The 49,076-nt window shown below is 52.0% G+C and carries 41 protein-coding genes and 3 pseudogenes; 4 read left to right on the forward strand and 40 right to left on the reverse strand.

All coding sequences use genetic code 11. The annotated features are described in order from the left end of the window. Nucleotides 1-426 (forward strand): annotated as a pseudogene (locus HAP95_RS07105) (IS21 family transposase); the annotation flags it as partial. Here the strand turns inward: HAP95_RS07105 and HAP95_RS07110 are convergent. From HAP95_RS07110 to HAP95_RS07125, 4 genes are all read right to left on the reverse strand, one after another. Beyond that, on the reverse strand, nucleotides 399-926 hold the full coding sequence (locus HAP95_RS07110; protein WP_215883591.1) for a hypothetical protein: 528 nt from the start codon (nucleotides 924-926) through the stop codon (nucleotides 399-401). The pseudogene HAP95_RS07105 and the gene HAP95_RS07110 sit on opposite strands and share 28 nt — an antisense overlap. Continuing rightward, a complete protein-coding gene (locus HAP95_RS07115; protein WP_215883592.1) occupies nucleotides 923-1,204 on the reverse strand; it encodes a hypothetical protein in 282 nt (93 codons plus the stop codon). Before HAP95_RS07115 ends, HAP95_RS07110 begins: the two co-directional genes overlap by 4 nt. 40 nt (nucleotides 1,205-1,244) lie before the next feature. Further along, complete coding sequence (locus HAP95_RS07120; RefSeq protein WP_215883593.1) at nucleotides 1,245-1,748, reverse strand: hypothetical protein; 504 nt, start codon at nucleotides 1,746-1,748, stop codon at nucleotides 1,245-1,247. Between the two features lie 342 nt (nucleotides 1,749-2,090). Then, nucleotides 2,091-2,327, reverse strand: coding sequence for a hypothetical protein (locus HAP95_RS07125; protein WP_215883627.1), 237 nt, complete (start codon nucleotides 2,325-2,327; stop codon nucleotides 2,091-2,093). 14 nt (nucleotides 2,328-2,341) lie between these two features. Between HAP95_RS07125 and HAP95_RS07130 the strand changes: the two are divergent. After that, nucleotides 2,342-2,473: pseudogene (locus tag HAP95_RS07130) on the forward strand (ATP-binding protein); the annotation flags it as partial. Between the two features lie 146 nt (nucleotides 2,474-2,619). Here HAP95_RS07130 and HAP95_RS07135 read toward each other — a convergent pair. Next, nucleotides 2,620-3,705: an IS630 family transposase gene (locus tag HAP95_RS07135; protein WP_215883594.1), complete on the reverse strand. Its 1,086-nt coding sequence runs from the start codon at nucleotides 3,703-3,705 to the stop codon at nucleotides 2,620-2,622. A gap of 275 nt (nucleotides 3,706-3,980) precedes the next feature. On the opposite strand from HAP95_RS07135, the gene HAP95_RS07140 reads away from it, so the two are divergent. Further along, nucleotides 3,981-5,465, forward strand: coding sequence for an ISNCY family transposase (locus tag HAP95_RS07140; protein WP_215883595.1), 1,485 nt, complete (start codon nucleotides 3,981-3,983; stop codon nucleotides 5,463-5,465). Between the two features lie 398 nt (nucleotides 5,466-5,863). Here HAP95_RS07140 and HAP95_RS07145 read toward each other — a convergent pair whose 3' ends face one another. From HAP95_RS07145 to HAP95_RS07285, 29 genes are all read right to left on the reverse strand, one after another. Continuing rightward, nucleotides 5,864-8,218: a type IV secretory system conjugative DNA transfer family protein gene (locus tag HAP95_RS07145; RefSeq protein WP_215883596.1), complete on the reverse strand. Its 2,355-nt coding sequence runs from the start codon at nucleotides 8,216-8,218 to the stop codon at nucleotides 5,864-5,866. Nucleotides 8,219-8,398: 180 nt separating this feature from the next. Continuing rightward, complete coding sequence (locus tag HAP95_RS07150; RefSeq protein WP_215883597.1) at nucleotides 8,399-8,983, reverse strand: lytic transglycosylase domain-containing protein; 585 nt, start codon at nucleotides 8,981-8,983, stop codon at nucleotides 8,399-8,401. Further along, nucleotides 8,983-9,240 (reverse strand): hypothetical protein, encoded by a 258-nt coding sequence (locus HAP95_RS07155; protein WP_215883598.1) that lies wholly within the window; start codon nucleotides 9,238-9,240, stop codon nucleotides 8,983-8,985. The genes HAP95_RS07150 and HAP95_RS07155 overlap by 1 nt, the downstream gene beginning before the upstream one ends. A gap of 141 nt (nucleotides 9,241-9,381) precedes the next feature. After that, the gene (locus HAP95_RS07160) at nucleotides 9,382-11,475 is read right to left on the reverse strand and encodes a DNA topoisomerase 3 (RefSeq protein ID WP_215883599.1); all 2,094 of its coding nucleotides are present in this window, start codon (nucleotides 11,473-11,475) and stop codon (nucleotides 9,382-9,384) included. Beyond that, a complete protein-coding gene (locus tag HAP95_RS07165; protein WP_215883600.1) occupies nucleotides 11,475-11,765 on the reverse strand; it encodes a hypothetical protein in 291 nt (96 codons plus the stop codon). The genes HAP95_RS07160 and HAP95_RS07165 overlap by 1 nt, the downstream gene beginning before the upstream one ends. A 12-nt stretch (nucleotides 11,766-11,777) precedes the next feature. Further along, nucleotides 11,778-13,136, reverse strand: coding sequence for a TraB/TrbI/VirB10 family type IV secretion system protein (locus HAP95_RS07170; RefSeq protein ID WP_215883601.1), 1,359 nt, complete (start codon nucleotides 13,134-13,136; stop codon nucleotides 11,778-11,780). Next, a complete protein-coding gene (locus HAP95_RS07175; protein WP_215883602.1) occupies nucleotides 13,133-14,101 on the reverse strand; it encodes a TrbG/VirB9 family P-type conjugative transfer protein in 969 nt (322 codons plus the stop codon). The genes HAP95_RS07170 and HAP95_RS07175 overlap by 4 nt, the downstream gene beginning before the upstream one ends. Next, nucleotides 14,094-15,257, reverse strand: a complete 1,164-nt coding sequence (locus tag HAP95_RS07180) for a TrbG/VirB9 family P-type conjugative transfer protein (protein ID WP_215883603.1) — start codon at nucleotides 15,255-15,257, stop codon at nucleotides 14,094-14,096. The genes HAP95_RS07175 and HAP95_RS07180 overlap by 8 nt, the downstream gene beginning before the upstream one ends. Before the next feature lie 12 nt (nucleotides 15,258-15,269). Next, entirely contained in the window at nucleotides 15,270-15,941 is a 672-nt protein-coding gene (locus HAP95_RS07185) for a VirB8 family type IV secretion system protein (RefSeq protein WP_215883604.1), read from the reverse strand. 319 nt (nucleotides 15,942-16,260) lie between these two features. Then, complete coding sequence (locus HAP95_RS07190) at nucleotides 16,261-16,491, reverse strand: superinfection immunity protein (protein ID WP_215883605.1); 231 nt, start codon at nucleotides 16,489-16,491, stop codon at nucleotides 16,261-16,263. A gap of 42 nt (nucleotides 16,492-16,533) precedes the next feature. Continuing rightward, nucleotides 16,534-16,923, reverse strand: coding sequence for a DUF4175 domain-containing protein (locus HAP95_RS07195; RefSeq protein WP_215883606.1), 390 nt, complete (start codon nucleotides 16,921-16,923; stop codon nucleotides 16,534-16,536). Nucleotides 16,924-17,095: 172 nt separating this feature from the next. Continuing rightward, entirely contained in the window at nucleotides 17,096-19,147 is a 2,052-nt protein-coding gene (gene trbL, locus HAP95_RS07200; protein ID WP_215883607.1) for a P-type conjugative transfer protein TrbL, read from the reverse strand. A gap of 11 nt (nucleotides 19,148-19,158) precedes the next feature. Beyond that, on the reverse strand, nucleotides 19,159-19,905 hold the full coding sequence (trbJ, locus tag HAP95_RS07205; protein ID WP_215883608.1) for a P-type conjugative transfer protein TrbJ: 747 nt from the start codon (nucleotides 19,903-19,905) through the stop codon (nucleotides 19,159-19,161). Next, nucleotides 19,902-22,427: a TraG/VirB4 family ATPase gene (locus HAP95_RS07210; RefSeq protein WP_215883609.1), complete on the reverse strand. Its 2,526-nt coding sequence runs from the start codon at nucleotides 22,425-22,427 to the stop codon at nucleotides 19,902-19,904. The genes trbJ and HAP95_RS07210 overlap by 4 nt, the downstream gene beginning before the upstream one ends. Next, complete coding sequence (locus tag HAP95_RS07215) at nucleotides 22,399-22,824, reverse strand: VirB3 family type IV secretion system protein (protein WP_215883610.1); 426 nt, start codon at nucleotides 22,822-22,824, stop codon at nucleotides 22,399-22,401. The genes HAP95_RS07210 and HAP95_RS07215 overlap by 29 nt, the downstream gene beginning before the upstream one ends. Continuing rightward, the gene (locus tag HAP95_RS07220; RefSeq protein WP_226832635.1) at nucleotides 22,824-23,204 is read right to left on the reverse strand and encodes a TrbC/VirB2 family protein; all 381 of its coding nucleotides are present in this window, start codon (nucleotides 23,202-23,204) and stop codon (nucleotides 22,824-22,826) included. Before HAP95_RS07220 ends, HAP95_RS07215 begins: the two co-directional genes overlap by 1 nt. 83 nt (nucleotides 23,205-23,287) lie before the next feature. Continuing rightward, the gene (trbB, locus tag HAP95_RS07225; protein ID WP_215883611.1) at nucleotides 23,288-24,244 is read right to left on the reverse strand and encodes a P-type conjugative transfer ATPase TrbB; all 957 of its coding nucleotides are present in this window, start codon (nucleotides 24,242-24,244) and stop codon (nucleotides 23,288-23,290) included. Beyond that, nucleotides 24,237-24,701: a hypothetical protein gene (locus HAP95_RS07230; RefSeq protein ID WP_024893826.1), complete on the reverse strand. Its 465-nt coding sequence runs from the start codon at nucleotides 24,699-24,701 to the stop codon at nucleotides 24,237-24,239. The genes trbB and HAP95_RS07230 overlap by 8 nt, the downstream gene beginning before the upstream one ends. Next, nucleotides 24,701-24,946 carry a hypothetical protein gene (locus tag HAP95_RS07235; protein WP_215883612.1) on the reverse strand — a complete coding sequence of 82 codons (246 nt, stop codon included), beginning with the start codon at nucleotides 24,944-24,946 and terminating at the stop codon, nucleotides 24,701-24,703. The genes HAP95_RS07230 and HAP95_RS07235 overlap by 1 nt, the downstream gene beginning before the upstream one ends. 21 nt (nucleotides 24,947-24,967) lie before the next feature. Continuing rightward, the gene (locus HAP95_RS07240) at nucleotides 24,968-26,818 is read right to left on the reverse strand and encodes a hypothetical protein (RefSeq protein WP_215883613.1); all 1,851 of its coding nucleotides are present in this window, start codon (nucleotides 26,816-26,818) and stop codon (nucleotides 24,968-24,970) included. Then, nucleotides 26,811-27,491 (reverse strand): EAL domain-containing protein, encoded by a 681-nt coding sequence (locus HAP95_RS07245; RefSeq protein WP_215883614.1) that lies wholly within the window; start codon nucleotides 27,489-27,491, stop codon nucleotides 26,811-26,813. The genes HAP95_RS07240 and HAP95_RS07245 overlap by 8 nt, the downstream gene beginning before the upstream one ends. Next, complete coding sequence (locus HAP95_RS07250; protein ID WP_215883615.1) at nucleotides 27,457-27,792, reverse strand: hypothetical protein; 336 nt, start codon at nucleotides 27,790-27,792, stop codon at nucleotides 27,457-27,459. The genes HAP95_RS07245 and HAP95_RS07250 overlap by 35 nt, the downstream gene beginning before the upstream one ends. Continuing rightward, nucleotides 27,782-29,341, reverse strand: coding sequence for a DUF3363 domain-containing protein (locus HAP95_RS07255; RefSeq protein WP_368356564.1), 1,560 nt, complete (start codon nucleotides 29,339-29,341; stop codon nucleotides 27,782-27,784). The genes HAP95_RS07250 and HAP95_RS07255 overlap by 11 nt, the downstream gene beginning before the upstream one ends. After that, the gene (locus tag HAP95_RS07260) at nucleotides 29,338-30,261 is read right to left on the reverse strand and encodes a hypothetical protein (RefSeq protein WP_215883616.1); all 924 of its coding nucleotides are present in this window, start codon (nucleotides 30,259-30,261) and stop codon (nucleotides 29,338-29,340) included. The genes HAP95_RS07255 and HAP95_RS07260 overlap by 4 nt, the downstream gene beginning before the upstream one ends. 162 nt (nucleotides 30,262-30,423) lie before the next feature. Then, nucleotides 30,424-33,453 (reverse strand): LPD7 domain-containing protein, encoded by a 3,030-nt coding sequence (locus HAP95_RS07265; protein ID WP_215883617.1) that lies wholly within the window; start codon nucleotides 33,451-33,453, stop codon nucleotides 30,424-30,426. After that, entirely contained in the window at nucleotides 33,453-33,815 is a 363-nt protein-coding gene (locus tag HAP95_RS07270; RefSeq protein WP_024893818.1) for a hypothetical protein, read from the reverse strand. Before HAP95_RS07270 ends, HAP95_RS07265 begins: the two co-directional genes overlap by 1 nt. Before the next feature lie 9 nt (nucleotides 33,816-33,824). Further along, the gene (locus HAP95_RS07275; protein WP_215883618.1) at nucleotides 33,825-34,094 is read right to left on the reverse strand and encodes a hypothetical protein; all 270 of its coding nucleotides are present in this window, start codon (nucleotides 34,092-34,094) and stop codon (nucleotides 33,825-33,827) included. A gap of 11 nt (nucleotides 34,095-34,105) precedes the next feature. After that, nucleotides 34,106-34,402 carry a hypothetical protein gene (locus tag HAP95_RS07280; RefSeq protein WP_215883619.1) on the reverse strand — a complete coding sequence of 99 codons (297 nt, stop codon included), beginning with the start codon at nucleotides 34,400-34,402 and terminating at the stop codon, nucleotides 34,106-34,108. Further along, nucleotides 34,399-35,508 (reverse strand): hypothetical protein, encoded by a 1,110-nt coding sequence (locus HAP95_RS07285; RefSeq protein WP_215883620.1) that lies wholly within the window; start codon nucleotides 35,506-35,508, stop codon nucleotides 34,399-34,401. Before HAP95_RS07285 ends, HAP95_RS07280 begins: the two co-directional genes overlap by 4 nt. Before the next feature lie 387 nt (nucleotides 35,509-35,895). Between HAP95_RS07285 and HAP95_RS07290 the strand changes: the two genes are divergently transcribed. Beyond that, nucleotides 35,896-37,442 (forward strand): IS3 family transposase gene (locus HAP95_RS07290; RefSeq protein ID WP_215883621.1). Its coding sequence is split into 2 segments (ribosomal slippage): nucleotides 35,896-36,358 and nucleotides 36,358-37,442, totalling 1,548 coding nucleotides; the frame shifts between segments, so codons are not numbered across the junction. An 864-nt stretch (nucleotides 37,443-38,306) separates the two neighbouring features. Here HAP95_RS07290 and HAP95_RS17100 read toward each other — a convergent pair. From HAP95_RS17100 to HAP95_RS07325, 6 genes and pseudogenes are all read right to left on the reverse strand, one after another. Next, a complete protein-coding gene (locus HAP95_RS17100) occupies nucleotides 38,307-44,351 on the reverse strand; it encodes a zincin-like metallopeptidase domain-containing protein (protein ID WP_226832636.1) in 6,045 nt (2,014 codons plus the stop codon). A 77-nt stretch (nucleotides 44,352-44,428) separates the two neighbouring features. Beyond that, nucleotides 44,429-45,145 carry a hypothetical protein gene (locus tag HAP95_RS07305; protein ID WP_215883622.1) on the reverse strand — a complete coding sequence of 239 codons (717 nt, stop codon included), beginning with the start codon at nucleotides 45,143-45,145 and terminating at the stop codon, nucleotides 44,429-44,431. Nucleotides 45,146-45,404: 259 nt separating this feature from the next. Further along, nucleotides 45,405-47,489 carry a YadA family autotransporter adhesin gene (locus HAP95_RS07310; protein WP_215883623.1) on the reverse strand — a complete coding sequence of 695 codons (2,085 nt, stop codon included), beginning with the start codon at nucleotides 47,487-47,489 and terminating at the stop codon, nucleotides 45,405-45,407. A 70-nt stretch (nucleotides 47,490-47,559) separates the two neighbouring features. After that, complete coding sequence (locus tag HAP95_RS07315) at nucleotides 47,560-48,186, reverse strand: hypothetical protein (RefSeq protein WP_215883624.1); 627 nt, start codon at nucleotides 48,184-48,186, stop codon at nucleotides 47,560-47,562. Between the two features lie 157 nt (nucleotides 48,187-48,343). Then, a complete protein-coding gene (locus tag HAP95_RS07320) occupies nucleotides 48,344-48,637 on the reverse strand; it encodes a hypothetical protein (RefSeq protein ID WP_215883625.1) in 294 nt (97 codons plus the stop codon). Nucleotides 48,638-48,860: 223 nt separating this feature from the next. Then, a pseudogene (locus HAP95_RS07325) lies at nucleotides 48,861-49,076 on the reverse strand (hypothetical protein); the annotation flags it as partial.

The raw sequence follows: 49,076 nt of genomic DNA on the forward strand, positions 1-49,076 counted from the left end.
ATGGAAAGTGCGGTGATTGCCACCCATGCACGGCGCATGGGGCGGGACAAGACCATCACGGACCCGCAGCACTACCTGCAGGTTTTGGAGCGTAAACCGGGGGCTTTACGTAATGGCTTGCCCTTCCAGAAGCTACCGCGTGCCATCACCCTGGTGCAGGAGCATCTCCAGGCTAAAGCCGGTGGAGATAAGGCCTTTGTAGAAGTCTTACTGGCGGCCAGAGACCATGGCATGGACATACTGGAGACTGCCTGCGCCATGGCCCTGGAGCAGAAAACCGTTACCGTCACGGTAATCCTCAATCTGGTACACCGTTTGGCACACCCATTTCGTCGCTCACTTTCCTCTCCTTTTGCTCACTTTGGAATTGGCGTGCCGCCGCTTGGTAGGGCGCCTTCTTATGCGTGCCGTGTCTTGTGGTGGTAATGGGGTACTTTTATGTTCGTGGCCTCAACAGCCAGCCGAACGACCAGCGGGACGCCCCCTTTAAGGAAGAGGATAGATCCAAATAACAAAAACTCCAGCCCCACGACAAACCCGAAGAAGGGATTGGCCGCAAAAGCAGATACCCAAAAGAGGAGAGAAATGGTCTTCAAGTCATCGGTCTCGGTAAAGGGCGGCTTGCCGTGCGTCCCGACCAATATCAACCGGAATCCAGACACCACCCCTAGCACACTCGATAGCACCATGATCCAGGGGTTGAAAGCGTGGTCCAGACACCACTCGACAAAAGCAGATTGCTTGGCGTCCAAATCGCCATAGGTCAATAAATCCTCTCCCCTTCGGACGAGTGCCATGCGGAGGGGCCGCGCCATCCAATCGAATCGGCGAAGGACAAACGCATAGATGATAAGGACGATAGAAGCCAGAACCGTCCACGCGAGCACTGAAAACATAATGTGCCAAACGAGTGCTTCACCGTTCATTTTTGTCTCCTCGCGAGTTTCTTAGCGTCCAGTTTACGCCGCGCCCTGTGTTTTAGGTAGCCCTTGGCGCTTTGACGTAGGGGGTCAACCGAGATCTTCCCTATAAGGATGGCAGTCACCACCAGAATTGCCAGGCAGAGTGCCAGAATGGGGAGCACAATTTCCAAGAATCGAGAGGGATGACTGGATGCAAACTGAAGAATGGCGATTATTGCACCGCCCAGGGACGCATCGTAGTAAGTGGAAACGCCCGATTGGGCAACAACAGCGATCACCATTTCCTTATTTCCCGCTCAGCCCCCGGCCGCTTCATGTTGGCTATGACTCGACTGCTGGCACATAATCAACCAATTGGCAAAAAAACCGCGTCCACCAGCCAATGGTTACGGCGTGTTCGGAGTTACCCTCTGCACGCGCCTCTTCGTTGTAGCAAACCGCATCCAAGGCCCCAACCACAGCTGGCTCTTCCGCTTCAATACGCAAACGATCTTCCGTGAAGCGCCGAAGATTCTCGGGAGACTCATCCCCGCCTACCATCTGACGTTCGAGGCCGATGAAACGCCCCCGCAATTCCCGATGAAGCGCCGACATGCGGGCACTTCCTACCAATACATTGCACACGTTGGAGACGGCCACCGTCGCGCCCGCCACTGTCGCGGCCGCTGGATGACCAGAAAAGGCTGTAGCTGCTGCGCCAGTCCCAGCCAACAGACTCAAAATGCCGTTGGTCGTATCAAGGCGCGCGAAGAAAGCCGCCCGGCGCTCGTGGTAGCGCACAGACTTGCGAATACCAAACAGCAAGAAATGCCAGCCATTATCCATTGGTCACCTCTTTTTCGGGGGCGGAGGAGGCTCCATTCTATCCCTAACTTTCAGATTCTTCATAGAGTCGTTAGCGAAACCAGGAGATGGGATGGAGTCCGCGCGGTCGTAACCGCCCTTTTTTAATGGTGATTTATTGTTATTTGCGGGTTTCTTTTCTGACAACACTATTTCTCCTGTCTCTTGCTCTGGGGATTAATGCCGCCCACCGCGTGGGTTTTCTTCATATCCTTCCGCGAGAGTGTGAGGAGACCGTAATCAACACTGTACATTTTTGCACAGTGTTGCGTGAGGCTGCTTTGGCCTTCATTTTCCCCATCTCTTGCTTCACGGTTTTGCCATTTAATGCACGGTCTTTTGCATGATAGCGTAAGCCTGACCACGACGAATACCTTCCCACGCCAGCGCCCTCCTCATATCCTTGATAGCCTTCTGTGTGTAGCCCGAACCTTCGGCGTCCTCAAGAGCGGCATCGCGCATATAGTCTTGAAGAGAATAATTTTGGCCTATCGAGAAACACTGCTGCAGAATCTTATCGGCGTTTGCAGCATAGGCTCGATTATAGATCGCTGCGACCAATTTATCAAAGGCTTAAATGGGTGAAGATCTTCGGAGATGCCAAAATGACCACGGCGCTTCTCGATCGACTGACCCACCACTGCGATATTCTGGAGACCGGAAACGATTCTTACCGGTTCAAAAAACGTCGCAGCCACCCCCTCTAAAACTGGTCAAAAATATACGCTGTTACCTGGTCATTTTTAAACTGCTGGCCCTTGACCGGGGATAGGCACTGTTTGTGCTCGACGGCCAAGAGAATACCGCCCGCGCGCGAATTGGGGCCGTAGGATACCTCCCAGCAAGTGAGCCGCTAGTGTAGTGTTGCATTCTGTTTGCTGCTTAAGTGGCTGTTGGCGCGAATGACCTTTTGCAGGATGTCGCGGGCGGTTTTGGTCCAGATGAAGGGTTTGGGATGGGTGTTGTGGTGGTCGATGTACCCCTCAATGGCCTGGATGAGTTCAGGCACACTGGTGAACACCCCACGACGTAACCGCTGGGTCGTGATATCCCGAAAGAAACGCTCGACCATGTTGAGCCAGGATGCCGAAGTGGGCGTGAAGTGCATGTGAATACGCAGGTGCTTGTCGAGCCACGCCTGTACTACCGGGTGTTTATGGGTCGCATAGTTGTCGGCGATCAGATGCAGAGCCTTGTCCCTGGGCGTCTGCCGATCAATTTTCTTCAGGAACTTCAGCCATTCCACATGGGTATGGCGCTGTTGACACTGCCCGATGACCTGACCATCCAGCACGTTGAGTGCGGCAAACAAGGTCGTAGTACCATTACGTTTGTAGTCGTGGGTCATCGTTTCTGCGCGGCACTTTTTGAGGGGGAGTCCCGGTTGGGTTCGGTCCAGGGCCTGTACCTGACTTTTTTCATCCACGCAGAGCACCAAGGCATGTTCCGGGGGAGACATATACAACCCCACAATATCTTCCAGCTTCTCCACAAAATGCGGATCACGTGACACCTTGAAACCACGCAGCAGATGAGGCTTGAGGCCATGCTTGCGCCAATGCCGCGACACACTGGCGGCACTGACACCCAGTTCTGCCGCCATCCTACGCGTACTCCAATGCGTCATCGCTTCCGGCTTACTCTGCGTGGTCAATTCTACCAGACGGGCCACATCTACTTTCACTGGAGGGGCGCCGCGCGGTAAATCGCGTTCAATGCCCGACAAGCGGTGTTCCAGATAACGCTTGCGCCAACGTGCGACTTGCAGGCGATCCACCCCCAGGCGCTCCGCAATTTCTTTGTTCTGCAAGCCCTCTGCCGCCAGCAATATCATCCGTGCCCGTAATGACAAGCGGACACTGCTTAATCGGGAGGCGACTATACGGGACAACTCGGACCGCTCTTCGCTGGTTAAAATGACTGTGGGCGCAACTCGCAAGGCTCGACTCCATTCATGCCCTCAACATGAAGCCATTTTATCATGATCAATTTTAAGATTCAGCAAGAATGTAACATTACACTAGTTTGTGCCTGACCGCAAATATAATTGCCTTTAATAAACAGTGTGTTATAATACATTCTGCCGTTTGATGTTGCCGAATTTGCGATGCGACGATTTTCTTTTTATGCCTTTTTTCGGCTTCTGAGGCGGCTACCCGTTGAAAACATGTGTGTTTTTTAACGCAATATCCAGACTTACGGAAAATCTTCGTCATGAGAAAAGTGATTAACGCGCAAATGGTTTTTGGAGAAACCGATATTTCTGCTATTCAGATTGATCCCAAGTCGCGGGATGATATTCCGCGACTCTTGCGTGGCCTTCAACACATTTATATGCAACCGGAACTCCGGGAACGGGTATTTACCATCCTGGAGGATATGCGCCCCGTACAAGCCGATGGCAAAACCCTGGTCAGCGCCGAAAAAGGCCGTCCTGGAATGGCCCTCTGGAAAATATTGGTGTTGGGTACGATGCGGCTGGGTCTTAACGCAGATTACGATCGCATCCATGATTTAGCCAACCATCATCTGGTCATCCGGGAAATGCTGGGGCATGGAGAATGGGGCGAAAATACCGATCAACGGTACCATCTGCAAACCATCAAAGATAACCTGAGATTGTTTACCCCGGAAATATTGGATCGGATCAATCAGGAAGTGGTGCAGGCGGGGCATGTTCTGCTCAAAAAAAAAGCCGAAGAAGGGCTCAGCGTTCGCTGTGATTCTTTCGTCGTAGAAACGCGGGTGCATTATCCGACCGATATTAACCTGCTGCTGGATGCGATTCGGAAAACCATAGAAACGGCAAGCCAGGCAGACCCATTACTCGGCTCGACGACGTGGCGACAATGGCGCTATCAACTGAACCGCTTCAAAAAAAGCTACCGGACTCTCCAGAAAATAAAACACTCAACGGCGCAAGACCCGCAGAAGCGTGCGGCACATGATACGCGGATGCGGGAAGCCTATGCGGATTATCTGGTCCTGGCTGAGCAGCATGTCGCACGGGCCACCGAGACGGCTAACACATTGAAAGCAGAAGGCCTCTCCGATGCCGCACAACAGCTCGAAGGGTATCTCGGACACGCCCGCCGACAGATCGACCAAATCCGTCGTCGAGTATTACACGGCGAAAAGATTCCACACAGCGAGAAGGTTTTTTCAATCTTTGAACCCCACACGGAATGGATCAGCAAAGGAAAAGCAGGGGTTCCCGTAGAATTAGGTTTGCGGGTGTGTATCGTCGAAGATCAGCACCGTTTTATTCTGCACCATGCGGTGATGGAGCAGACGACCGATGACCAGTTGGCGGTCCCGATGACCCAAGCAACCCAGTCCCGTTTTAGTGACGTACATTCCATGAGTTTTGATAAAGGATTTCATAGTCCAGCCAATCAGGCTGCGCTCAGAGAAATACTACCCATGGTCGTTTTACCGAAAAAAGGGCGTCCATCTGCGGAAGAAAGAAGGCGGGAGTCGGACCCTGTATTCGTCCGTCTACGCCACCAGCATTCGGCGGTTGAGTCGGCGATTAACGCCTTAGAACAGCATGGTCTGGATCAATGTCCGGATCATGGTATTACCGGTTTCAAGCGCTATGTGGCATTGGCTGTGCTGGCCCGGAACATTCATCGATTGGGGGCTGTTTTAATAGCCCAGGAGGCGGAGCAACGATGTATCTATCGAAAAATGGCTTAAAGTATAGGATTTTTGAAGCGTTACCGAACTTCCCAAGGAAACGGCTGTCGAAAAACAGCTGAAATCATTAAAAATGGGCATAATATAATATCTTCCGTAGTTGCGAAAACGGGTATTAAAATTCTACCCATTCATCATTTCGCTCAGATTTTACGCGACGGAATTTTGAAAAAACGCCTTTTTTCTGTCAGGCACTAGTTGTCTTATCACCTATTATCCCCACCCCGCCATACCCGATCAGCCCCTAAGCACGCCACTCCAGCACTGATCCTGCGCACCTCACCAACAACTAAGGGGACCAAGATCACCGACGCTGAACTCGCTGCCATTAAGATTGATCGCACTTGCCTTTGAAAACAAGTAAGAGGATGTTGTCGCGACGACCTGGTTCAAAGTAGTCATCCCATCAGTCCTCCGATCTGGTTCCGGTCAGCATCCCGTTCGCTGGTGTCATATTTGCCACCAGATGCATCGCCGTCCTCATCCGTGGCCTGGTTGACCATCCCTTCCAGTTCAGAGATTTCATCGTCATCCATAGGCTTCTCGATCGGCTCAGTAGAAGCCACGGTTTTGGGTTTAGTATCTTCTGCCTCCGCCAGCGGATCATCGTCTTCCATGGGGGGTGGCTGGGGCGCTTGTAAAATTCCACCATGATCCGGAAAGACCTTGCTGTAATCTTTTCCATCCTGCAGCTTATCGCTGGTGGCAAGGCAGGTGACCTGCGCACGCTTCAGCAGTTGCGGTAATTTGAAGTACAGCATTTGTTGTCCATAAACGGGTGCAAAACCGGCCACAAATACCAACAGATCACCTGGCTCCTTAATGTTCGATCCTTCTTTCAGCGGGCCTCTCAGGCGCATGACTTCATCACCGGTCAAAAGGGCTCTGGACTGATAGTTAATGCTCGTAGAATAACCCTTATTGGTACCCAGCATGCCAGCGTCATAAGTCTGGTTATCGTTCTCCAGAGTGATAGTGGTTGTCCCCAGCATTTTGGATAACCATTCTGCCGTTTCAATCTGGTTGGGGGCATAGGCCACCCGGATATGGCAGTTACCCACAATAGCCTTTGCACCAGATTTGCCGTATCCATGCCCCTCATCTTCCAACTGGGCATAATCCTGGGTAATCAGGTACAGCTTGACGTTGTATCCTGCTAAAAAGGCAATGGAATCCTGGAAGATATCCATCTTCCCCAAAGATGGGAATTCATCCAGGAGCATCAACAAGCGGTGTTTTCCCTTGCAGACCATGCGTCCCGCTTCGGAAACCAGTCTGTCGGCGGACGTGAATTGCGAAGCGACCAGGTTAAGAACCAGTCGGATCAACGGTTTCAATCGGTTCTTGTCTTCTGGACTGGTCACCAGATACAAGGAAACAGGGGTATCCGCATCCTGCAGATCAATAATGTTGAAGTCTGATTTTTCCGTCCATTTAGCGATGATGGGATCACGATAGATAGATAGAAAACTCATCATCGTCGAGATTACACCAGATTTCTCATTGTCTGCCTTATTGATCATTTCTTTCGCAGACTGAGCGATAGCCTGGTGGACTTTGGTAGGCTTGCCCATAAGATCCTTCCAGCCAAATCGACCAGAAGGATCATGTTCCGTGGTCAACATGCGCTCAAAAGCTTCATCCACACTATTCAGTGTTGGGTCGTTCAGAAATGCGGCGACTCCTCGCAGCGTTTTGTCCGGCAAAGCATAGAGAATGTGCAGAATCACGGATGTCAGTAACGCAAAACCGGTCTTTTGCCAGTGATCGTTTAATCCCTTACCGTCCGGATCCACAATCATGGTGGCAATATTCATGGTGTCTTTGACTTCAAAGTCGGTACCAATGCGTACGGCATCCAGTGGATTGAAGTGGCAACCATCGGGAGATGGATCACCGGGATTGAATTTCAGGATTTGATGGCCTTGTTGACGACGATAACCCGCCGTCAACAGATAGTTCTCCCCCTTGATATCATGGACTACCGCCGAGTCCATCCAGCCATCCAGTAAGGTGGGCAGGACCAATCCCACGCCCTTGCCGGATCGCGTAGGTGCAAAAGCAATAATGTGTTCAGCACCGGTATGCTGCAAATAGGTGGGTTTCCCTTTCTCCACATAGGCGCCAACATAGCAGATATGCTTGGAATCGAACTTGATCCAGCTTGCTGGTGTGTTGGCTGTTATCTCCTCGGGGTCACAGGGTAAGGCTGTTGCAGGGATCACGGATTTCTTATCGCCGGGCGGAGGCAATAAGGCCATATCAGCAACTTCCTTGGCGCTGGCCCAGTGCGCAGATCCATGCACCTGGTTCTCCATCACATCCTGCTTGGCATCTTTATGCTTGAAGCCCAGCAAGGTGCCCGTAACCAGTCCCATAACCATTCCTGGACCAAACATCCATTCAATCAGCTTCATCCGTTCATTGTTGTCATGCAACAGAAATAATGGACGAATAAACGTAAGCGGGTTGTAAATGCGCCATCCATGCACCTGAAACCACCATGCATGCATGTTTTTCAGAAAACCGGCATCCAGGTAATAATAAACGCCATAGCCTGGATAGTGAGGAAACATCTCCCGCGCCACATAAGCCGTACCCAGCAAAACGCCTATAGATCCTGCCGCCAGTCCACCGATAAGGGTTTTGAGGCTACCCCCTCGCGCCAGTCGTTGTGTCTTGTAATCCAGAACCTTCTGGTTTGGTCTATGGAGTGCCGGGGTAGGCTGTTTTCTTCCGCTTAATAGGCTCATGTCAGCGTGATTCTCCCATGTTTGGCTGGTTTTTGCGTTGATGCCACAAGGTGACGGGGTCCTCTGGCGACGCTTTGCAGCAATCGTCCCAGAGTCTTTCCGTTTGAATGTCCATGAAGCCCCCCATTGGCACGGATTTGTCCATTTGCCAGTGTTCGGGCATTAAGGTTTGTGCCTCATTCACGGCAGGATCGACCAGGAGACGGATTGAAGTCGCGATCCGCTTTGAGCCCCTACCCAAGGGTATTGCGGGAAATTATTGGGGGTAGCCCCTGAAGTGCCCGAATTATGGCTTTGCATTTTCAGATAAACGGGATACCCGGCTGCGGCCAGAATCCGGTCAGCATACCCGGTATCTCCACTGGTGTTGCCCGAATTGTACAATTCAAAAGTATGATAAAGCGCCGATTGGCCGGCAGGATAGGTCATCTTTGCCAACCGATAGTCTACGGTAAGGATTTTCCCCGCTACCCGGACGTTATGGCACGCATTGAAGGCATTTTGGGGCGTCAATCCATAACGGGCAAAATTCTCTGTATCGACCTGGCCCAGGCCCACATCCACACGGGCACCAGAGGCCATTAACGCCGTTAGAATCTGAATGGCTTGCGCCCGGGTTTTTGGATGATAGGTGCGCCCGTTACTATTGTCGTGCAAGACCAATGCATCACCACCCGATTCAACGCGGATGATGGCCGCCAATGTGTCCGGATTAACCTGTGGCGCACATTGCGCCACAACCTGCGTGATCGGGACGGCAACCATCACAGTCCGCCACGGTATTTCAGGGAAACTTCCGCGCATTGCGGGCAGACGTGAACCTGTACCGCCATTTTCTTTTCAAAGGCTTCTTCCCCATCTGTTGCCAGTTGACCGAAAATGGCACCGGCAGCAGCACCGCCGAGTCCCGTCAGTCCACCCATGCGAATGCCGTGATCTCCCAGATACTGCATAGCTGACTGGCAACGTGGGCAAGACTGTTGCTGAACCTGTTCCTGTGCGTGCTCTCCGAATCCAAACATGCTGTTCTCCTTGTGACGATTAACGGTAGTGATTGAACCGGCAAATACCGTGTAAATAAGTCTGTTTGCCGGTCTGAAAAAGCGTGATAAGCGCCATGCGCAAAGAGGGCCTTCCAACCCTCTTTTTGAAACGGGGACGCATCAGTTCCTCGCTTCCCATTTCGCCCCCAGTTTTTTGGGGTCGGTTTTCTCCGGCCACCAGCAACCGCTGCATCCTTCACACTTGAAAAATGCGCTGCCTTTTTTGGTCTTCAGGGTGATGGTCGGCTTTTTGCAGGATGGGCATTGCGGCCCCTTACCGGACGATTTGCCACCCTGTCCGGGTTTGCCGCCCTTGCCACCTTTTCCACCCGCACCGGTCGGTCGTGCCTGTCCTACCGACACCTGCAGGGTCTTTGCCGTTTCAACCAGCCGGGCTACGGCCTTCTGTTGGGCGGCTTCAAATTGCTCCAGACTTACTCGACCTTCCGATATGCCCGAAAGCGCATCTTCCCATCGAGCCGTCAAAACCGGATCCGTCAATTCCTTGGGAAGAACATGGATCAGCCCGCGTCCCGCCTGGGTGGAAATGATTTGTTTGCCTTTGCGCTCGATGAATCCACGGGTCAGTAATGTCTCTATGGTGTTCGCACGAGTCGCCTCTGTGCCAAGGCCTGAAGTCTCCTTGAGCTTTTTCTTCGCTTCAGGGTCATCCACGACCTTATGGATATTCGACATCGCTTCAATGAGTGTGCCGTCATTAAAGCGGGCAGGGGGCTTGGTCTGTTTGCTCTGCACATCAGCAGTGACTACAGTCAGGGTTTGCCCCTTCTTCAGAACGGGGATGGTACCGGATCCGGACTCTTCATCCCCCTCTTCGTCGCCCATGCCTTGCAGGCTGCCGCCATAAACAGCCTTCCAGCCGGGTTTTACCGGCACTTTGGCCGTGGCCACCCAGGATTCTTTCGTGCAATCCAGAACGATTTTCGTCGCCCGATAGACAAAAGGTGGATAGAACAGGGCTAAATACCCCCGCACGATCAGGTCATAGACCTTGGCCACGAATTCATCCATTTGTCCTTGCATGGAACCTGTCGGAATGATGGCATGGTGCGCGGTCACCTTGCCGGTATTCCAGATTGCACTCTTACGCGCAGGATCTGCCCCTTGAGCCTCTTTGACGAAGCCAAGCCGGGATAGCTTCTGGACGATGGCACCTGCTTCTCCCAACTGCTCTTCGGGCAGATAACGGCAATCAGTCCGTGGGTAAGTCGCCGCCTTGTGCGTCTCGTACAAAGCCTGAGCGGCATCCAGTACTGCCTGTGCGCTCATCCCGAACTTGGCCGAACAGGTCTTTTGCAGTTCGGCCAGTGAGAACCCCAACGGAGCGCCTTGCTGTTTTTCACTGCTCTCAAAAGCCGTGACCACGGCTTTACCTGCTGCTTGCGCCTGGCGGGCTAACGTGTCTGCGACTTTTTTGTCAGTCAGATAGCCTTCAGCGTCCACGCCATCGGCGTCTTCACGCAACATCCAGTTGGCCCAGAATGCAGTATCTGCAGAGGCATTCGGCGATGCCTGGATGCGCGGAATGAAGAAATCCTTGGGTTTGAAGTGCTCAATCTTTTCATCGCGTGCGACGATAAGGGCCAGCGTCGGGGTTTGAACGCGACCGACTGATAAAACCCCGGATCCGGTGTTGCGTAACGTGAATGCCCGGGTGAGATTCATGCCGGTTAGCCAGTCTGCACGGCCACGCGCTTCTGCGGAGTCGCGTAGTAGACGATATGCTTTATTATCTTTGAGGTTGCCCAGCGCTTTTTTGACGGATTGTTCATCCAGTGCTGCCAACCAGATACGCTGTGTGGGTCCTTTCCAACCCAATTCCTCCAGCACTTCATCGACCAGCAGTTGCCCTTCACGATCAGGATCGCCGGCATTGACCACAAGGTCTGCTTTTTTGAGCAGATCACGGATAATCTTGATCTGGCTTTTGGCATCCTCTTTGGGTTTGCGCTTCCATTCTTGCGGAAAGATAGGCAATTCATCGAATCGCCATTTCTTTTTGCCTTTTGGCGTTGTTGGCACAGTAGCGGATGTATAAAAATCCGGTTCTTCCTGCTCAAAAATATGACCAAAGCACCAGGTGACCACCGTGTCTCCACAGGTAATGCAGCCATTTCCCTTGGCTTTGCTGCCCGGCAAATACTCCGCAATCCCTTTACCCAGAGATGGCTTTTCTGCAATAAACAAACGCATTATTTACCCCCTGTTCTTGCAGGTTTCTGCTCCAGCAGTCTATCCACCAGGGCAGAAACACTGACATGCCATTCTCCGTCGGGTAGACGGAGAATGCGTTGCATCGCTGCAGGCGGCAGCGCAATCATGACCGCACGCAAATCGCGTTTGGGTTCCTGTCGATCACGGCGACTGGCGAGGCTCAATAGCTGTGCGTCATCGTATTTTTCCAGTGCCCGTAACAATCGCTGCTGACGTTCTTCAGCGGGGATTCCGTGATTTTCAATGCGCACCAATATGTTTCCTAACATCCTGTGATTTCCTTAGCTGTAGGGATTTGCTTCTGTAGGCTGTTTCGGCTGTTCCACTTTCCCAGAATCCGTCTGCATTTGCGGATTGTAAGGGCCAGGGAAGACCATATCTTGCGTTGCCACCACCTGGAAAACATATCCGGGTTTGATCGTGATGGTAGGGGCTATATCAATATACTTTTCCAGTAATTGAGACTCCGCCTGCCCAAAGGTCTGCACCAATGATTGCTCGCTATCCTGAAGCGCCGTATTACCGGATATCTGCCCGGTAGCACTGGTACTGGATGATGGAGAGGCGATTGCCATACCTGCATCCACAATGGACATCAGCAGTGCATTTTTGAAAATGAGCCAGGTATGGTCATTCACCTCACCTGAAAACCCACTGTATCCTTGTCCACCAGCACCATTGAAACCCGGTAGATTGATGTAGGTCCCATTCGGGAATTCAATGCGGGTCCACGCGACTGCCAGCCGATTCACACCCAATGTAGTGCTGGTATTGTATGTGCCAATCAACTTGCTTCCGGCAGGGACCAGTAGACTCGCACCATTCACGCTGGAATAGACATTATCGCTCACTACGGCGGTCAACTCGCCCGGCAAATAACTTTTGATGCCCGTCTGTAGTACCGCTGGGATGACGGATCCCTGCAGGAGTTCATAGGGACTGACTTCCCGTTTGACCAGGTCATTTGAGATGTCTGACTCCCGTTTCTTTTTGCTGTCTTTGCTCGATGTCGCCACCGGCAGCGTCGTTGGCTTGTTGACCTGTTGGGCCGGCGGGGTGCGGGATGCTGTGCTGCCCGTTTTCCAGCCGAGCGCATTGGCTCCTGACCCTCCGCTTGTGCTCTCGCCGAGAGTCGTCTGGAATGCCGTATCCTGCGCGGCATAAGGGTTTTTCTTGGGCTTTGCTGGAGGCTGATGGTTTGAAGTGGACTTGCCTGATGTTTCTCCAGTAGATGAGTGATCATCATTGCTGTTGTTCGATGATGCCTCGGGATTTTTTGGTTTGGACGGTAGGTGTTTTACCGGAATCGTGGATGTTTCAGGCGTCTTGGCAGGGCCTACTTTTGTGGTCGTGGACACTTTTTTCGTGTTCGCAAAAATCGGATGATGCTGCACATATTCAAAGCCGCCCAGTCCGGCCAGCCCGAGAATGGCAACGCCGGTATACATCGCCCGCTTGGATATGCGGGTACTTTGTTTGTTGGCGTCCGGCTTCACATTGATAGGGGTTGCACCCTGCGAAGGGGCTGCACCCGGCGATGGGGTTGCACCCTGCAATGGCGATCCCAAAGAAGGCCCGTTACTGCTTTCTGGTGCAGAGGGGTTGGATGCCTTTCCATTTTTTCTACTGAAGAAGCTCATTTTGCACTCCCTTCTTGCGTCAGCCGGACTTCAGAGACGATCCCCTTATGGCCTTCTTCCAGAAGATCCACCTGATAGGGATTCCCCTCTATCACCAACGTTTTTCCACCATTTTCAAGATGGCTTGGTGCATACCAACTGGCACCAGAGCGGTTTCTGGGTAGAACCATCGGCGCTGTTTTTTGTGCATGACGGAAATGCACAAACGTTTTCTGCGGGGTGTTCGCCACAACGACGGGCATGATGTCCTGGCAGCGACCCGTTACACACTGCATTTCCCAGTTGACAGAAAGATGCACGGCATCGGGAGAGGTATCTGCAATGACAGTGTTTGGCAAACTTCCGTTCTGCTTCAGCAGGATGGGAATTGGTCGTTTGATCAGCTTATGTTCCGCACGATAAAACGATAATTTGGGGGTATATCGGGTTTTGCCTGAAGTAAGATCCACGCTGTATGTGATCAGATTGCCATGAGGGCCGGTCGCCATAACCTGCAAATTACTTTTCAGTCCAGGATAAATCGGTGACACGGCAATAATGGCATGATCTCCCGCGACGCCTGTCTCCACATTCCAGAAGCCGGAGGGGGCTCCCAGCATTTTTTCCGGAACGGCCCCGCAATTCAGCACGATCAGTGAGTAATTACCCGGGCAGGTTTGCAGTATAGGGGTGATCTGTCCTAACGGATAAATCACGGCTCCATCGGATTGCGCCAGGTACGGCAGTTGGCGAATGTGCCCATGCTTCCAGGCATTCCAAAGAGATTGTTCCTCAATTTTGAGCGGCAGATCATATCCCACAAAATTATCCGCATTTTTGGTGGTTTCCCAGGCGTTCGCTGTATTGACGGATATGCCGGACACGAATCCCTGCCCTCCTATCTGGGGGGCTTCCAGAGGGGCAGCAAAGGCCATGGTTGGCAACATGCCAGCCAACATTAAAATGGGTTTCAGATTTTTACGCACCGACGTTCTCCTTTTTACGTTTGATATCGACGACCTGGGTTCCCAATCGCAGTTTGATGCTAGCGGGCACAGAGTTCACAACGATCTCGCGGTTACGAATTTCTGCATCAATGCCAATTTCCTTCCCGGACCGATTGAATCCCTGAACAATCGGATATCCACCATGGCTGGATAATCCTTTGGGCATATCAATAAAAGTGTGTGTTCCATCGTCATAGACACGTAGTGGACGAATAGGCGTGCAATTGCTTTCGGAAAACCATCCCCCGCCGCCACAGTGAATGGACCAGTCCGTCTGAATCCGCTGGATCGGCACACGCGGTAAAGGCAGCACTTGGCTGCTGGTTGGATTTGGCCTGGATATGGGTGATGTTTCCGTCATCGTGGGCAGATTCCCGCGAATCATGGCCTTTTCTGCAGGGGACCATGCACGGGTAACTGGACCTGCAATGCCCTGTATTTTCAGGACCGGAATATATCGGTTCGCATCGGAAACCAGATGGACCTGATAGTTGACCGCTTTTTTGTGGTCCGTAGCCGCAATGACAATGTTTTGATGTAATCCTTTGAATTTCGGACTCAGGAAAATCTCCGGCTGTTTGCCAACCATCGCCTGTTGAATCTGCCATTCCGCAGGAGATACACCCACCGTCGTCACAGGTTTTACGCCATCAGGCAAGGCGATAACGCAGGTATGCAATGGCGCACAAACCAGCACGGCCTCTCCCGCGCTGGTCGTTGCTATGCCCCCGTTATGTTCTGGCAACATGGGGATATTGACCTTGCTTTGTTGGGATGCGGCCAGAGCGTCTTCAGCGAGTTGGTGAACGCGCTGTGACTCTGGCCCTTCCGGAGGGGTGGTAATCGCATGCTGGAAAATCTGCGCAGGCGTAGGGGGTGGCAATGATTTACCGTGAATGCCGGGCACGACATGATGTGCTGCCCGTTGGCCGCTGGTGGTAGAGGCCGAAACGTTGCTCGCAGATCCTTGAGGGGTCTCAGACCCTTGATGGGGCTCAGACCCCTGTTGTGGAGCGCCAAGATTAAGAGGTGGCAGTCCCGCAGGGGTTACCACGCCTGCTATCGCATTTGCAGAAAAGATCGCGGTCGGTACAGCTACTAGAAGGACCAGAAGGATGAGTTTATGGATGTGCATGGTCGAATATCCTTATCCCAGTTGGCGACTGAAAGCGAAATGGGTAATGTAAATCCCGAAAGGATTACCATTCAGTATGTTGGGATTGTTGGAGGGTCCCACATTCGCGTAGGTAATGGTGCCTTGCCAGTTTTGTTCACCATGGATGCCACCGTGTTTCCCGTATTTCTTGACGGAAAAATCAACAATGAAGGATCCGCCGCTTTCCGTCAGTTTCCCAAGTGGCTCTGCAGACTGAATAGTGACGACCTGTCCACCTGTGCTATTTTCATAGGCAGCATACGGATGGTGCCGACTGTAAAATGCATTCAGGCTCGCCTCGCCGGTGTTGGCGATATAGGCGTAAGACTGGTCAATCCAGTGTTTTTGCACGGCAGTATCCGGACTCCGGCTAAAGAGTAGCCAGGAGAATCGGGAGACGATATGCCGGACCACTGGTTGGGCATAAGCCCCGGCTTTTACGGCTTGTGCCAGTTCAACTGTTTTCCCGAGTTTGCTGACTTCTACCACGTAAGGTACTACATGCACTCTATCTGCTTCATAAACCATACCGGCACCAAACAGTGCCGCAATGCCTATGGCAGAGATGGCGGCAATACGCCAGTTCTTCGCCTGGGAAATGTAAGAGCCGTACCGCTCCATCCATTCACGCCGTGCGGCCAGATAATCAGGTTGTTCTGACATGCTTCCACTCCGAATGATGATCGTTCATTGTGGTATAGCACAGAGGGGAGGGAGGTTGTTTGAAGTGGGTCTGATAGATCTACCAGAAGAGATCAACTGGCCCGATGCTGCTCGCAGATCCGTGGAGCATGGGGGAAACAGGCTTGATAACCAGAGTGTTGGTTGGAAACAGGGGGTAATCCACCTTTCTCAGTGGTCACCCCACAAAAGCCTAATCCCTCTGGGGTAGATCCGGGGACAAAGTGCGTGCAAGCCGCACAGGTAACTTTGGATGTTGGAATGCGGTTATTCATTGTCTGTTTTTCCTGTCAGACAACGATCAGTCGGTCTTTCCATTATGATTATTGACAATAATCGTTTGGGGCTGCGCATCCATTGAAAGCGCCCAAACCAGGGATATTACCCATCCAACCAGTGACCACCCCAGGAAAATATTCAAAACCATAATAGCAGCAAGGTTTGATTTCTTTCGACGCATTGCAATGATCGTCGGGATGAAATAGATGAACAAAGCAAAAATTAAACCGATGGTCAAAATCAAAGCTGTCACGCGGCAATCTCCTTTTTTATTGAAATCCCAATAAAGGGTGAACTAAAAATGCACCAAAATTTTCGTCTGAACCGCCATCCAGAATCCCTGCCAGTCAGGATGCACCGGATGATGTAGCAACCAGGCGTACACCAGCAAACCACCGAAAGCAGCGATGCCCAGAGCGGCCAGGCCCAGAGTGACATACGTCAACAGGCGTATCCCGCCATGCCGGACAAAAGCCCAAAGATAAGCAGCACCCAATAGCCCCCAGAAAGTCCAGTGGACCCAGAGGGGGGCAGTGGACCACCAGTGGGAAACTTGCTGGAAAATGATGTAGGCAAGGAATAGCCCACCAAAGGCAAGGAGAGCAGGGCCATCACTCATGCTGAGATTAAGGCCGTGGGAAGCACCCATATTCCCGTTCGGATTTACAGGATCAGGCTCCCACACATCTTTGCTTCTGGTTTGGGTATCCCAGCATTCAGCAGTGTTATTCCAAGTCTCATATTTTTCGTGCTGAGTTCTATATGCCATAATTCCAACCATCCAATAATTACGAACTGTTTATGGTATAGCATTACAAAAACTTGAAAACAAGAGGCAGAAACCCCTTGTTCCGTATTTAGTCATCCATGTGTTTGAAATCCAGCTTTGAACCGCTTACGCCTCCGCCACTGTGTTCATCAGCTATTTTATCCACCTTACCTTTCCCAAAATCTAAATACTCCTTGCCTCTTTCTACAGCCGTCTTTGGACGATTCTGCTGCGCCATAGAATCCCGCATCTGTCTGAGCAGTTCCGTCTGCTCATTAGGAGACGGGGCGGGAACCGGGGATGCATCTATGGGGGGCAGTGAACCCGATGGGGATTCTGACGGAGCCGATTCACCAGCGCCGCTACTTTCACCAACGCCACTGGCGGATGAATCGCCAGCGGGTCCACCAGAGGGTCCTGCGGACGGCGAAGGTCCTGCAGCCTGCGAAGGCCCTGCGGACGGGGATCCTGCAGACGGCGCGGATCCTGCGGGTGCAGAAGAACCCGCCGTGGACGCTGCAGGACCAGAAGCCTGCGCAGCAGGTGTGCCCTGCGCAGCCGGTGCAGAAGTCGATGCAGACGACGCGCCCGGGGTTGCTTTGGCCGCAGATGCGCCGCCCTGTGCAGCAGACGTGCCCTGCGCAGCAGCTTCGGCGGTCAGACCGGCAACACCTGCCGCTTCAGCCGCTTCCGCTACGGGACTTTCACCACCTCCGCTTGAACCACCTTCCGATCCTGCAGACGGCGCGGATCCTGCGGGTGCAGAAGATCCTGCGGACCCGGTACCTGTTGCTCCAGACGAAGAGGGCGCATCACTGCTCTTGCTGCTCGTGCTGGAACCCGATGCAGAGGGTTTCTGTACCGATGCCCGCATGTGCTCCATGCCTTTGGCGTCTGGTGTCGGAACCGACTTCATGGAAGCCGATTCCATGCTGCCTGCACCACCGCCCGAGCTACCCATACCGGCACTCATGCTGCCTGCTCCGCCCTGCGCGGCAGCGCCACCGGCTTGTGCAGCTTCCGTCGCTCCCATCAGGGCACCACCGCTACCACCTGCACTACCTGCTGCGGCACTAAATGCTCCTGCACCTGCAGCAGCACCACCAGCCGCCGCCAAGGCCACCGGTGCGGCAGCAATGGCTGCAGCCCCGACACCAGCGGTCGCCATGCCTTTTGCCAGTTCTCCACCTGAAAAACTACTCGAACCGGTCAGAATGCTGGTGGCAATGCTCGATGCTTTCTTGGGTAACAAGGCGATAATGGCACCTAAAGCCAACATCTGGAAACCCATCTGAAATGGATTATTTACGTTCTCCATCATTGTGGTCATTAATGGCACCAGAGAATTCATCACCAGATAAGCAATGGCATTAATCAGCAGCAGCCGAAAGCCCACATTCACGGCATAATCAAAGTAACTACTCACGTACTTTGAGGTATAACGCAATCCGCCACCTGCTAGCACAATGACCCCGAAAGCCATCACCAAATAACTTTCCAATGTCACCATTAACAGTTCCAGCGCCAACATCAGAATAGAAATAGCAGTCAGCAGACCCAATACAAAGGTTAAAATAGTTTCACCCAGGAGTGCCGTGGGATTCGATGCGGCAAAGAAATTCGATGCGGCTGAGAATGCCGACCCCCAATCCATATTCACAATGTCCGAAAGGATGGACGATGCATTTTTGGCCGCAGCATGTATGGGAGACAACAAAATACCAAGGAATGCCTTTTCTGCAAATCCTGCAATAGTGGACGGGGTGGCGACCGTCACACCCAAAGCGGTAACCCCGCCTTCAAGACCGTTGATAATTGCAGGAATCCAAACCGCTGCCTCATTGATACAAGTCAGGAAAAACCCTAACGTAACCACCTTTTTTATGAGACTCCCGAAAAGATCTTCATGACCTTTCCGGTTCAATCCGTGATTCATTGCCAAAATGGCGATTTCAATGGCAGCAAAGGCAAAAAAGAGATTTTTTGCAGCAGCCTGTAAAGGGGATTCCCATCCGGAAATGGCCGTTTGTAGATCTGATTGCACGGTCGTCAATGCACCCATGCCCGTTCCAGCCATCGCTACATCGGGCACGAGGAAAAGCATGACCATGAAAAGCGGTAAAAGCCATGACTTACGCATCAGGACGACCCTCATAGCAGATTATTCATATTGGGTGCGGCAAATAATCCATTGGCCACCGCTTTTGCCGTGGCATTCTTTTCCGCCTTTTTCTGTTTTTCATAAGCAATCTGCGCGTCTTCACCAGCCATGGTGATTTGTTCAAGCTGCTGAATGGATTTCGTCGTGACATTCGCCGCCGCAACGGCTGCACCGGCCACTTGAGCACGGCCCTTGGCAGTGGCAGCTTCCGCATTGATTGCCTGCATAGCTGAATCCTGTGTGGCAAAATTCTGTGCAGCGAGTCCCTGTGATTCCAGCGCGTCCTGCATATCCGTATTGGTCGTGGCATTCCAGTTGGCATAAGTGGCAGACAGATTTTTGATCGAGCTTCCCGCACCCTCATATTCCTGGGCCAGTTGGGCGCCGATATTCTGACCGGCATAACCCAATGCCTGCGCCTGGCTGTAAATGGCCGTCAACTTCTGGATGGATCCCACCAGAGGATTCCAGACTTTAGCGAACATGGCTTGTGGCATATCCAACGTATTCGTTACCATGTTTTCGTAGCGTTCAACGTCGTTGGCATACATGCTGATCTGGGTCGTCACTTCCTCGGCCTGTTTTGCCAAAGATTCTATTTGCGTCCCTTCCTGCACAATCTGTTCGGGGAAGGTGGATCCTGCGACTTCCGAAACCGCAAAAGAGGGAAGGGGCAAAGCCAACAAGGATGCACCTGCAACAGCCAAAACCAGTTTGCTTTTTTTTAATTTATTCATTGTGGTTCCTCCTCAAAATGACGAAATAATTCCTCTGCCACCGATATCCAATCCTGTGCGTTATATGGAAGCCGTTCCTGTAACCAGGCAATGGGCCAACGATGACCATGTAGGTTGCAGAGCTCACGAATCCGCTTCACTTCACGGGGGTCGCTGACGCCAGTAAACGCCAGCGTCACTGGTCCCATCTGTAGCTGAATTCTGCGCTGTCCGTCGGGAGTGAACAGATAATAATCCCGCTTCGGAGTGCTGGCCGCCAATAGCTCTATCTGTCGCGCATTCAGTCCCATGCTGTGGTACATCGGCTGCAATAGCTGGCTGGTAGCTTCCCGATTCGGCAGAAAAATCTTGGTTGGACAAGATTCCTGCAAGACGGGGAGTAGAGGGCTGTCTTTCATATCCATCAATGACTGGGTAGCAAAGACCACGACAGCATTCTTTTTGCGCAGCACCTTGAGCCATTCACGGATTTTTGCCAGGAACATAGGGTTATCCATCATGACCCAGGCTTCATCCAGCAAAATCAGTGTCGGTCGGCCATCCAGCATCTGCTCAATGCGATGGAATAGATAAAGCAAAGTCGGAACAGTGATCAACTTCGCCTGCTCGGAGCCCTGCAACAAATGCTCCAGTTCAAAGGTGATGAACTTCGCAGACAGATCTAGTCCGTCTTTTTCTGCATCCAGGAGTTTTCCTGCATTGCCTTCCAGGGTGTAAAACCTGAAGGCGTTTTTCAGCCGCTGGTCCTGTGTGAGCTGTACAAGGTCCGTCAGTGAACGTCCTGTTTCGCGGGTCAGTGACGCTACTGCATCACGGATGACTGAGCGTTCTTCTGTGGTGATCTTCATGCCCTGCAGTACCGCACAGCCTTCCAGCCATTCACAGGCAAATCGATTGTCTTCCGGTCGTTCAATATGTTGAAGCGGCGCAAACGACAAGTCTGTATGCTCACCCAGAATGTCATAATGCTGCCCATGCGATGCCATGGTTGCGGCATACATGGACATACCCTTGTCAAAGCTGATCACGCGGGCACCTTCATAGCGCATCCATTGCAAAGCCAGTAAGGCCAAAAAGGTGCTTTTACCGGCACCCGTAGGACCTAAAACCAACGAATGGCCCAGGTCACCGACATGCAGATTGACCCGCATAGGCGTATTGCCCGTAGTGGTCGCCATCATCAGTGGGGGAGCTTTACGGCCATCCGACATTTTCATCAACGGACTGGGGCAACGTTCTTCCCCTGCCCAGATGGCCGTTTTGGGTGCGAAATCGGCAAAGTTCAGGCTGTGAATCAGAGGACGCCGAACGTTTTCCCATAGGTGTCCAGGGATACTGCCTAAAAATGCTTCTACAGTATTCGTCGTTTCGAGATAGGCATTAAAACCGGAGTTGTCAAAAAAATCCTTGATGGTCTTTACCCGTTCGTCCAGCACCTTGCGATGCTCTGACCGAAGCACCACGCCTAGACTGAAAAACCCATAGCGCAGAGCCCCTTCGTTGGCTTCATGAATGGCCTGCTTCGCGTCGTAGGCAAGATTCACAACGGTGTCATCTGCTGACAGGTTGCCTTGCGCTTCTCCGCTGACTTTCTCTGCGACCATGCTTTTAAGTGAGGAGCGGCTGCCAAACCATTTATCGCGGATTTTCCCCATCAACTTTGTGGCATCCACCTGATCCAACGGCAGGAAACGCACGGTGTAACGCATAGGGAAGGGCATGGAGTGCAACGATTCCAGGATTTCCGGAAAGGTCATCACCGGAAAACCAATCGCGGTCACAATCCGAAATGGCACACCATCCATGGCCGGTTCCAGTCCACCAATAAAATCATGGTGACCCAGAACAGCGTCCAGATAGGCAGGAATGCGAGGTGCGTTAATTTTATGATTATTCCCCGACAGGCATTCGTGGATATGCGTCAATAACGCATCCGCATCCAATGCGCGGATCCGGTACCAACTTTTAAGGATACCGATTACAGTCTCAAAGGCCCCTTGATACTTGTTAAATGTATCTCGCAATACCTCACTCTCGCCGGTCTCGGCGCTGGCCGCTGTGCCACGGATAATCATGGCTTCGCCAAGTCCGGACTCAGCGTCTTCCGGTGTCTGCCAGGTCAATGTCATATAGTACCGGCTGACAAAATGATGGTCCTCTCCGCCGTGTTGGGCACGTCGTTCTGCATCCACCAAAGCGGGAATGGCGGAAGGAAACCGGTTGTCCTCTCCAGGTATGTAACCCCCGGACGGTTCACGGATGGCCGTAACATGGACGCCCCAACCGGTACCAATGCGTGACAGCGCGTTGTTCCATGCACCGGAAAGTGCCTCAATATCGCGTGTTCCCAGGCTTTCCAGATCGGGTCCCTCGAAAGATACCCCTGCCAGAAAGGATCCGTCCTTTTGAAGGGCAAGGGCTACTTCCCCCGCGTTCGTTTGGAAAGAGCCCAGAAGAATGGCTATATTCAAAAGGTCAGGAAGACCTTTGGATTTATCCCTGTATTGCTTGATGTTCAGCACGCGCATGCTCCTTCTTCTGTTTTTGAGTGCCACCCAGTAACCGGGTCATAACGGAGGAAACACCCCGCACCAGGAATCCGGGACCATTACCGCCCGTTGGGCGATATCCGGGAGCAAAAAAAGTGGCTCTTCCCGGGTAAAAATTCTGTTGCCCCCAATGGCGCCTGGTAACGCCAATCGCTTGAGGATCCCGCGACGCCATCTGGCGCAGAAAAAACTGCCCAACACCACCCACCACAATGCCTACTGGTATAAACAATATCCCAGCCATGACAGAGGTTCCCAGGCAAACAAACCAGAGCGCGAAAACCGCTTCACGCTCTGCACCACCCACCAACATGGGCTTTATCAGTGACGGGTGCAGAATCACCCGTCGCGTTGCTGTTGCTTCCCGCATCAGATACCCGCCAGGTGAACCATGTGACCGGCCAGCAAGCCAAAGGTGCTGACATGTCCCATTGTGGCGCCGCCGGTAATGCTGGTCGCCAGAGACTTGGAGTTAGCCATGACAATACCGGCTACGGTCGCACCCAGACCGATCATCATGGCCTTCTTGTGCTCACCGCCATGCCACCATGCAAGACCTGTGGAAATCAATCCACCTGCGGCAACCAGTCCACCGAAATCGGAAATGCCGGTCAAAACGGTATTCAATTGCGTACCGATAGGGCTGAACACACCGCCACTGGTACTTGCCATGGCAACTGGCGCCGTAAATGTCGAAGCAATACCCAATACGGCAGACTTGAAACGACGACTCAATTTATTAAAACGCATCACACACCTCACTTATCAGAAAAAAAGTACAAAAATATTTTGATACGCATGGGTATAGCACGGAGTAAGGGAAGGTTGGGGCTTTACTTCTTCACGTCATAAATCGCCGAAATCCGTCTGCCCTCTGGGTGCGTTTTGTCCCGGGTGATCTGCAGCACCAGATCCACCGCTTCATGGATCAGGTCTTTTTGTGGCGGCACTCCTGCTTCCTGACAAAGCTGATCCAGTCGCAGTAATGCCGCTTCCGGATTATTGGCATGCAGCGTGGCAATGCCACCGGGATGTCCCGTATTCCAGGCTTTCAGAAGAGCCAAAGCCGCCTTGTCGCGGACCTCACCCACCAAAATACGATCAGGACGATAACGTAAGGTCAGCTTCAACAGTCGGGTCATATCGATGCCAGCGTCATCATCCGTCAGGAACTGCACCACATTCGGTGCCGTACACTGCAGTTCACGGGTATCTTCAATGATGACAATGCGTTGCTCGATTCCTGACTGTTTTGAAATCACGTCAATGATGGCGTTGGATAACGTGGTTTTACCGGATCCTGTGCCGCCCGCGACCAGTATGTTCTTGCGGTTCTCGACCGCGCTCAGGATTTGTTCACCCTGTTCGGGAAGCATGATGCCATTTTCCATATACTGGTCGAGCGTGAAAACGGATCGCGCCGGCAACCGGATGCTGAACGATGCGCCCTCCACCAAAGGAGGGATCGCACCCGCAAAGCGACTACGCATGAATTCTATGGGCATGGCGCCTTCTACAACCGGTTTAACCCGGCTCACTGTGGTACCCAGATAATCCGCCATCAGCCCCAGAAAAGACTCTATGCGCGAAGAACTGATACGTCCCAGCCGCTCCATGCCAGAACCCAATCGCTCCACAAACACTTCAGCATCTGGATTGACCATGATCTCCACGACCATTTTATCCTCAAAAAGATGGATGATTTCATCGCCCAGAATGCGGCGCATGGCCGTTATTCTCCGATCATGCGCTTCTATGGTCGCTTTATCCTGCAGGGTTATCTCATTCATCAGCAACCTCCTTCACTGAAATCCGTTGCTGCAGTAAATCGGCAATTTTTTGGATCGCTACGGGCCGGTCTCCGGAAAATCCCGCTTCGGCAACCTGCTTCAAAAAGCGTTCATAACGATTGAGCGCAGAAGCTGTGACTGCCTCGCGTTCATCGCCTCCCGGCTCAGGGAGATGAACCAGCATCAGCTTCACAAAGGCGTCCATCATGGCCGCGATCGTATCCACCTCTGCCTGCAGTGCTTCGATATCAGAGCGTGCCGCCAGTATTGTGGCCCCTATCCGCCGCTCGAAAGTCGCGAGATTGCTGCTATCGTTTTCCGAAAGCGTATCCATGCCCCGCAATGCGTATTCTGTCGCCAGCGCATTCAAGGACATGCGTCTGCTGGCCGCTTCCAGGCGGAGGGTGTCCGCATAGGATCCCATGATCTTGATGGTGGAGGTGACTGCCTGGGCCATCAGGCACGCTCCTCTGCCATTTCGGCATTGGCTGAAGTTTCTGAAAGGGCTTGACCCAGTTCATCCACGACCTGAACAGCCAGTTCATAGTCATCAATCATCTTTCCCAGCATGGCAACACTTTGCGGGCTACCAGAAACCAGGATGGTCTCTGCAGTTTTTGGGTGCAGATACATCAAGACATCCTCACCGCGACCCTTGGCCGCATCAATGAATCGCTGGTTATCTTCCATTTGGTCATACATCGGTACATCCTCCTGCTTGGGTTATTGTGCTGTTTTCGGTTCAAGCTTTGCGTTAATGGCGGCGATTTCCGCACTGGCCGCTGCATTACCCGCTGAAACAGCGTCACTGTTCACGCCATACCCCGCGTCGGCGGTTCCCGCTTGTTTTTCATCTGCATTGGCTGCAGAGGTGTAGGCATTGGATTTTTCATTGTCATTACTGGAAACGGACTTATCCGCAGTGGCGCTTTCCTGATAACTGCTTGCCATAGAGCCCCATGTTGCCCGCAGATCGCCGGTTCGCGCACTGCTCGCATTACTGTTATCGGCTTGATCCAATTGCTGTGCTGTCGCTTGTAATGCAGTAGCGTTTTTAGACTGTTGCTCGTAATTCAAAGCCTTCGCTGCATTTACTTCGGCCTTTATTTGCGCGGCGCTCATCGCTGCTTCCTGGTTGTTCAGGGCCGTGTTCATGGCTGAACTGTTGATCGCCGGCCCTGATTGGATGATCCCGTTGGCTTTCAAAGACGCTTCGGCCTGTGCATCAGCCTGTTGAACCAGGTTGTTGTTCAATTGCAGGGCGTCAGCATCCGCTTCGGATTGGTCGGCCTGATAAGTCTGCAGGTCTTGATCAGCAGTATTGGAAGTGGCATTCGCATCCTGCTGGTACCGCATACTGGTGGCGGAATCCGCAGATGCACCATCGCCCCACATTGCAGCGCTTTCTGGTGTAGGGGCCACAGAGGCTGCTGCACTGTCAGATGCAGCCATTTCATTGGCGCTGACCGCATCCGCAGAGCGGTTATTGGCATAGCTCTGTTGGATCAGAGAATTTTCTGCGTTTTGTGTAGCCGCATTGGACAGATTATTCACCTGGGTCTGCAACTGGGTATCCTCTATGGAACCCGTTCCACTCGGCCCGGTTTCTGCAGGGGTCGTTGGCAATGCAGCAGGTTGCTGACCTTCCTTCTGGTTGATCGCCGCGATGGCTCCATTGGCATTCGCCATTCCTTGGGCGTCACTTTGATAGTTCTGGTTGCTATGGGCGTCTGCCACCGTGCCAGGTGTCGAGGATATGCTGGTTCCGCTTGTCGGCGTAGACTGAAAATTCTGGCCTGTGGTGCTCTCCATGCTGGATATACTTTTGTTGGCTGCAGCGTCTAACGAGGCAATCTGGCTGGATGCACTCGCATCCCCTTCACTACGTGATGCACTGTTGTTTCCTGCATTCGCGGCCTCTGTGTTCTGGCTCATGGAACTGGACTGGCTACCGATGGCATTCACTGCGCCCTGATAAGCCTGATAATCCGCATTGCTATTCTGTGCAGCAGAACCCGCCAAAGTGGATTGCTGACTGGCCGTCTGATCCATGGCTTGGGCCTGTTGAACATCCTCATTCCAGAGCCCATAGTAATACTGGTAGCGGCCATAATAATAACTGGCTGAATCTGCATATTGCCCGCTATTGTTGATGCAATCAGATTTTCCGTCTGCTACACAGGTGTTATAAGCAGAAGATGCGCTATTGTAGGCATTTTCGTTGTATAGGTAGTTACTCCAGTCTCCTTCGTAACGGTTTTTGTAATTGCCTTCAATGCCCATGAAATAGGGATCTGTAGCCGCATTGTATTGGTTGTTCGCCAGGTTGCTTGCCGTTTGAGACTGACCACCCAATGCATTGCCTGTATTCAGGGTCTCATTGTTTTGATAGGTGTCGCTGTTTGCATCCGCATTGAACCAGTCCGTGGCAGCCTGTATGACTGAATGAGAAATCCCCGTGTCGTTTGCCATAGCCTCCGAAGAGTAATCAGAAGATCCGGCGAAAGCCGGACCAGGCAACAAGGCAAAAATAATCGCCGTCGCCAAACGCTTCTTCATAGAATAATTACGCATGCGCTGCTCCCCCTTTTGTCCACAAGTAACCTTGCCCGAAATCTGCGCCTGTTTCCAGTGCTATTTTCATATCGTCATGTGTTTCAATCATCTCCAAAAGCACTTTGCAACCGGATGACTGCAAAGACTCGACCATCCCTTTGATGTAGAGATGACCAGTTTTCGGATCGCTCTTTCGCGCATGATGGAGCAGGGCGCCATCAATTTTCGCAAAATGGGGTTTGCAGGAGATCGCTCTGCCCATTCCATCAACACCGCTTCCGATATCGTCCACAGCAATCATGAAGCCACTTTTCTTGAGTCGTGCTATGGATGCCAGAATATCCGGCAATAGCCCATCATGGAAAGAATGCTCTGTCCATTCAAGAACAATTTGCCCTTTCGGTAAATGACCAACAAGATCCATGATGTCTACATCCAGCAGATGTTCGCCATCCAGGTTGATGAATAACAAGCCTTCCATATTCTTTAATAACCTCGGCACTTCCGTGATTAAATACGCATAAAAGAATCGCCATCCACGCAGGTCAAAAGCCGGACAAAACTGTTTCCCGGCCAGCAGTTCATATCCCATGACAGAAGCATCCAGCAAAGAAACCAGTGGTTCGAGTCGGTAATGAAAGGCATTCACATGAAAGTTAGTCTGTGAAATTATAGGGTCTGTTTGCGACATGTTTTTTCCTCAATTTAATCAAAAAACTATTCACCAATACTTTCGGCCATCCTGCATCATCTCTATTTCCCGATAAAGAGATTTCACCCAATCCGATATGTGCCACCCAAAAAACAAAGATAGTGGGGTAACCATGCAATAAAAAAAGGTTTGTCCAGATGGGATCGAAAAATGGAATATCCAGAAAATAAGTGTGAAAATTCCGTAAAGCAGGGCCACCACCATCAAAAATAAAATCATGACGACAAACAGTATCGTCAGCAGGATAAACAAAGGCTTTTGCGATGTTCTCATTCGTCAATGCCTCCCCGACTTTTGTTTTTAGTGCGAGCAGGTGAACGACGCTTTGCGTTATCCGGAATGGTTTTTTGGTTTTCAGCCCTGCCGCGTTCCTGCTCTCTGACCTTTTTACGTTCCAGCAGTTTTCTGTGCCAATAAGCCGCAAAGCCTGTCGTCGGCGCCTGGGAGTCTTCCACTTTCATCTTCTTCTGGTAATCCAGTTCATCATCAAGCGCTTTTTCAGGGATGGGCGTACTGTGCCAACGACTGTCCGGAATGATGGTTCCATAGTCTTCTACGCCAACGCCTCTATCCAGTCCCGTCAACGCCACCAGGTGCCGTAATCCCAGTTTCTGTTCGCTACGCGCACGCTGCATACTGGCGGTCTGATAAACGATATGCGCACGGTTGTCCGTGCCCTCAATCAACAGGTAACTTCGTTCATTCTGCTCATCCAGCCCCGTCCCGAGAATCCGGCCCACCAGGCGTTCTCCGGCATGCAGTTTCGTGACCTGAGGCACGCAACGGGGTTCTGTCATCAGCGCCCGAGCTTCAGAGAGCATCTTCGAGCGCGTTTGCAGGATTTGGAGCTCTTTTAACGCTTTGTCCCATCCGGGTTCCAGGCGCCAGACAACAGGAGCCACCTTGTCGGCAACGCCGATCTGCGTCAGCGCTTCCAATCGGCATTGTCGAAGGCGTCTCTCCATCATTTCCTTGGGAGTTCCTTCGGCTACCATGGGTTCTTGTACAGACACATAACCCGTGTCAGCATCTCTTTTTGCACGAGACTGAATATCCCGATCCAGTTGCGTGAACCGTCTCGCCGTGATTTCCAGTTCTCTCGCCCGCAGCACATCCATTTCTGTGCGGTATCCCATTTTCTCCGTCAGGATGTCGGACGATATCGCCCGCATTCCACGACGAATCATATCTGGTTCGATTTGCAGATTATTTTTCCCGCGAATCAATAAATGCACATGGGGGTGACTGGTATTGTGGTGATCAATCGCGGCCCATTCCAGATCCTTGCCCATCTCACTGCTCATCCGCCGCATAAAATCGCGGGTATATGACCTTAATGACGCCGCATCCATGGGATCTTCCGGTGCCAGAATGACTTTGAACAGATGGGGATCATCCGCAATCTGCCAGTGATTCAGTGTAGCGGGCATCGACACCTGATCCGATGTGGCATCAAACCCGTGGGCTTGTACTTTCTCACCATTGGCAGTTTGCTGAACTTCTTCCCGTTCCAGGTATCGACCGTGCGCTTCCCATTGGTCTGGTTTGCGATTCTTGGTGTAATTCACCTTGACCGTGCAGCGACGTGCTGCCGCTCGCAATGCAGGGCCTCTGGTCGCGGGACGATGCGGCATGGTTACGCCAAAGCGGGGTAACAGGGAACGTAATTTTGGTGCCTTGAACCCACCCGGGTGACGGGCACGCTGTACCCGGTTATGGACCACGGCTGCTGAAGCCCGATTCCGGCCACTCGGCGCTTTCCCGGGACTGATTCGCTTGATCGCTTCAATGCGATCTTCCATCGTCTCAACAGAAGAAAGCGGCTTCACAGGAAATCACCTATCAATGGCAGCAATAATCCACCCACAATCAGTATCCCCGCCAACAGGTTGAGCGCCTTCCGTGGCTTTTCTTTCTTGACCTCCCGGGCATAAAGTAAAACGCCAATACCAGCCACTGGAAAAAGCAAAATACCGACGGGTGCATTCAAGAATGCAGAAGCCAGCCCCCCATTGGGATCCCATGCGGGGAACCTGCCCGTGGAAATAATGGCACCCAGCGCCATACCCAATACCAATGGGATTATGCCCGCCAAAAAGGCCCACAAATGGGGCGTGTGGTCCTGGCTACGGGACGCTATTTCATCCTTCACCGTGGCAAACAGTTTTTCGGTCACGGCATTCATCAGTTCATCCGCATCGATGGGCGGAAGTACCACCACGGGCGGAGCGGGGGACGGGTTATGTCCGGGTGCAGAAGTAGACTGGCTTGCTGTCCCTTCCAGAGCAATTCTGACTGGGCCATCACTTTTCTCTGTCCGGTCCTCTACCCTTGATAATTCATCCTCTACAACATCGTTTAATGGATTGCTGCCTGCAGGTCCGCCGTCTGCAAGACTGTTATCAATCAAAATATTTACATCTTCGCGCAACGCATCCATCTGATCAGAGAGATCTGTGATTTTATCCAATACAGGGGCAAGCCATTCAGAAGGGAAGGGTGCAATGGGGTCCTTTGAAACTGCAGATTCATCGCCTGGTTCCGATTCGGAAGGTGCCGTATCACTTACTGTTGGTTTGGGTGCTTTTTTTCGGGGGGATTCTGCACGCGGCCTCGGTGCCCTTGGTGCCACCGGTATCGGAACAGGATTTTGGAGCTCCTGCTCAACCATTTTTTCCAGATCATCCAGTTCCATGGTGGAATCGTCCGGCAGGACAGTATCTGTACTCTGATCGGACGATTCGGGCATTTACCACCTCAGCAAAAGAAAAATCTATTTGGTATAGCACGAGAAGAATGAACATGCCTTACGGGGTGTAAGCCTTGCAGGCGGCATGCCTTACAACAGGCTGTAAGTCCTGCTGGCAGCATGCCTTGCAGGACGCGCTGATGTTTTCGGAAAACACCATGATTAAAGTTCCATCCCCTTGGAAGGGGATTTCGCTCGTTCCCGTGGACGGTTCATGGTTTTTTCCGACGGTCCCAAACGATTTTTGGATTGATCCACTTCCAGTGCCTTTTCATAGAGTTTTTTACCCAAGGGGGTAGCAGGCTCTAGTTCAATGCCGTGTTTCACAGCCATCGCAATGGTCTGCATCTGGAAAGCCGGGGAGCCTTCAAAGCGTACCGGCTCGCCAAACCGAGCACGCGCTTCCAACAGGGATTTTTCCGTCACCGCTTCGCGACGCTCACGGGCGGCAGAACCCAGGCCGATTATTGCTCTTCGGGTTACGGTGATTTTGTCCCCATGATCATAGATCAATGGTTTACCACGTTGATCGGCCATCAGCACTTCGGGCCGCTGCTTGCGGGCAAACGGGGGACGGGTCTCCGGTGAGGGGGTCTGTTCCCGCGACGTTTCAGGGCTGGGTGACGCTTCTGGCTGAGGAAAAAGTGGTTCGGCCTGAATGGGACGGTCGGCCATCTTCTTCATGTCTTCTGCGATATCCCCTGCAGATTCTACTTGTTGGGTTTTTTCAGGTTCCTTGGATTTATCGGGTTCTTCAGCCTTCTCGACCGAAGGTTTTGCGGCGACTTCCTGTGGTTCAGGCTTTAACGGCTTGTCAGACTGCAGGGTCCTGGCAGGCTGCTCTTGTTCCTGCTGTTTCTCAGCAATCACGCCTGTCATGAAATCGAATCGGTCCGGCTCAATTGCTCCTGAACGTGCTCTGGCTTCATACAACGTTTTCAGATCCGCCGGTTCTTTCTCCATCTTTTTTGCGGCAGCTATGGCTTCTTCCTGCGTAGCAAAGTTCAAAGTTTCAACCATCACTCGATTGCCGCCATCCCTGAACAAGGCGTGATCCTGTTTGAATATGCGATTGACCTGCCAACCTTTGAAATCATCGCCCTCCATGGGCATTTCCGGTGTCATACGAGCTCCCTCGCGCACAACCAGTGCTGCAACGCGCACCTCAGAGCTAAAACCTTCTGGTAGCTTGTCCGCGCCATGCGCAGCAAAAGGCCGATAGTTCGGACGTTCAACGGTATCCAGACCTTGCTCTTTCCCCTGTTCAGGGGCGGTCTTTTTCACGTCTGCAAATTCCAGCCCTTCACGATCCGCCATTTCCTGCAATTCCGCAGCTTTGTCTGAACTCATGCCCCGCCCCGCCCACACCTGCTGCTGTGCTTCGACTTCCTTGTCCAGCCAGTGCGGTTCAGGTGTCATGTCATTCCCGACATTCGTTCTTTCTACATCACGCGGTTCAAATACCGGTGATTTCAGATTGGCAGCCATATCGTTGAGCTTTTCCTGCTGCTCCAGGGCGTTACCCAACATCTTGTCCATGGCCGATTTATGCATGGGGTCCTTCATGTTGGTCCCGGCAATTTCCTGGCGAATGGTTTCCGCCCGCTCACCTTGCGGTATATCCGTAGTTGGCAATTGCTCGGGTTCCACATTTGGCATTAAAACCCGTACCTTCAGCCCCTCATCACCCAGGTCTTCCACCTGATATTTTCTGGATTTGTAAGTTTCCATCACGCTATCTCCATATCTTTTCACAAAGCCCATAAACCGATTGTCTTTCATTGCGGTTTCAGGCAGAGGAGGAGGGTGGTGATACTGGGTAGGACGATCAGGTGTGGTCAGTCTTTGTGTGTTCTGATCCGATTCGGATAGAGTCGATTCAATTCTTGTTCCATCCACGCGCTGGATGCCTTCATTTCTCGCCTGAGCGAATCGATCTCGGAGGGCGTCAAGCGATACGGCTTTGCGGATGTGTCCGGCTTCGGCTTGTGTGAGACATTCGATGCCATAACCCCATTGCTCCTTTGCAAAGGCTTGCGTTGCTTGCTGTCCATGTTTTGTGAATATGGATTGTAGCATGGACCCCCGAATGGGCAAGTGTAATGCGCCTTCGTGGGCGACGCCGACTGCGGCACCCAGAACTGTCCCCTCGTGTGACTGAATATAGCCTCGCAAGGATGCCAAAGTACCGCCCATGGTCAAGGTGTCGTCCAGCAGGATGTATCCCGCGTTGCGGTTTATCGCACCGTCAAATTCCGAGTGAATAACCAGGCGATGATCTGCACCAGATCCTGTTCGATACGAACGGGTGACCTGAAGGACATTCGTTTCTGTCTCCCAATCAAGTTGGTGCACCAAGTTTTTAGCAAATGCAAGAGGAATTCTATTATTTCCAACGGACTCTTCGGCCAGGACAGGCAACAAAACCGGATGTGCATGCTGTGAGCCCATTTTGCGGATGGCGTCCACAAATTCTGGCCGAATCAGCCGCTTCGCCAGATCAAAAGCAGCTTCATCATCACCCGCTTTTGCAGCCAAATACTCTGGTTCACGTTTTAACGTACCCAGATCTCCATTGCGCAGCACATCTGGAAAATCTCCCCAGGGATATCTCTGAGGTTTGATATTCTGTGCTATATGTTTGTTGACAAGAGGGGTTTTATCGTTCACAGTTTCCCTCGTCGCTTCTGAACTAGCATGAACGGTGTCTTTACTGTGAAGCTGATTCTCCGAAGGAGAAGTAACCACTTTTGTCCCTGGGTTGAAGGGGTTCTCAAAAGAAGACTGGATGGGCCCGTCCTGCTCCAAGAGTGGTTTCTTCTCCTGCAGGTATTCTTTTCTGCACAATGAAGCCGTTTTCACCGCATAGTAGTCTTCAGCGTTTTCTATGTCCGGAATACCTGGTTCCAGGCGGATCATGGCAAATCTGTCTTGATCCATCCCGTGCACACGTAGGGTCAAAGCACCTGAACCCGCCTGATAGATTTTGTTGTATTTCTGGATTACTGAGGCAACAAATGCCTCTACGGATTCAAACCCGCCTTGGCGGATCTGATCTCCATGCCGTTGTTCAATATGCTGTAGATCGCTCTCTCTTAGTCGAATAGGCCCCGCCTGACGACTGATGATTTTTGCGGCGCCCTTCGGTAAATATCCAAAGTCATACCCGCCATCCGGAGAGCGAACGAACATTATCCCACTTCCCATACGGGACCATCAGGGTCCTGTAGGCATTCCCGGTAGAATTCCACGTCTACACCCATTTTTTCGGCGACCAGTGATTCCGGTAACTGCTTCGCGACCACAAGAACCCCGCAGATATGCCCGATATAGTCCAGTGCCGCTTTTACAGATTCCAAGTTGTCCGGATAGGAAGAAAACAAATGCACAACATCGGTATCGCTTTCGCGTAAAAGCCGATCAATGGCGTTCTTGTATTCTCCTGCACCCAGGCTATCGTCTACCTTCTGCCAATCCTTTTCATTGGTAGAAATCCACAATAATGCATTGTCTTGCCCACTGTTCTGTCGATCCCGTTTAAGCCATCCCAACATAAATCCCCCTCACAGACCCAGACTATGTAATGCCAGTTCTTTGCCTAACTCCTTACGGATAGCTTTCCCTGTCGTTTCAAAACCCAGGGACTCCGCTTTTGCCGCAAGACGCTGAATTCTTTTTTCCGCCAACAGGCGTTGCGTCGTTCCTACCGGGAGACCCGATGGATCTGGAAACGCATGGATTTGCTGCAGAATCCGTGTCAACTCCCGTTGATGCTTTTTGTCGGTTTGCAGGGCACTTTCCGCCCATATGGTAAGATCCGTTGCCATACTCATGGTTTTCCTCCTTACAATGACAAGGTGTTTTCCCGTGCCCACTTATGCAAGTATTCGGGTTCTATCGGTTGATCCGGATCGATTTTCAGACCCAATACGGCAGCAACAATATGCCGTTCCGTTTCATGGGTAGGGTCGGCCAATACTTTTTCCAGGAATTTGGAATCCCGACGATCCAGCGCACGGTTAAAGCGCTCGATATAGGACAGGTAATGATGGTCGTGCGGGTCCACAACACGACCATTTCGACCCAGAAGTTCCGGGCTCAGGCGTATCTTACGCGCCTGTTCCCGGTTCCTTGTGATCACGCAACTTCCTTGCCGACGTTGCGGTCCTTGCCCTGGCCCAGGCGGGTATCCAGGATTTTTTGAAGGTTCTTCATGCCGGGGCTGGTAATGTCCGTGCCTTTAGCTGGGTGCAAAAGTGCGGTGTTTTTGCTTTTTCCTTGTATCGGCGTCTTGCTCTTGCTTTCAAAGAACTGCACCTGGCGGTCTTCACCTATCTTGGCACCAAAACCATCACCGCGTATTACCAATCCACCATCTTTCCCATCTTTGACTTCCAGCTTAGATTGCCTGGAAATCAGATTTTTGTCTTCTTGTGCTGTTAAGGTCGCCAGTAGATTGCCTTCCTTGTCTGGATATACTCTCAACGAGTACCATTTTTCCTCACCGTTTGCTCCTTGTTCTGCTGATAGCAGATTTGCTTCATGTCCTGGGAGTGGGCCTTTGTTTTCGACCTGAGTGGGAGCGATTCCTTGTTCCACCATCCGGTTGTGGAGTCCTTCGGTGACTTCTGTGAAATACTTTTCGCGGGCAGATGCGGCGACCTTGTTCAGCACATCCTTGTCCATCCCCTGCGCCTTCAAAGGCTCCTGAGCCGCTGCCGCCAAATCGCGGGCTTTTTCAAAGTGACCTTCAGCCGCCTTGATTTCCTGTCCATCAGGATCTTTCAGAGTAGCCACATGGTCCACAAAAGTGCGGCCATCCTTTTCTTTTTCGCTGGCGAAACCACCCACAGTGACATCCGTACCAGCATGTTCCTTGATGGCCGTATCCAGTTTGGCAATCAGGCGTTGCGCAAATTCTGACTTCATGTCAGCAGACAACGTTGTTTTGCCCTGATCAGATTCCAGGACTACGCGCAATTTGTTGAAAGTCAGTCCGCCGCCCTGAGTTTCAGCATGTTCCACGCCCATCAATTTGCCGCTCAAATTGGTTTCGTAACGTGCGCCATTTTCTTTGAGGATGGACCGAACCTGATCGCGTTTTTCTTTGGTGAAGCCCTTCTTCCATTCGGCATCGCCGATGGCTTTTTTCGCTTCACCAATCGCCTTATCTGTTGCTTCGTCTTTCACGGGCAGAAAGGCATCCGCCAGCGTGTTGAATTCCATCAATCGATTATGCTGTGCCATGGTACGTTCCTCATGCTAAATAACCCCGTAAACTTCCCGGGTACGCATGGGTATAGCACCGACGTTTATGGTATAGCGTGAATACATCCAATCACTGGGAATGCTGAGAAATAAATAGCTATGTGCAAAATCTAGTTGGGAACCTATGTCCTCAGTGACCCAAATACTGGAGATACTTTCTGCGCCAAGAGTTGGAAGATAAATTTGTAAAACTTTTACCTGGACTTTCTCTGGTTAATAAGATGGTGCTTGCTTGCCCAAAGTAGTTGGATATTTTCTTTAGCATCCTTGATTCGGTATTTTCTGCTCGCCCCCGGTGTCAGGGTAGTTGTCGCCTCTCTGAAATGGAGTCAGGTGTAGGGTGGGGGCGGAAAGTGGATTATCGAGATGAAGGGTTATTCAGCAGAACGTAAGGCCGCTGTATTGCAGAAGATGTTGCCGCCCACCAGTTTGTCCGTGGCGGAACTGGCCAAACAGGAAGGGATTTCTGATGTTACGCTGTACCATTGGCGTAAGCAGGCCATAGCGAGTGGGGCGATGAGTGCAGTGACCAAGAAGACAGCAGAGGGCTGGTCTGCCGAGTCCAAGTTGGCAGCGGTGGTGGAAACGGCCCTGCTGTCCGAGGTGGAGTTGAGCCAGTATTGCCGGGAGAAGGGACTGTATCCCGAGCAGGTAAAGGCTTGGAAGCAGGCCTGCCTTGTTGGGCAGCAGACCGCCACCCAACAGAAACAGACAGCGGGTGCGCAAGGCCGTGTAGACCAGAAACGGATTCGCGAGTTGGAGCGGGAACTGCGTCGCAAAGACAAGGCCTTAGCCGAAGCGGCTGCGCTGTTGATCTTGCGAAAAAAATTGAACGCCCTCTGGGGGGACGACGCCGGGGAAGATTAACCCCGGTCCCGGAGCGGCAACAATTGGTCGCATGGATACAGGAAGCTGCTGACGGCGGCGCCCGCCGGTCGCGGGCCTGCGCAGAAGTGGGCTTATCATTACGTACCGTCCAGCGATGGACAGAGGAGCAGGGAATGGTGAAGGCGGATGCCCGCACGACGGTCGAACGACCGGCACCCAGCAACAAGCTGAGTGAAGCCGAGGTGCAGGAGGTGCTGGACGCCTGTCATCGTCCGGATACCGCACACCTGCCACCGACCCAGATTGTGCCACGGCTGGCGGATGAGGGGGTTTATCTGGCATCGGAGTCCACCTTCTACCGGATCCTCAAGGCCGAGGGCATGGGGGCACGACGGGGTCGGGCGCACCTGCCCCGCAAGGAGAAGTTACCCACCACCCATACGGCCACCGCAGCCAACACCGTCTGGTCTTGGGATATCACGTACTTGCCGTCGCCGGTGCGTGGGCAATACTACTACCTCTACCTCTTTGAGGACCTATACAGCCGCAAGGCGGTGGCCTGGGAGGTCCATACGGAGGAGAGTGGCGAGTATGCCGCTGCGCTCATCCAAAGGGGCTTTACGGTGGAGCAATGCTGGCGGCAGCCATTGGTCTTGCACTCCGACAATGGTGCCCCGATGAAATCATCCACCCTGCTGGCCAAGCTTTATGATCTGGGGATCACGCCATCCCGTGGCCGACCACGGGTCAGCAATGACAACCCGTATTCAGAGTCGCTGTTCCGGACGCTGAAATACTGCCCACAGTGGCCGGAAAGCGGCTTTGCAAGCCTTGAAGCTGCCCGGATCTGGGTGCGTGACTTCATCGCCTGGTACAACCATGAGCATCGTCACAGCCGCATTCGCTTCGTCACCCCCGCCCAGCGCCATCGGGGCGAGGATCATGCACTGCTGACGAGGCGCCATGACCTCTATGAGGCGGCCAAGGCGAGAAACCCAGCGCGCTGGTCAGGCCACACACGCAATTGGACACCCGTCGGTGCGGTAGATCTGAACCCGCAGCGGCAGGATAAAAAGGTTACTTAAAAAATGGGTGACGCGACAACTACCTTGACAGACGCCGCTCGCAGAGTCCACTACTGACAAATCAACGAGGTTGAAAAACTTGCCATAGCGTTGAGGATCGCAGACCATTATTCCGTCATGTATTTCGAACTGATGCTCATAGAACTCACCTTCTGCAAGCCTGATGCCTTTGTTTTCATAGTTAATCAAAATGCCGCACTTGTGATTGTTCTCATAGCTCCCCTCGATAAGGGTGAGAACAAGTGGCCTTCTTCCTGCATTTATGGCCTTGAAATAAAAACTGTAGTACTCGCCAGTTTGCTCATGCAGGTATGCGTGGGATTCCGTTTTAAGTCGAGAACGATCACGGAATGCCACATATGCTGATAGGGCGAAGCTGCATACTGATAGCACGATGGCCACGATAGACAGAGTGAGTTGAATTGTCATTATTCAATGGGCAACGTGTTGACCGAATTGTTATGCCTCGACGCCATTCGCTATAGTTCTCCGCTCCAGCAACTTGCTCAACTCGTACTCAAGTATGGCCCCTGATGCGCGAATTAAATGTTCAAGCTGCTCTTCCGTCATGCCCGATCCCTTTTCGCCATTGGGCTTCAAAGGCCAATAAAACCGTGGTTCGTTCATTGCACAGCCCAATCACGGGCTTCTTTTAGAGGATCATGAGAATTCGCCGATGCGTGCAGCTTATGATAAATTGCACGCCCCAAATCAAGGCTCTTAGCATCCTGTCGCATCAGCATCGATCATTCCTTACTGTATGATTCGTGGTATATCTTCACACTGCACAGACTGCGATTCAAGCTTTGCAAACCCACCTCCAAAGCCCGAACAAAGTCCGGGCTGCATTTCACGCATGAGACATCAGATTTCCAAACCCGCTTTCTTTCGCTCCGGTTCGCGCTGCTGTTCCGGTGCCCTGACACGCGCACCGATAACCTGAGGGTTTTCGCCGTCTTTCAATACATCGATTTGCACCCGCTGGCCGGGTTTTACGTCCAGCCTGGTTGCCGCATCATAGGGATAACTATAATTCCCCTGCTGCAGGACCAACGTGCCTTTATCCGCATTATAGGACTTCAGTATGCCCGTGTAGCGACTAATCTTGGGCGGGTCCTTGTCCTCTTGTGGAAGAGGGTTCGGCTCGGGTTGCTTGATGGTCTCGGGATCTGGAGATGTGGCTTTCTGTTCCGGTTCCTTGCCTTTGTTTATCCCCACTTCGGAAAGCAAAACAATGCCTGCCTTTTCGGAAGGCAGAACAATGCCTGCCTTTTCCAGTGCGGGAAGCCATTGGCCCTCGGAGTCCACGTCCCGCGCGGCTTTGATAAACTGCGTAAGCCGTGTGTCTTTCACCGTGCGGTAAATGTTTTCTTCCTTATTCAGTAAACCGTACTCAAGGACCGCCCCCTTTTTCCTGGAAAAGGTATCCGTGAAACCCATTTCAGCACTGCTGGACAGATATTCATGTCCATTCAGCACCACTTCCTGACCCTGCCCATTCCGCGTCCGAATGTGCAGGCTTTTCAGGTCGTCATAGCGGTTTTGCAGATTCTTTAAGGGCTTCTCGATAGCCCGTGCAGCCGCTTTTTCAGCTTGTTCTGATTTCATGGCCTGCACGACTTCTGAACCCGCCCATTTTTCCAGCGTTTCCACCCTGGCCTTTTGGGTCTTGCCCAAGGTTTCTCCGGTCAGTCGCTCAAAGATTTCCTGGCTGGCAGGGTTTTGGCTGTTGTGTCCAATGGTGGACAACAGTTTGGGCAAATCTTTGTTGTCCACCGCGTCGATGAACCGGGTCAGCATCGGGTTATCCGTACTTTCCACCTGAATACCATGCTTCCAGAAAACCGCCTGGCCCATCTCCGATTTGCTCAGGTTCTCGGGATTTTTCAGGAGTTCCTTGCCATGCGCTTTCAGGTTTTCGGTGAATTGGTTGTCAAGTTCCTTGGAAAAAGCAGAGAGATTCTGACCATGCCGACGAGTAGCATTTTGTACGTCATCCATCAGTGGCATTTTGCTGATTTCATCCGGCGTAAAACCCGCCTTTTCCAACGTTAGCCAGTTTTTATTGGCCCCTCTGTCCGGCCCTTCACGAATGATGCCCAGCACGTCATCTACGCCCGCCGGAAAATCCGCACGGACTTTCCGGTGTCCCTCAAAATCCACGGGAGCAAGCTCCTCATGGCGATCTTTGATGGTGTCCATCAAATCATGCACAGAGTCGGGCAAGTATTCGTAAAAATCACGGACGCTTTCCAGTGCAGCTTCCTTTTCGTTTTTAAATCCCGTATCCAGGGCTATGTCCTTGTTGGCTTCTGCGCTCATATCCAGTCCCAGATAGTTCTTGACCATCTTGGCCGCCGGATCATCAAAACCCATTTCTTTCATGGCCTCATTTGGTTTGAGGCTCAAGGCGGTTAGCAGCCGCATACTTTCTTCACTATTACGCTTCTCAAAGTAAATCAAGCTGAGAAAATGCGTGCCATCATCTTTTTCAACATTGCGTAGCACGGCTTCAAAATAATGGGCTTTCCCTGCAGGGTTGGCCCTGTCACGCGCCACAAAAACCGATTCCCCTTTCTCGTTGATTTCGGGAGAAAAACGGACATAGGTCGTATCGGATTGTATACCCATGTTGCCTTTTGCATCTGGGCCATAATCAGAAAGTACGACCCGCCCCAGAAGATCCTGACCACTTGCAGAGGCGAAGACGGACAAGCTTTCGTGCGGAGGTGGTAGATGCTTCGCAACAAACGCAGGGGAGATCTCTGCGCGATCTTTGAGTGACATCAATTCAGGATATTTTTCCTGTTTGATTTCCAGCAAGTTTTGCGGCGTAAAATGGTAATCCAGTTCAGCACCTGCCCGGGTGATTTCCTCAATGTTGATGTACCCCATTTCAGGCGCCCCTTCCCCCAAATCCGCCAGGCCAAAAGCCTGCTTTTGACGCGGGAAGCCAGATCCTTCATTTTCAGGGTCACCACGGTCCTTCTCAATAATGAAAAACTGCGCATTGCCGGGGCCAAAGTAACGCAAGGCCGCCACCTTTTCCGCATCGGATCTGCCGTCCGTTTCATAGGTCTGCGGCATGTCCATGATGATATTGTTCAGTTCCTGCATTTTGTCTCCGTAAAAAGCTTTTCCTTCTTTATCACGAAGCAATTGATCGGTCGCCAGAGCCTGTCTGTCGCCCAGGAAATAGCGGACCTTTTCCGGCACTCTTTCGGGTGTCGGCGAGGTTTTTCCATAATGCAGGTTGTTTTCCGCGTGAAAGGCATTGACGGCTTTTTCAATGCGGTCTCTTCGGGCTGCGGAATGGCCGCCCTTTTCGGCAGAGGCTATTTCCGGAGGCACCACACCACTGACCTGATGCCGGACGGTCTGCTTGAATTTCTCAGGCGGCATGGTCTGTATGCCGGGATAAACCTTCCACTCCTGACCGGACCGATACAGGTTCTGTAATTTAACCTGTTGGTCATCCAGGCCCACCAGAATCGAATTAGTGTTCCAGTCGGCACCAAAATGGTTTTCGTGCGTAGTCACGAAATCCCCCACATGGAATCCTTGGGTTTTCTCAGGTTCCGGAGCCAAAGCACGGTCAAACCCTACCGCCTGCTCCATAGCGATCTCGCGAAACTGTCCGTCCCGCCCATAGATCCGCGCCTCCATACCCTGATCTGGCCCCGTCTCCGCCCGCAGGTGATAACGGACATCACTGGTGTTGGTATCCAGAGCATCGACGACACGACCAGAGAAGGGCATTGACTTGGCATTGTTCTGTTCGTGCGGTTCAAAGCGAACCAAATCACCCACCTGGGGGCGATCCATGCGCTGCGCGCCTTCATTAAGCTGGGAAGCAACCAGTTTCGCGGTGTCAGGGGAGAAGCCACCCGCCTCACCATACTCTACAGGATTATCCTGGATGGCTTTGGCCCATTGTGTAGCCTGTTGTGGGTCGGTACGCCCCTGACGGGTTACGAAGGATTCCGCATTGGCAACAGGGTCACTAAAACCGGCATAATCAGGATGTTCACCTTGCCGAATGCTGTGGCGTTCTTGCAGGAAAGCCACCAGATCGGTGTCGAGTTGGATTTCCACCATTTTTTCCAATCCAGAACGGTCCCAATCAGGATTGAACCTCGAAAGGCTACCATCCGGTCCATAGACTTCTACCCAATTTTTGGGGTTGCCATATGTTTCTTGTGCCAAGCGCAAATCTTCGGGATCTTTCAAATCGTAAACAATCTGTTCTCGCACACCTTCTACCAGCTTCGCCCATGGATCAATAAGCCATTCGTTATTGATCAGCGCGAAGTCGTGCCCCTCATGCCACCCTTCCTTGGATACTGCACAATCTGGGTTATCGGCCACATTAAATCCGACTACGCGAACAGAATGACCCGTCAAAGCCTGCTGCACCTGCAGTGCGTAATTCGTGCAAGCAATGGCATCTGTTCCATCCTTAAAAATGCTGCCGCCTTCACCTTCATGGGCCGTTTCATCATAAATTACGCCCATTGCTTTATCTGTTCCAAAGCGGGTATCCAGCCATGATTTTGTTAAAGTCTGCGCATCCATAGTGAGCGTCTTCTTCAGCGTTGACGCCTGTTCAGGCGCCCGATCAATCTTCAAATCATTCAAATCCGCTATTCCAGCGAAGCTTGCAGCGGCTCCTTCCAGTGTATGGAAAGAAGTTGTTCTTACAGATTCTCCTTTGAAAGAAGCCAGTTGGTATCCACCATCCTCAGATACATCATGCGGAAACTTCACGGTAACCTGATTGTCGGTCTTCATTGGGGCAGAGAATAGATAACCGTTTTCCACAGCATACGCTAGATATTTCGATAGATTTTCTGACGAATCCTGGTGTTCCTGAATATCCAGGCGCAACTGATCAAGGGTAAGCGTCTTCCGGAAATCCGGGGGCGGAACCACCCGATATTTTTCAAAATCCGCTTCCGTGGCAGGGCGCAAGTTGGCCTTTTCGCTGTCCAGCAAATGGAATCCTCCATTTCTCCAGTCGCGTTCGCCGGCCAATGGCGTGAAAAAATCAGGCGCTTCATCCTGGCGTATAAAGCCCAGTGTGTGTTCTTCATAGACAAAATATTTGTCGTTGTCTGCAGGGATTGATTTCACGCTATTGTCCTGACTGATCAGTGGCTCACCCCCCTCAAGAACAATTTTTCGTTCATAGGCATTGACCGCATTTTCAAACTGCTCACGAATCTCCCGATTTTGCAGATTGTCAGAGGCTAGATCCGGAGAGACAACGCCCTTGCGGACTTCGAGCAACTGTTCTTTAAGATCGGCCAGTTGGTGTACGTCATCTTTGCCCGCAGACATGACAAATCCCCGAAAGTCCTGTGATGGGACTTCCCCTTCCTGGTAAGGGTAAATCCATCGGGATGCAACTGCCGACAGTTTGCCGTCATCGTTGGTTCGCAGGTGGGTAACAATGCCCAGTCGTTCACGATCTGCAAACACTCCCTGTTCATTCAGGCTCTTTTCGCGGGTGCGAATCAAATCGCCTACCTGCAGATTTTGAATGTTCGCCATCCTCGGATTTCTCTCTGGATTTTCACGCGCCTTTTCCACCTCAGCGAGTACCGCTTGATCGGCCTGATTGCGAGAATCATCCATACCCATGGTCTGTTTATAAGCCTCCGTGATGGGATCAATGGCGTCCAGGTCAGGTCCGGGAGTGACGGCACCCGGGATGTGCTCTACCATGTTATCCGGCAGTACCATGGGCACGAGGTTATCCCCCCCGCCCAGGATGGGAGCGCCGCTCGGGAATCGATCAATGGACCGCAATCGTGTGGCTTCGCCGGGCTGGGCATTGTCCAGTACGATACCTTCCACCTCCTGTCCAACTTCATTTCTGAACCGCAAATAATCGCCACGAGAAACACCTGGCATTTCCTGTTGTTGTTCCACCGATAATTCCGGCGTCCGTTCGATCAGGTAATCACTGATTTTTTGCGCATCGCTAATGGCATTCATGATCTCTTTTTGTCGATCCTTTTCTGGTAGAGCTCTCAGCCAACTGGTCAAATAAGCTGCCGTATTATCAACCCCAGCAATCACTTCGCGGCCTTCTTCCTGCTTTTGTGCGTCTGGCGAGAAACCGATACCTAAGCTTAAAGCCGTCATGGCAGCAGATAATTCCGCCCGTAGTTCTTCTTTCGCGTATTTTTGAGACCCAAAGCGGCCAGACAAATCCCGATTCAAACGATTTTGGTGGCCGGTAGAATGGGAGAGTTCATGTAGGAAAATCGTGTCGTGGTCGCGACCAGTCTGAAATGTTTCGATGGGCGGCATATTCACTCGGTCCTCCACAGGACGATAAAATGCCCGCGAACCAGAATGCTGCACACCTACACCCATGTTTTCCGCTAATTTGGGGATGCGTTCATCTACAGCATTGTTTCGACCGGGTAATTCTTGCTCCCGATCTTTTGGAGGAATACCGTCAATTTGTGAAGCGTGAAAAACCTTGTAATATCTCACACCCTTACGTCTTTCTTCCGGAGTGATATCCTCTGCTCCAGCGTCTCGCAGCCTCTGGATCTCTTCTTCGGTACGCTTGTGCTTGTAATCTGACCATTTTTCAATGGTCGTACCATGTTCGCCTTTGCGTACCTGCCAACCAGCATCTGCGGCTTGCTTGTAAGTCATCCAGCGATTGTCTCCGGGGTCTGGCGAAAACATCATGAGATTTTCTGCATTGACTCCACGATAAGGTTTACCCGTGATCGCATTGAAAGGCATTTCCATCTCACCGGCGTCCCAGGGCTTTTGCCACCAGGCGTCGTTTTTCTCAATAGAAGTCAGTAAGCTTTCAGCGAGTTCCGCCCGTAGATCCTTCTTCTGCTTATCTTTTCCGCCGTGTGTTTTCTCTTCCCCTGCCATGACAATCTCCTGATCCAATGTCTGAATGATCAGGTATAGCCCGGGGGGTTATGGTATAGCCGCTCGCCGCAACGGTATCATTCGCCAGCCAGAAGTTTATTTAGCGTGGCTTCAGATAGTTCCCCATTTTCAGCCTTTACCAGAGTGACACATTGCACGCCACTTTCTGTTTGCATCTCAAAGCAGTCAATAACCGTTAGCCCCAAAGACTCGGCGACATCTGCCGAAATGAATTTCTCACCAAAAAATGGAATGGCATTACCCAAGCAGGATGACAAAGCCCGTGTTAGCCCCTCTAAAAGATGGACGACCAGCCATAAAAAATGATTTTCGAGAATGTCATAAGCGGCATCTTCATGAGTGCATCGCAACATCCATTCCGCAGAAAATGGCGCATCTGTAAAAACCCAATCAAAAAGCATCGCTCCGCCGATGGCTCTTTCAATATCTGCAGGTTTCCCGTCATAAAGGCAAGACACAGCTTCACGTATTCCACTGTGCTTTTCGATAAACAAAATCGGTAACAAAATACCAATCCGAACATTACCCCCAAGTACCGCAGACAGTATCTCAACTTTTCCCTGCGCCATGGACGCCGTAGCTTTCCAAAAACCCATATACCGTACAGACATCGCCTCCGGTGATGTATCTGGCAAAAAAAGACTATTCATGCTGCCAGATTGCCAGAATCCTTTAACAGTGGATTGTCCTTCCCGATTTTTAATGCGCTGGTCCAGCGCCTGGAAAAGTCTGAGCAACGTTTCTTTGTGTGTTATCCGAACAAATTCAGCCATATGATATTTCCTAATATCCAATAATGCGTTATACCCACTACATCAATGATCAAAAAAACTATTTGCGCTGAAACCAGAGAACCGGAGCCTATTTTCCAGCCATACCAAAACCAGAGCGCATTAGAGATTGTCCAGACAATAAACAACCAGCGCATAGGTGGCGCGTGGTCTACGGCCAGTACAAGCGCTGCCGCAATCGTGAGGAAACTACCAGCGCGACCAGCCCATACCCAGGTCGGCGCGGCAAAGTGAGATAGTGTTATTTCCAACTATAACTGCCTGCGGCATCGACCGCCGTATTCTTGGGCTGTCCGTTGCTGCCGACACTGAGCATGGCCGCCCAATGGCTGCCCCAACGATGTTGATAGGCAAAAGCAAAACTGGACTGGCCGTTATACTCTGCCGTGCTGCCGGCAATGGTGTTGCGATGTTGACCGGCTGCAGCTTCGGCGGCTGCGCCGGCCATGGACGCATCGACAGATCCTACTTTATCGGCAATGGCCTGAGCATCGCCCTTTATACCTTTCAGTCCATCCTCAAACTGCTGCAAATTCACTGCGTCATGCGGTTCTGTGCCTGAGGCCACGTTGGTTACTTGACGATCCAGACCGGACGCTGCGTTACCGACCGAAACAGAATTGGGCCGACGCGCTATGGAGCCATAACCCAAAGCGACGGACCCGCTACCCAGGGCTTCCGAATCCTGGCCGACTGCCGTGCTGTTCGGAGCCAGGGCTTGCGCATGATCTCCCATGGCCGTTGTAGAATACCCGTAAGCCCTAGCATCTGGTCCTACGGCAACTGCAGCATTGCCTTCTGCCCGGCTACCCGCACCATAGGCCGTTGCGCCATTACCGGATGCTTCGGCGTTGTCGCCTTGCGCGATGGCTCCCTGGCCCTGCACCGATGATCCCCGGCCACATATAATATCGCCGGTTCCATTGTCGGTTTGATGACAGGTCAGATTAAACAAATCGTTGCTATGTAGATCGGCCTGTTGCTGGGCCTGGTTCGCATACCCCTGTGCCGCCTGTTCGGATTCCCAGACATCGTTACCGTTGGCCGCCGTGGTATTGCCCTCGGCAATGGTTCCATTTCCGACATTCGAGATCGTGACCGGACCCGTTGTAGCGTTTCCGGCGCTGGCCGTAGCGGTCGGCGTAGTGCTGGTACTGCCGCTGGATGTTGTGTAATGCAAAACACCGGTACTGCTGGCGGTCGCTTGCAGATTGTTCAATGCCTGATTTGTGGCATAGAGTTCTGATCCGTTCACGGCATTGGTACTGGTTGCGCTGATCTGGCCTGCCGCCACATGCGTAATCAGCCGATCATTGCCGGAGGAACCCACACTTACGGTTCCGACCGAGCTGGACCCGGCAACCGAATAGCTTTGACCGCGAATAGTGACGCTCGATGTACCGGTTGGCGCGGTATTGGCGGTGCTGTGTGCCCCCAAGGCTACGGAATTGCTATCCTGTACGGCACTGTCTGTACCCAGAGCTTCTGAATCATTGCCGGTTGCTGAGGATCCATAACCATAGGCTTCTGAGTCTGTTCCGGTCGCCGTAGCGTCTTTACCTACGGCGGTAGAAGGGTCCACTAGTGAGATGGAATCAGTTTTGCCTGCGGTAGCATCGCCGCCAATGGCTATGCTGCCATCTCCGGTAGCGTCTGCGCCACTTCCCTCTGCAACATTGTCATTACCATACGTCGTACCGCCGCCGATAGAGGTGTTATCTTGTGGTGCAGGGACTTCGCCTGTTTCGCCGTCGGTTTCATCGTTGACGCCAAATCTGTCTAAAGGCAGATTTTCGTCATTTACAGACCCGTTGATGACTGTATTATCTAACGGCGCTTCGCTGCTTTGGGTACCTCTACCCGATTGTGCTTCGGTCCCAATTGCCACGTCACTATTGGTTTGCGCATCGTCGCCAATGGCCGTACCGGTTTCTGGCGGAAAAGTGCGTTCTCCAGTGCTGTAAACCGTCGCCCCGGAGCCATAAGCCGTTGCATTATCGCTATTGTTGATGGCAGTAGAAGATGTGCCGCCAGTACCGGATGTGCTGCCGGACCCGCCAACATTGGCCGCACTTTGGGCGACCGTACTGTTTTCGGTGAGTGTACTGGTGTTGCCGTTTTCTGCAATGTATCCACCAATATTGATGTTTCCATCGCCAGATGAATTAGTCTCTCCGCCAATGGCGATGTCACCTGTACCGATGGCGCTGGAATCGTTACCAATGGCTACAGATGTATTGGGTGGGGATACAGCAATAGCTGCAAACGCTTCCTGGGAAACAAAAAGCGCGGCCAAAATGGCGACTAACAAAAATCGTTTTTTCATAACGCCTTCTTTGAATGTAAAGTACAAAAAGCCGGACCCGAAAATCCGGCCTGCAGATTACAAAAAAACGTCAGAACATCATGGAATAACCAATCTGATATTGGTCTGTCGAAAGATGCAGACCCGCCGCACCGGACAGAGGCAAGTGGCTGTATTCATAACCGACGTTGAACATGCCGGGGCCGACCCTGAAGTTCGCACCGGCTCCGGCGTTATACATCAGGCCGCCGATGGTGGAGAGATTGGTCACACTGGTCGCAAAGTCGCGGCCAAAGCCACCCTGGGCATACAGCTTGACGTTGTGGTTGATGGCATAGTCATACTTGACCCGCGCAAAGGCGGTTGCTGCCGACAAGTTGCCGCCCTGGACGTTAAGGGACTGGAAACCCATATTCAGGGAAGGGGTGACCGTACCCAAGCCTTCGCCCAGAGGAATCACCTTGCCGACACCGACGTTGCCTAAGAAAAAATCGGCCTGATTTTCACCGCCAGCGCCCAGGAAATGACCATTCACCTGATAGTCGCTACCCAAAGACTGTTTGGCCGTCAGACTGCCACCTGGCAGGCTCATGTTCAGTCCATCCCCGGCATGGATGCCGATATTGGTAAAGCCGATGCCTATGGTCGTGGCACAGGCGGTCATGGAAAAACCGGAAACGGCTACAGCAATGGCTGCAATACTGATTTTGCGTAACATGGATAATCCCCTCGTGATAAAAATATCGCTTTGGTATAGCACAAGAGAGATGGGGGTTTGATGATGGCGACTTGTAGTGTTTTCTGAAAACAGCAACATGAGCTATCGACGCAAAAAAAGGCACCGTCAGGCGCCGAGAGGGGAGGGTGGTTTGGTGTTAAAGCAGGCTGGCTGCAGATGTCGGATTGTGTTTTCCTGAAAGCTCTTTTTTCATAGCAGCAGAGAAACCAGTATTTGCATTCTTACAAGTAGGCTGGGGAATGGAACGATTCCCTTCGCGATCAATTTTTGAACACCAATGCATTTGTTTTTGCGCCTTCCAATGGTGTTTGGTGTACCAAGCCACTGAATGCCCGGGATATGGGCCATTGTATTCATGCGAACAGGCAGCCAGCCCTGTTGCCAACAGCATTGCAAGGCCAAGACGTGCAGCGATTTTAGAGTAACGCATTGTTTGCATTCCTTATGTTGAAATATGAGTAAATAGTATACTACGACGCAATCAGTAGCAGCACAACCCCTTTATCTTGCGTTCACTTTTCTATAGGTTTTTGTAGATCTAATGTTTCTTATTGCATTGATTGTAAATGGGTTTACAGCGGTTTTATGTGCTTACGTTTTCTGCTTTCTCAGCCTTGATATAGGGAGCCCCCGGGCAATGCCGGGGAACAAGGCTAAAAACGAACTCGTTTCAGTAGTGGGGAATGGGTAGGATTACTATTAAAACAAGCCTCTCCATTCACGATGAAGGCTATGTCATCATCAAAATCTGTCTGGGTTGGGGCAGGGGCTGGATCGGTTCCACCGCCACCGCTAACCCCAGCATCAGACTCGGGAGAGGCAGGGCTATCGGCATCTTCATGTTTCCCGCCGATCAGTTGCAGGCGGTT

This window comes from Acidithiobacillus sulfurivorans (genome assembly GCF_018853815.1).
GTDB classification, from domain to species: Bacteria; Pseudomonadota; Gammaproteobacteria; order Acidithiobacillales; family Acidithiobacillaceae; genus Acidithiobacillus; species Acidithiobacillus sulfurivorans.

Coding starts and splice junctions, on each gene's coding strand:
- HAP95_RS07160 (WP_215883599.1), bottom strand. CDS start 11,475: ATGCGTTTGTTTATTGCAGAAAAGCCATCTCTGGGTAAAGGGATTGCG.
- HAP95_RS07185 (WP_215883604.1), bottom strand. CDS start 15,941: ATGTCAGAACAACCTGATTATCTGGCCGCACGGCGTGAATGGATGGAG.
- HAP95_RS07270 (WP_024893818.1), bottom strand. CDS start 33,815: ATGTTGGGATGGCTTAAACGGGATCGACAGAACAGTGGGCAAGACAAT.
- HAP95_RS07180 (WP_215883603.1), bottom strand. CDS start 15,257: ATGCACATCCATAAACTCATCCTTCTGGTCCTTCTAGTAGCTGTACCG.
- HAP95_RS17100 (WP_226832636.1), bottom strand. CDS start 44,351: ATGGCAGGGGAAGAGAAAACACACGGCGGAAAAGATAAGCAGAAGAAG.
- HAP95_RS07240 (WP_215883613.1), bottom strand. CDS start 26,818: ATGCGTAATTATTCTATGAAGAAGCGTTTGGCGACGGCGATTATTTTT.
- HAP95_RS07310 (WP_215883623.1), bottom strand. CDS start 47,489: ATGAAAAAACGATTTTTGTTAGTCGCCATTTTGGCCGCGCTTTTTGTT.
- HAP95_RS07115 (WP_215883592.1), bottom strand. CDS start 1,204: ATGGTGATCGCTGTTGTTGCCCAATCGGGCGTTTCCACTTACTACGAT.
- HAP95_RS07120 (WP_215883593.1), bottom strand. CDS start 1,748: ATGGATAATGGCTGGCATTTCTTGCTGTTTGGTATTCGCAAGTCTGTG.
- HAP95_RS07265 (WP_215883617.1), bottom strand. CDS start 33,453: ATGTTCGTTCGCTCTCCGGATGGCGGGTATGACTTTGGATATTTACCG.
- HAP95_RS07305 (WP_215883622.1), bottom strand. CDS start 45,145: ATGGCTGAATTTGTTCGGATAACACACAAAGAAACGTTGCTCAGACTT.
- HAP95_RS07150 (WP_215883597.1), bottom strand. CDS start 8,983: ATGGTTGCCGTCCCGATCACGCAGGTTGTGGCGCAATGTGCGCCACAG.
- HAP95_RS07285 (WP_215883620.1), bottom strand. CDS start 35,508: ATGGCACAGCATAATCGATTGATGGAATTCAACACGCTGGCGGATGCC.
- HAP95_RS07235 (WP_215883612.1), bottom strand. CDS start 24,946: ATGTATGACCAAATGGAAGATAACCAGCGATTCATTGATGCGGCCAAG.
- HAP95_RS07245 (WP_215883614.1), bottom strand. CDS start 27,491: ATGTCGCAAACAGACCCTATAATTTCACAGACTAACTTTCATGTGAAT.
- HAP95_RS07320 (WP_215883625.1), bottom strand. CDS start 48,637: ATGCGTTACTCTAAAATCGCTGCACGTCTTGGCCTTGCAATGCTGTTG.
- HAP95_RS07110 (WP_215883591.1), bottom strand. CDS start 926: ATGAACGGTGAAGCACTCGTTTGGCACATTATGTTTTCAGTGCTCGCG.
- trbL (WP_215883607.1), bottom strand. CDS start 19,147: ATGCGTAAGTCATGGCTTTTACCGCTTTTCATGGTCATGCTTTTCCTC.
- HAP95_RS07165 (WP_215883600.1), bottom strand. CDS start 11,765: ATGTTAGGAAACATATTGGTGCGCATTGAAAATCACGGAATCCCCGCT.
- HAP95_RS07275 (WP_215883618.1), bottom strand. CDS start 34,094: ATGAGTATGGCAACGGATCTTACCATATGGGCGGAAAGTGCCCTGCAA.
- HAP95_RS07145 (WP_215883596.1), bottom strand. CDS start 8,218: ATGAGCCTATTAAGCGGAAGAAAACAGCCTACCCCGGCACTCCATAGA.
- HAP95_RS07230 (WP_024893826.1), bottom strand. CDS start 24,701: ATGGCCCAGGCAGTCACCTCCACCATCAAGATCATGGGATCCTATGCG.
- HAP95_RS07260 (WP_215883616.1), bottom strand. CDS start 30,261: ATGCCCGAATCGTCCGATCAGAGTACAGATACTGTCCTGCCGGACGAT.
- HAP95_RS07315 (WP_215883624.1), bottom strand. CDS start 48,186: ATGTTACGCAAAATCAGTATTGCAGCCATTGCTGTAGCCGTTTCCGGT.
- HAP95_RS07220 (WP_226832635.1), bottom strand. CDS start 23,204: ATGCGTTTTAATAAATTGAGTCGTCGTTTCAAGTCTGCCGTATTGGGT.
- HAP95_RS07215 (WP_215883610.1), bottom strand. CDS start 22,824: ATGCGGGAAGCAACAGCAACGCGACGGGTGATTCTGCACCCGTCACTG.
- HAP95_RS07140 (WP_215883595.1), top strand. CDS start 3,981: ATGAGAAAAGTGATTAACGCGCAAATGGTTTTTGGAGAAACCGATATT.
- HAP95_RS07155 (WP_215883598.1), bottom strand. CDS start 9,240: ATGTTTGGATTCGGAGAGCACGCACAGGAACAGGTTCAGCAACAGTCT.
- trbJ (WP_215883608.1), bottom strand. CDS start 19,905: ATGAATAAATTAAAAAAAAGCAAACTGGTTTTGGCTGTTGCAGGTGCA.
- HAP95_RS07170 (WP_215883601.1), bottom strand. CDS start 13,136: ATGAGCTTCTTCAGTAGAAAAAATGGAAAGGCATCCAACCCCTCTGCA.
- trbB (WP_215883611.1), bottom strand. CDS start 24,244: ATGAATGAGATAACCCTGCAGGATAAAGCGACCATAGAAGCGCATGAT.